The organism is Tardiphaga sp. 768_D3_N2_1, assembly GCF_052076105.1.
In the GTDB taxonomy this organism is placed as follows: domain Bacteria; phylum Pseudomonadota; class Alphaproteobacteria; order Rhizobiales; family Xanthobacteraceae; genus Tardiphaga.
In genome coordinates this window covers 5201439-5257538 of sequence record NZ_CP197245.1, presented here as the reverse complement: position 1 = coordinate 5257538, position 56100 = coordinate 5201439, and the positions used below count along the sequence as shown (strand labels likewise).

General features: G+C 61.4%; 55 protein-coding genes (2 of these 55 running past the window's edge). 20 read left to right on the top strand and 35 right to left on the bottom strand.

The features are described from left to right. A protein-coding gene (locus AB8A27_RS24675; RefSeq protein WP_441244165.1) for a tyrosine recombinase XerC crosses the window boundary here: on the top strand, nucleotides 1-290 show its final stretch. 709 nt of this gene lie to the left of the window's left edge; only the last 290 of its 999 coding nucleotides appear in the window; its start codon lies off the left edge, out of view; it ends in the stop codon at nucleotides 288-290. A 101-nt stretch (nucleotides 291-391) separates the two neighbouring features. After that, nucleotides 392-982 carry a DUF4337 domain-containing protein gene (locus tag AB8A27_RS24670; protein WP_092141092.1) on the top strand — a complete coding sequence of 197 codons (591 nt, stop codon included), beginning with the start codon at nucleotides 392-394 and terminating at the stop codon, nucleotides 980-982. Between the two features lie 4 nt (nucleotides 983-986). On the opposite strand, the gene AB8A27_RS24665 is transcribed toward AB8A27_RS24670, so the two are convergent. From AB8A27_RS24665 to AB8A27_RS24635, 7 genes are all read right to left on the bottom strand, one after another. Continuing rightward, nucleotides 987-1880, bottom strand: coding sequence for an alpha/beta fold hydrolase (locus AB8A27_RS24665; RefSeq protein ID WP_441245015.1), 894 nt, complete (start codon nucleotides 1878-1880; stop codon nucleotides 987-989). A gap of 27 nt (nucleotides 1881-1907) precedes the next feature. Further along, nucleotides 1908-2438 (bottom strand): hypothetical protein, encoded by a 531-nt coding sequence (locus AB8A27_RS24660; protein WP_441245014.1) that lies wholly within the window; start codon nucleotides 2436-2438, stop codon nucleotides 1908-1910. 38 nt (nucleotides 2439-2476) lie between these two features. Beyond that, on the bottom strand, nucleotides 2477-3880 hold the full coding sequence (gene lpdA, locus AB8A27_RS24655) for a dihydrolipoyl dehydrogenase (RefSeq protein WP_441245013.1): 1404 nt from the start codon (nucleotides 3878-3880) through the stop codon (nucleotides 2477-2479). A 43-nt stretch (nucleotides 3881-3923) separates the two neighbouring features. Further along, nucleotides 3924-4670, bottom strand: coding sequence for an SDR family oxidoreductase (locus AB8A27_RS24650; RefSeq protein ID WP_441244164.1), 747 nt, complete (start codon nucleotides 4668-4670; stop codon nucleotides 3924-3926). Between the two features lie 122 nt (nucleotides 4671-4792). Next, a complete protein-coding gene (gene odhB / locus AB8A27_RS24645; protein ID WP_441244163.1) occupies nucleotides 4793-6037 on the bottom strand; it encodes a 2-oxoglutarate dehydrogenase complex dihydrolipoyllysine-residue succinyltransferase in 1245 nt (414 codons plus the stop codon). 116 nt (nucleotides 6038-6153) lie between these two features. Next, on the bottom strand, nucleotides 6154-9111 hold the full coding sequence (locus tag AB8A27_RS24640) for a 2-oxoglutarate dehydrogenase E1 component (RefSeq protein ID WP_441244162.1): 2958 nt from the start codon (nucleotides 9109-9111) through the stop codon (nucleotides 6154-6156). 174 nt (nucleotides 9112-9285) lie between these two features. Beyond that, complete coding sequence (locus AB8A27_RS24635) at nucleotides 9286-9969, bottom strand: TetR/AcrR family transcriptional regulator (protein WP_441244161.1); 684 nt, start codon at nucleotides 9967-9969, stop codon at nucleotides 9286-9288. A 238-nt stretch (nucleotides 9970-10207) separates the two neighbouring features. Between AB8A27_RS24635 and AB8A27_RS24630 the strand changes: the two genes are divergently transcribed. From AB8A27_RS24630 to AB8A27_RS24620, 3 genes are all read left to right on the top strand, one after another. Then, nucleotides 10208-10750 (top strand): OsmC family protein, encoded by a 543-nt coding sequence (locus AB8A27_RS24630; protein WP_439095647.1) that lies wholly within the window; start codon nucleotides 10208-10210, stop codon nucleotides 10748-10750. A gap of 67 nt (nucleotides 10751-10817) precedes the next feature. Next, entirely contained in the window at nucleotides 10818-11957 is a 1140-nt protein-coding gene (locus tag AB8A27_RS24625) for an acyl-CoA dehydrogenase family protein (protein WP_441244160.1), read from the top strand. A 108-nt stretch (nucleotides 11958-12065) separates the two neighbouring features. Continuing rightward, entirely contained in the window at nucleotides 12066-12944 is an 879-nt protein-coding gene (locus AB8A27_RS24620) for a sulfurtransferase (RefSeq protein WP_441244159.1), read from the top strand. A gap of 207 nt (nucleotides 12945-13151) precedes the next feature. Here the strand turns inward: AB8A27_RS24620 and sucD are convergent, their stop codons facing one another. From sucD to AB8A27_RS24590, 6 genes are all read right to left on the bottom strand, one after another. After that, nucleotides 13152-14039: a succinate--CoA ligase subunit alpha gene (gene sucD / locus AB8A27_RS24615; RefSeq protein WP_441244158.1), complete on the bottom strand. Its 888-nt coding sequence runs from the start codon at nucleotides 14037-14039 to the stop codon at nucleotides 13152-13154. A gap of 4 nt (nucleotides 14040-14043) precedes the next feature. Further along, on the bottom strand, nucleotides 14044-15240 hold the full coding sequence (gene sucC, locus AB8A27_RS24610; RefSeq protein ID WP_441244157.1) for an ADP-forming succinate--CoA ligase subunit beta: 1197 nt from the start codon (nucleotides 15238-15240) through the stop codon (nucleotides 14044-14046). Between the two features lie 206 nt (nucleotides 15241-15446). Then, the gene (mdh, locus tag AB8A27_RS24605) at nucleotides 15447-16412 is read right to left on the bottom strand and encodes a malate dehydrogenase (RefSeq protein ID WP_441244156.1); all 966 of its coding nucleotides are present in this window, start codon (nucleotides 16410-16412) and stop codon (nucleotides 15447-15449) included. A 207-nt stretch (nucleotides 16413-16619) separates the two neighbouring features. Continuing rightward, nucleotides 16620-17804 (bottom strand): cell division protein ZapE, encoded by a 1185-nt coding sequence (gene zapE / locus AB8A27_RS24600; RefSeq protein ID WP_441244155.1) that lies wholly within the window; start codon nucleotides 17802-17804, stop codon nucleotides 16620-16622. A 65-nt stretch (nucleotides 17805-17869) separates the two neighbouring features. Beyond that, nucleotides 17870-18406: an RNA 2',3'-cyclic phosphodiesterase gene (thpR, locus tag AB8A27_RS24595; RefSeq protein ID WP_115032200.1), complete on the bottom strand. Its 537-nt coding sequence runs from the start codon at nucleotides 18404-18406 to the stop codon at nucleotides 17870-17872. A 216-nt stretch (nucleotides 18407-18622) separates the two neighbouring features. After that, on the bottom strand, nucleotides 18623-19267 hold the full coding sequence (locus AB8A27_RS24590) for an arylesterase (RefSeq protein ID WP_441245012.1): 645 nt from the start codon (nucleotides 19265-19267) through the stop codon (nucleotides 18623-18625). A 61-nt stretch (nucleotides 19268-19328) separates the two neighbouring features. Here AB8A27_RS24590 and AB8A27_RS24585 point away from each other — a divergent pair, with 61 nt between their 5' ends. From AB8A27_RS24585 to AB8A27_RS24570, 4 genes are all read left to right on the top strand, one after another. Next, entirely contained in the window at nucleotides 19329-20069 is a 741-nt protein-coding gene (locus tag AB8A27_RS24585; RefSeq protein WP_441244154.1) for an ABC transporter ATP-binding protein, read from the top strand. Nucleotides 20070-20073: 4 nt separating this feature from the next. Beyond that, a complete protein-coding gene (locus tag AB8A27_RS24580; RefSeq protein WP_441244153.1) occupies nucleotides 20074-22644 on the top strand; it encodes an ABC transporter permease in 2571 nt (856 codons plus the stop codon). Between the two features lie 312 nt (nucleotides 22645-22956). Then, nucleotides 22957-23745 (top strand): Bax inhibitor-1/YccA family protein, encoded by a 789-nt coding sequence (locus AB8A27_RS24575; RefSeq protein ID WP_441244152.1) that lies wholly within the window; start codon nucleotides 22957-22959, stop codon nucleotides 23743-23745. An 82-nt stretch (nucleotides 23746-23827) separates the two neighbouring features. After that, complete coding sequence (locus AB8A27_RS24570) at nucleotides 23828-24352, top strand: N-acetyltransferase family protein (RefSeq protein ID WP_441244151.1); 525 nt, start codon at nucleotides 23828-23830, stop codon at nucleotides 24350-24352. Between the two features lie 16 nt (nucleotides 24353-24368). On the opposite strand, the gene AB8A27_RS24565 is transcribed toward AB8A27_RS24570, so the two are convergent. The 3 genes from AB8A27_RS24565 to acnA form a co-directional block, all read right to left on the bottom strand. Continuing rightward, on the bottom strand, nucleotides 24369-24731 hold the full coding sequence (locus tag AB8A27_RS24565) for a DUF2794 domain-containing protein (protein ID WP_089263291.1): 363 nt from the start codon (nucleotides 24729-24731) through the stop codon (nucleotides 24369-24371). A 396-nt stretch (nucleotides 24732-25127) separates the two neighbouring features. Next, nucleotides 25128-25880 carry a DUF1223 domain-containing protein gene (locus AB8A27_RS24560; protein WP_441244150.1) on the bottom strand — a complete coding sequence of 251 codons (753 nt, stop codon included), beginning with the start codon at nucleotides 25878-25880 and terminating at the stop codon, nucleotides 25128-25130. A 168-nt stretch (nucleotides 25881-26048) separates the two neighbouring features. After that, entirely contained in the window at nucleotides 26049-28766 is a 2718-nt protein-coding gene (gene acnA / locus AB8A27_RS24555) for an aconitate hydratase AcnA (RefSeq protein ID WP_441244149.1), read from the bottom strand. A gap of 228 nt (nucleotides 28767-28994) precedes the next feature. Between acnA and ccmA the strand changes: the two genes are divergently transcribed. The 6 genes from ccmA to AB8A27_RS24525 all read left to right on the top strand — a co-directional run bounded on the left by ccmA (nucleotide 28995) and on the right by AB8A27_RS24525 (nucleotide 32760). Continuing rightward, on the top strand, nucleotides 28995-29597 hold the full coding sequence (gene ccmA, locus AB8A27_RS24550) for a heme ABC exporter ATP-binding protein CcmA (RefSeq protein ID WP_441245011.1): 603 nt from the start codon (nucleotides 28995-28997) through the stop codon (nucleotides 29595-29597). Between the two features lie 235 nt (nucleotides 29598-29832). After that, the gene (gene ccmB / locus AB8A27_RS24545; RefSeq protein WP_441244148.1) at nucleotides 29833-30507 is read left to right on the top strand and encodes a heme exporter protein CcmB; all 675 of its coding nucleotides are present in this window, start codon (nucleotides 29833-29835) and stop codon (nucleotides 30505-30507) included. A 137-nt stretch (nucleotides 30508-30644) separates the two neighbouring features. Then, a complete protein-coding gene (locus AB8A27_RS24540; RefSeq protein WP_441244147.1) occupies nucleotides 30645-31382 on the top strand; it encodes a heme ABC transporter permease in 738 nt (245 codons plus the stop codon). Next, a complete protein-coding gene (ccmD, locus tag AB8A27_RS24535; RefSeq protein ID WP_441244146.1) occupies nucleotides 31382-31561 on the top strand; it encodes a heme exporter protein CcmD in 180 nt (59 codons plus the stop codon). Before AB8A27_RS24540 ends, ccmD begins: the two co-directional genes overlap by 1 nt. Then, nucleotides 31558-32136 carry a DsbE family thiol:disulfide interchange protein gene (locus AB8A27_RS24530; protein WP_441244145.1) on the top strand — a complete coding sequence of 193 codons (579 nt, stop codon included), beginning with the start codon at nucleotides 31558-31560 and terminating at the stop codon, nucleotides 32134-32136. The genes ccmD and AB8A27_RS24530 overlap by 4 nt, the downstream gene beginning before the upstream one ends. 231 nt (nucleotides 32137-32367) lie before the next feature. After that, on the top strand, nucleotides 32368-32760 hold the full coding sequence (locus AB8A27_RS24525; RefSeq protein WP_441244144.1) for a ComEA family DNA-binding protein: 393 nt from the start codon (nucleotides 32368-32370) through the stop codon (nucleotides 32758-32760). 74 nt (nucleotides 32761-32834) lie between these two features. On the opposite strand, the gene AB8A27_RS24520 is transcribed toward AB8A27_RS24525, so the two are convergent. Beyond that, a complete protein-coding gene (locus AB8A27_RS24520) occupies nucleotides 32835-33740 on the bottom strand; it encodes a LysR substrate-binding domain-containing protein (protein WP_441244143.1) in 906 nt (301 codons plus the stop codon). Nucleotides 33741-33977: 237 nt separating this feature from the next. Between AB8A27_RS24520 and katG the strand changes: the two genes are divergently transcribed. Further along, a complete protein-coding gene (gene katG / locus AB8A27_RS24515) occupies nucleotides 33978-36182 on the top strand; it encodes a catalase/peroxidase HPI (RefSeq protein ID WP_441244142.1) in 2205 nt (734 codons plus the stop codon). Between the two features lie 233 nt (nucleotides 36183-36415). Continuing rightward, nucleotides 36416-37021: a glutathione S-transferase family protein gene (locus AB8A27_RS24510; RefSeq protein WP_441244141.1), complete on the top strand. Its 606-nt coding sequence runs from the start codon at nucleotides 36416-36418 to the stop codon at nucleotides 37019-37021. A 6-nt stretch (nucleotides 37022-37027) separates the two neighbouring features. Here AB8A27_RS24510 and fabI read toward each other — a convergent pair whose 3' ends face one another. The 3 genes from fabI to fabA form a co-directional block, all read right to left on the bottom strand. After that, on the bottom strand, nucleotides 37028-37834 hold the full coding sequence (gene fabI / locus AB8A27_RS24505) for an enoyl-ACP reductase FabI (RefSeq protein ID WP_441244140.1): 807 nt from the start codon (nucleotides 37832-37834) through the stop codon (nucleotides 37028-37030). A gap of 5 nt (nucleotides 37835-37839) precedes the next feature. Beyond that, complete coding sequence (gene fabB / locus AB8A27_RS24500) at nucleotides 37840-39066, bottom strand: beta-ketoacyl-ACP synthase I (RefSeq protein WP_115032220.1); 1227 nt, start codon at nucleotides 39064-39066, stop codon at nucleotides 37840-37842. Nucleotides 39067-39148: 82 nt separating this feature from the next. Continuing rightward, nucleotides 39149-39688: a 3-hydroxyacyl-[acyl-carrier-protein] dehydratase FabA gene (gene fabA, locus AB8A27_RS24495; protein ID WP_441244139.1), complete on the bottom strand. Its 540-nt coding sequence runs from the start codon at nucleotides 39686-39688 to the stop codon at nucleotides 39149-39151. A gap of 308 nt (nucleotides 39689-39996) precedes the next feature. Here fabA and irrA point away from each other — a divergent pair, with 308 nt between their 5' ends. After that, a complete protein-coding gene (gene irrA, locus AB8A27_RS24490; protein ID WP_089263317.1) occupies nucleotides 39997-40485 on the top strand; it encodes an iron response transcriptional regulator IrrA in 489 nt (162 codons plus the stop codon). Nucleotides 40486-40507: 22 nt separating this feature from the next. Here irrA and AB8A27_RS24485 read toward each other — a convergent pair whose 3' ends face one another. Both AB8A27_RS24485 and AB8A27_RS24480 read right to left on the bottom strand, forming a co-directional pair. Then, nucleotides 40508-41335 carry an SGNH/GDSL hydrolase family protein gene (locus AB8A27_RS24485; RefSeq protein WP_441244138.1) on the bottom strand — a complete coding sequence of 276 codons (828 nt, stop codon included), beginning with the start codon at nucleotides 41333-41335 and terminating at the stop codon, nucleotides 40508-40510. After that, complete coding sequence (locus AB8A27_RS24480; RefSeq protein ID WP_068730049.1) at nucleotides 41302-41829, bottom strand: SH3 domain-containing protein; 528 nt, start codon at nucleotides 41827-41829, stop codon at nucleotides 41302-41304. Before AB8A27_RS24480 ends, AB8A27_RS24485 begins: the two co-directional genes overlap by 34 nt. Before the next feature lie 223 nt (nucleotides 41830-42052). Between AB8A27_RS24480 and AB8A27_RS24475 the strand changes: the two genes are divergently transcribed. Next, nucleotides 42053-43054, top strand: coding sequence for a 2-hydroxyacid dehydrogenase (locus tag AB8A27_RS24475; protein ID WP_092141163.1), 1002 nt, complete (start codon nucleotides 42053-42055; stop codon nucleotides 43052-43054). 29 nt (nucleotides 43055-43083) lie between these two features. Here AB8A27_RS24475 and AB8A27_RS24470 read toward each other — a convergent pair whose 3' ends face one another. From AB8A27_RS24470 to tsaB, 11 genes are all read right to left on the bottom strand, one after another. Then, nucleotides 43084-43842 (bottom strand): tRNA (guanine(46)-N(7))-methyltransferase TrmB, encoded by a 759-nt coding sequence (locus AB8A27_RS24470; RefSeq protein WP_441245010.1) that lies wholly within the window; start codon nucleotides 43840-43842, stop codon nucleotides 43084-43086. Between the two features lie 78 nt (nucleotides 43843-43920). Then, nucleotides 43921-44337 (bottom strand): helix-turn-helix domain-containing protein, encoded by a 417-nt coding sequence (locus AB8A27_RS24465; protein WP_441244137.1) that lies wholly within the window; start codon nucleotides 44335-44337, stop codon nucleotides 43921-43923. Between the two features lie 273 nt (nucleotides 44338-44610). Further along, nucleotides 44611-46218: an apolipoprotein N-acyltransferase gene (lnt, locus tag AB8A27_RS24460; RefSeq protein WP_441244136.1), complete on the bottom strand. Its 1608-nt coding sequence runs from the start codon at nucleotides 46216-46218 to the stop codon at nucleotides 44611-44613. Continuing rightward, nucleotides 46215-47330: a hemolysin family protein gene (locus AB8A27_RS24455; RefSeq protein ID WP_441244135.1), complete on the bottom strand. Its 1116-nt coding sequence runs from the start codon at nucleotides 47328-47330 to the stop codon at nucleotides 46215-46217. The genes lnt and AB8A27_RS24455 overlap by 4 nt, the downstream gene beginning before the upstream one ends. A gap of 1 nt (nucleotide 47331) precedes the next feature. Beyond that, a complete protein-coding gene (ybeY, locus tag AB8A27_RS24450) occupies nucleotides 47332-47844 on the bottom strand; it encodes an rRNA maturation RNase YbeY (protein ID WP_092141171.1) in 513 nt (170 codons plus the stop codon). Between the two features lie 65 nt (nucleotides 47845-47909). Continuing rightward, nucleotides 47910-48965, bottom strand: coding sequence for a PhoH family protein (locus tag AB8A27_RS24445; RefSeq protein ID WP_441244134.1), 1056 nt, complete (start codon nucleotides 48963-48965; stop codon nucleotides 47910-47912). A 4-nt stretch (nucleotides 48966-48969) separates the two neighbouring features. Further along, nucleotides 48970-50388 (bottom strand): tRNA (N6-isopentenyl adenosine(37)-C2)-methylthiotransferase MiaB, encoded by a 1419-nt coding sequence (gene miaB, locus AB8A27_RS24440; protein ID WP_441244133.1) that lies wholly within the window; start codon nucleotides 50386-50388, stop codon nucleotides 48970-48972. 119 nt (nucleotides 50389-50507) lie between these two features. Next, complete coding sequence (locus AB8A27_RS24435) at nucleotides 50508-51212, bottom strand: HAD family hydrolase (protein WP_441244132.1); 705 nt, start codon at nucleotides 51210-51212, stop codon at nucleotides 50508-50510. Next, nucleotides 51209-51661, bottom strand: coding sequence for a Fur family transcriptional regulator (locus tag AB8A27_RS24430; protein WP_068730031.1), 453 nt, complete (start codon nucleotides 51659-51661; stop codon nucleotides 51209-51211). The genes AB8A27_RS24435 and AB8A27_RS24430 overlap by 4 nt, the downstream gene beginning before the upstream one ends. Nucleotides 51662-51703: 42 nt before the next feature. Next, nucleotides 51704-52189, bottom strand: a complete 486-nt coding sequence (gene rimI / locus AB8A27_RS24425) for a ribosomal protein S18-alanine N-acetyltransferase (RefSeq protein ID WP_441245009.1) — start codon at nucleotides 52187-52189, stop codon at nucleotides 51704-51706. Further along, complete coding sequence (gene tsaB, locus AB8A27_RS24420) at nucleotides 52189-52884, bottom strand: tRNA (adenosine(37)-N6)-threonylcarbamoyltransferase complex dimerization subunit type 1 TsaB (protein WP_441245008.1); 696 nt, start codon at nucleotides 52882-52884, stop codon at nucleotides 52189-52191. Before tsaB ends, rimI begins: the two co-directional genes overlap by 1 nt. A gap of 315 nt (nucleotides 52885-53199) precedes the next feature. Here tsaB and AB8A27_RS24415 point away from each other — a divergent pair, with 315 nt between their 5' ends. Beyond that, nucleotides 53200-54876, top strand: coding sequence for a methyl-accepting chemotaxis protein (locus tag AB8A27_RS24415; protein ID WP_441244131.1), 1677 nt, complete (start codon nucleotides 53200-53202; stop codon nucleotides 54874-54876). 74 nt (nucleotides 54877-54950) lie between these two features. On the opposite strand, the gene AB8A27_RS24410 is transcribed toward AB8A27_RS24415, so the two are convergent. Beyond that, a complete protein-coding gene (locus AB8A27_RS24410; protein ID WP_439095679.1) occupies nucleotides 54951-55520 on the bottom strand; it encodes a NifU family protein in 570 nt (189 codons plus the stop codon). A gap of 136 nt (nucleotides 55521-55656) precedes the next feature. Further along, nucleotides 55657-56100, bottom strand: the 3' portion of a protein-coding gene (locus tag AB8A27_RS24405) for a universal stress protein (RefSeq protein ID WP_092141183.1). It continues 51 nt past the right edge of the window; only the last 444 of its 495 coding nucleotides appear in the window; its start codon lies off the right edge, out of view; it ends in the stop codon at nucleotides 55657-55659.

Below are 56100 nucleotides of genomic sequence, written 5' to 3'. Positions count from 1 at the left end.
CACTGCCCGCTGAAGGACCGATGTTTGTCGGCGCGCGGGGCGGCCCGCTCAGTCCTCGGATCATCCAGTTGACCATGGAGCGGATGCGCGGCGCGCTAGGCCTGCCCGACAGCGCCACGCCGCACGCGCTGCGCCACTCCTTTGCCACCCATCTGCTGACGCGTGGTGGTGATCTCCGCGCGATCCAGGAATTGCTTGGCCACGCCTCACTGTCGACCACCCAGATCTATACCGGCATCGATACCGAGCGGTTGTTCGAGGTCTACAAGACTGCACACCCGCGCGCGTAGGCCAGGCAAGCCCAGCTGTAGTAGAAGTGTCATGAGCTGCCCCTTGCGAAGTCGCTGCGGTTCGGTCAAATCGACACATCGACCAACCGGAGGGGATTACGATGGGCGCGCACGAAAGTATGGAGCACGCGGAGCATGCCGAGCATGCCTCCGGCTCGAACAAGAATATTGCATTGCTGATTGCCGTGATCGCGCTGTTTCTGGCGTTCTCGGAAACCCTCGGCAAGGGTGCGCAAACCGAATCCATCAGCAAGAATGTCGAGGCGTCCAACCTCTGGGCGTTCTTCCAGGCCAAAAGTATCCGCCGCACCGTCGTTCAGGCGACGTCAGATCAAGCCCGGCTGAGCCTCGGCTTGATGGGTGACGATGCCGCCAAGGCCGCACTGTCCAAGCAGATCGACGATTGGAAGAAGACCGCGGATCGCTATCGCTCTGAGCCGGAAACCGGCGAAGGCTCCGAACAGCTCGCCGCCCGGGCCAAGGAAGCCGAACATGCGCGCGACCTCGCAATGGCGCGGTATCATCACTATGAAGTGGCCTCTGCCGCATTCCAGATCGGCATCGTTCTGGCATCGGCCACGATCATCACCGGCATGATCGCGCTGGCTTGGGTATCAGGTGCACTGGCGATTGCCGGCGTCGCCTTCACCGCGATTGGCCTGTTCGCGCCACATGCGGTGCATATTATGTAGCAACCTACGTCGAAGCGGTCCGGCAGAGCTGCAGGACCGCATCGGCAAACTCCCGCGGCGCTTCCTGCGGCACATTGTGGCCCACGCTCGGGATTACGCGGCGTTCATAGTGTGCCGTAAAATACTGGCCGTGATTCTCCGAACCTTTCACCGGCCCCACGCCGTCGTCGGCGCCGTGCAGCACAATGGTCGGAACATCGATCCTTGGCTGCGCTGCGAGTTGCGTTTCCAGGAAAGCATAATTCGGATCGCCGGCGACGCTGCCGGTACGGTGCATGTAGGAATGCACGACCACATCAACGAAGTCATCGTTGTCGAAGGCCGCCGCCGAGCGCTCGAATGTCGCGTCGTCGAACGACCAGCTGGGTGACCACATCTTCCAGAGCAGTTTGGCTAGTGTGTCGCGGTTCTGGATCAGGCCGTTGCGGCCGCGTTCAGTATGGAAATAATACTGATACCATTGCCGCGCTTCCTGCTCAGGCGCGAATGGCCGCGCCGCATTCGTCAGGTCCTGGATGTTGTAGCCGGTGCAACTGACGAGGCCGTGTACACGCTCCGGCCATAGCGCTGAGACAACACAGGCCGCGCGGCCGCCCCAGTCATAGCCGGCGACGACCGCCTTGCCGGTACGCAGCGCGTCCATCAGCTCCAGCAGATCCTGTCCAAGCGCGGCCTGTTGCCCCGAACGGATGGTCGCGCTGGAAAGAAACCGCGTTGGCCCATAGCCACGCAGATAGGGCACGATGGTGCGGAAGCCGGCTGCGTTGATGATGTCGACGGCGTCGTCATAGCCTCTGATGTCATAGGGAAACCCGTGCATCAGCAGGACGGGCAAGCCACCATCCGGTCCGCTATGTTCATAGGCAATATCGAGAAGGGGAGTTTGGATGCGTGCCAGCTCAGCCAAGTCGCTCTCCCGTTCGGTCTACCGCGCCGAATGCGCCCGATGACGCAGCCGTTGTACCAGCCGCATCCAACGCGATGATGAATTGGAGCGGAACATCGCCATCGTCGCCTTGATTCTTGCAGTCACAGGCGCGACCAATTCGCCGGCCCGGCGGCGGATGTCGAGAACGAATTCGTAGAGCTTCCGAAACCAGTTCATCTGCAACAGCTTCGGCCGTGTCACATCGAAGATGAACGCGGTGACGCCGACACCGAGAAACTTGCTGAACACGATGAGCGCGAAAGCGCTGATCCAATACTGATGCATGAGCAGCCAGGCGCCGGCCAGTTTCAACGGAAACAGCAGGATCGCCGGAACAACAAACACGACCAGCGTCAACATTGGCGACAGCCGCGCGATTCTCGCGGCCAGCCATTCCTTGAAAGCGCGCAGCGGTATTGCTGCAACGACGCGCGCAACGACCGGTTCGAGATGATCCCACAGCCACGCCTCGATCAGGAAGATCAAAGCGAGGAAGAACCATAGCGGTTGCAGCACGCGTCGTATCATCACGTTCGTCTCCCAGCCGGCGCCGCGCCGGCCGTGACTCACATATGGATAGCGCGCTTGGCCACCGCAAATGCCGCTTCCTTCACCGCCTCGGAGCGGGTCGGATGCGCATGGCATGTGCGGGCCAGATCTTCGGCGGAACCGCCGAATTCCATCAGCACGCAGGCCTCATGAATCATTTCACCGACTTCGCGGCCGATCATATGCACGCCGAGCACGCGATCGGTCTTCGCATCTGCGAGAATCTTCACGAAACCATCGGTGGTCTGGTTGACCTTGGAGCGGCCATTGGCCGTGAACGGGAACTTGCCGACATTGTAAGCGATACCGGCAGCCTTGAGTTCTTCCTCGGTCTTGCCGACGGCGGCGACTTCCGGCGTGGTGTAAACGACGCCCGGGATCACGTCATAGTTCACATGACCGGCCTGGCCTGCGAGAATCTCGGCGCAGGCAACACCTTCGTCTTCCGCCTTGTGCGCCAGCATCGGGCCGGCGACGACGTCGCCGATCGCGTAGATACCCTTCACATTGCTCGAGAAGTGATGATCGATCTTGACGCGGCCGCGCTCGTCGAGCTCGACGCCGGCTTCCTTGAGACCGAGCTTTTCGGTGTAAGCCACGCGGCCGATCGCGACGAGGATCACATCGGCTTCGAGCGATTCTGCCGCACCGCCTGCTGCCGGCTCGATCTGCGCCTTCAGCGTCTTGCCCGACGTATCCACGCCGGTGACCTTGGCGCCGAGCTTGAACGACATGCCCTGCTTCTCGAGCATGCGCTGGAACTGCTTGGCGACTTCGCCGTCCATGCCCGGCAGGATACGATCGAGGAATTCCACCACGGTGACTTCGGCGCCGAGGCGGCGCCACACCGAACCGAGTTCGAGCCCGATCACGCCGGCGCCGACCACGATCAGCTTGCCCGGGACCTTGTCGAGCGACAGCGCGCCGGTCGACGACACGATGCGCTTCTCGTCGATCTCGATGCCCTTCAGCTTGGCGACATCCGAACCGGTGGCGATGACGATGTTCTTGGTCTCCAGCGTCTGGGCTTTGCCGTCAGCGCCGGTGACCTCGACCTTGCCGGTGCCGAGCACACGGCCGGTGCCCATCACGACGTCGATCTTGTTCTTCTTCATCAGGAATTCGACGCCCTTGACGTTGCCGTCGATGCCCTGCTGCTTGAAGTTCATCAGCGCGGGAAGATCGAGCGCCGGGGCAGACACCTTGATGCCCATCTTGGCGAAGGAGTGGCCGGCTTCCTCAAAAAGCTCCGACGAATAGAGCAAAGCCTTCGAGGGCATGCAGCCAATGTTCAGGCAGGTGCCGCCAAGCGTGCTGTTCTTCTCAACGACGGCGACCTTCATGCCGAGCTGCGCCGCGCGGATCGCGCAGACATAGCCACCGGGGCCGGTGCCGATAACAACGAGGTCGTAAGCCATGATGTAGTCCTGTATTTTCTTCTGGATGTTATGGGGTGCCTGGGCCTTAGCGGCCACCGGACACGTCGAGAATGGTGGATGTGACGTAAGAGGCTTCGTCCGACAGCAGCCAGACGATGGCATTGGCGATTTCGTCCGCGGTGCCGACGCGCTTCATCGGGACGTGAACGCTGAGACGGTGTGCGCGATCGGGCTCACCGCCTGACGCGTGAATATCGGTATCGATCAAACCCGGCCGAATGCCGGCGACGCGAATGCCCTCGGCTGCGACTTCGTGTCCCAATCCGATGGTGAAGGAATCGATCGCGCCCTTCGAGGCGGCGTAATCGACATAAGTGTTGGGTGCGCCCAGCTTGGCAGCAACCGATGACAGGTTGACAATGACGCCGCCCTTGCCACCGTGCTTCGTCGACATCCGCTTCACGGCCTCGCGGGCGCAAAGAATGCTGCCGGTGACATTCACCGTCATCATGTTCGCGATGCGCTCGGCACTCATCTGATCGACGCGGATGGAGGGGCCGACGATGCCGGCATTATTGACCAGCGCACCGAGCGGCCCGAACGCGTCGGCCGCCTCGAACAGCGCGAGGATGTCCGCCTCGGAACCGACGTCGCATTTTACGGCGATGGCCTTGCCGTTGGTCGCTTCGATCTTCGCAACAACTTCATTCGCAGCGGCTTCGTTGCTGGCATAGCCGACCACGACCTTGAACCCGCGTGCCGCCGCCTTGAGCGCCGTTGCACGGCCGATACCCCGGCTACCACCAGTGATGATGACGACGCTGTCGGTCATGTCCTGCTCCAGCTTCGCTAAGGTGCCAAGACTTCAGGTATCGAGGCTTCGGATATCAAGGCTTCTTAGTCATCAACCGGCAGCGTCGCCGCTACCGGTTGATGATAGTGAATAAGGAGAGATCAGAGATCCAGAACGAGACGTGCCGGATCTTCCAGGCTTTCCTTGACGCGGACGAGGAAGGTCACGGCTTCCTTGCCGTCGATCACGCGGTGATCGTAGGACAAAGCCAGATACATCATCGGACGGATCTCGATCTTGCCGCCGACCACGATCGGACGTTCCTGGATCTTGTGCATGCCGAGGATGGCCGACTGCGGCGCGTTCAGGATCGGCGTCGACATCAGCGAACCGTAGATGCCGCCATTGGTGATGGTGAAGGTGCCACCCTGCATTTCGTCGATCTTGAGCTGACCGTCACGGGCACGCTTGCCGAAGTCCGCAATGGTCTTTTCGATGTCCGAGATCGACTTGGTATCGCAGTCGCGCACCACGGGAACGACGAGACCCTTGTCGGTACCGACGGCAACGCCGACGTGATAATAGTTCTTGTAGATCAGGTCGGAGCCGTCGATCTCGGCGTTGACGGCCGGGAGATCCTTCAGTGCCTGCACGCAGGCCTTGGTGAAGAAGCCCATGAAGCCGAGTTTGGTGCCGTGCTTCTTCTCGAACACGTCCTTGTACTGCGAGCGCAGCGTCATGACGTTGGTCATGTCGACCTCGTTGAAGGTCGTGAGCATCGCGGCGGTGTTCTGCACGTCCTTGAGGCGGCGCGCGATGGTCTGGCGCAGACGCGTCATCTTCACGCGCTCTTCGCGGGCGGCGTCGTCAGCCGGCGACGGCGCACGAACCTGCACGGCAGCGGCAGGCTGATTGACCGGGGTCGGTGCCGAAGCGGCCTTTTCGATCGCAGCGAGCATGTCGCCCTTGGTCACGCGGCCATCCTTGCCCGAACCGGGCACGGTGGCGGCATCGATGCCGCTCTCGGCCGAAATCTTGCGCACCGACGGCGCCAGCGGCGCATCGACAGGTGCTGACTTCTGAGCGGGAGCAGGCGCAGCCGCGGCGGGTGCAGCAGCTGGGGTCGGGGCTGCAGGCTTGGCAGGCGCAGCAGCCGGCTTGGCGCCACCGGCACCATCGGTGATCTGGCCGAGCAGGGCGCCGACAGCGACGGTCTCGCCATCCTTGGCAACGATTTCGCCGAGCACGCCAGCAGACGGTGCGGGCACTTCGATCGTGACCTTGTCGGTCTCGAGTTCAACCAACGGCTCGTCAACGGCGACGGCATCGCCAGCCTTCTTGAACCAGCGGCCGATGGTGGCTTCCGTCACGGATTCGCCGAGCGTGGGAACGCGAATTTCAGTCATTGTCTATTTCCTCTTGTGGCGTGGCGACCCGCTCGGTCATCCCTGCCTGAACTTGAAATCAATGCGGATATGCGAACGCCCCGCGGGTGCGGGGCATTCGCCAACAGGATGGAGGCTTAGCCGAGCGCTTCGTCGAGGAAGGCCTTGAGCTGGGCGAGATGCTTGGACATCAGGCCGGTAGCGGTCGCCGCAGATGCGGCGCGGCCGGCGTAACGCGGACGCTTGTGGGTGGCGTTGATCTGATTGAGCACCCATTCGAGATAGGGCTCGATGAAGTGCCAGCCGCCCATGTTGCGCGGCTCTTCCTGGCACCAGACGAATTCCGCACCCTTGAAGCGGGTCAGCTCCTGCACCAGCGTCTTGAGCGGCACCGGATAGAGCTGCTCGATACGCATCAGATAGATGTCGTCAACGCCACGCTTCTCACGCTCTTCGTAGAGATCGTAATAGACCTTGCCCGAGCACAGCACGACGCGGCGGATCTTGTTGTCGGGGGCGAGCTTGATCTTCTCGTCCGGCAACTTCTCAGCATCGTCAAACAGGACGCGATGGAAGCTGGTGTTCTCACCGAGTTCGCTCAGCTTCGATACTGCGCGCTTGTGGCGCAGCAGCGACTTCGGCGTCATGACGATCAGCGGCTTGCGGATCTCGCGCTTCAACTGACGACGCAACATGTGGAAGTAGTTGGCCGGAGTTGTCGGATAGACGACCTGCATGTTGTCTTCCGCGCACATCTGCAGGAAACGCTCAAGGCGTGCGGAGGAATGCTCCGGGCCCTGGCCTTCATAGCCATGCGGCAGCAGGCAGACGAGGCCCGACATACGGAGCCACTTGCGTTCACCCGACGAGATGAACTGGTCGAACAGCACCTGTGCGCCGTTGGCGAAGTCGCCGAACTGGGCTTCCCATAGCGCCAGAGCCTTCGGCTCGGCGAGCGAGTAGCCGTATTCGAAGCCGAGCACGGCTTCTTCCGACAGCAGCGAGTTGATAACCTCGTAGTGACCCTGGTCGGGCTTGAGGTGATTGAACGGCGTGTAGCGGCTTTCGTCTTCCTGATCGAACAGCACCGAGTGACGCTGCGAGAAGGTGCCGCGCTCCGAGTCCTGGCCGGACAGACGGACGCGATGACCTTCTTCCATCAGCGTACAGAATGCGAGTGCTTCGCCGGTCGCCCAGTCGATTCCTTCGCCTGATTCGATCGCCTTGGCGCGGGTGTCGAGGAAGCGCTGTACCGTGCGGTGAACCCGAAACCCATCGGGCACCTTGGTAATCTTGGCGCCAATAGCCTTCAGCGTATCGACGTCGACACCCGTCACGCCGCGGCGGGGATCTTCCTCCTGGTCGGCATATTTGAAGCCAGCCCATTTGCCGTCGAGCCAGTCGGCCTTGTTCGGCTTGTAGCCAGCGCCGGCTTCGAGCTCGGCATCGAGACGAGCGCGCCAATCGGCCTTCGCCTTGTCGATTTCGCCTTCGGTCATCACGCCATCGGCGATGATGCGCTTGGCATAGATATCCAGCGTCGACTGATGCGCGCCGATCTTCTTGTACATCACCGGCTGGGTGAACGCCGGCTCGTCGCCTTCGTTATGGCCGTGGCGGCGATAGCAGAACATGTCGATGACGACAGGCTTGTGGAACTTCTGTCGGAACTCGATCGCGATCTTGGCGGCGAACACAACCGCTTCCGGATCGTCGCCGTTCACATGGAAGATCGGAGCGTCGATCATCTTCGCGACATCGGACGGATAGGGCGACGAACGGGAGTAACGCGGATAGGTGGTGAAGCCGATCTGGTTGTTGACGATGAAGTGGATCGAACCGCCGGTGCGGTAACCCTTCAGGTCCGACAGCGCGAAGCATTCCGCGACCACACCCTGACCTGCGAAGGCCGCATCGCCATGCATCAGCAGCGGCAGCACGGAAATACGCTGGTCCGGCGGATCACCATTCTGGTCCTGCTTGGCGCGGACCTTTCCGAGCACCACGGGATCGACGATTTCAAGATGCGACGGATTCGCCGTCAGTGACAGATGGATATTGTTGTTGTCGAACTCGCGATCCGACGAGGCGCCGAGGTGGTACTTGACGTCACCCGAACCTTCGACCTCGTCCGGATTGGCCGAGCCGCCCTTGAATTCATGGAACAGCGCGCGGTGCGGCTTGCCCATCACCTGGGTCAACACATTGAGGCGACCGCGATGGGGCATGCCGACGACGATGTCACGCACACCCAGGCTGCCGCCGCGCTTGATGATCTGTTCCAGCGCCGGGATCAATGATTCGCCGCCGTCGAGGCCAAAACGCTTGGTACCGGTGAACTTGACGTCGCAGAACTTCTCGAAGCCGTCGGCTTCGATCAGCTTCTGGAGGATGGCGCGGCGACCTTCTGGCGTGAAGCTGATTTCCTTGTCCGGACCTTCGATACGTTCCTGAATCCACGCCTTCTGGGCGCGGTTCGAGATGTGCATGAATTCGACGCCGAGGGTCTGGCAATAGGTGCGTTGCAGAATCGCAACGATCTCGCGCAGCGTGCCGTATTCGAGGCCGATGACGTTATCGAGGAAAATCTTGCGGTCGTAATCGGCATCGGTGAAGCCGTAGGAGCGGGGATCGAGTTCCTCGTGATCCTTCTGGCCTTCAATCCCCAGCGGATCGAGATTGGCGTGGAAGTGGCCGCGCATGCGGAAAGCGCGGATCAACATCAGCGCGCGCACGGAGTCGCGGGTGGCTTGATTAATGTCACCCGTCGGCGCGGTCGCGCCGGGCTGTGCGGCCTTGGCGGCGAGCTTTGCGCCCATGACCTTCTCGACCTGGGCCCAGTTGCCATCCATGGCGGAGGTCAGGTCGTCCTTCGGTGTCAGCGGCCAGTTGGTCTTTTCCCAGGACGGACCTTCGGCGTTCTTTTGAACGTCGGCAGGCGAGTCCTTCAGGCTCTTGAAGAACTCCTGCCACTCGGCATCGACCGAGGAGGGGTCCTTTTCGTAACGGGCATAAAGTTCGTCGATATAAGTGGCGTTTGCGCCCTGCAGAAATGAGGAGAGTGCAAAGGCGGCGTTCGCGTCCTGGCGAGACATGATGGCGTCCTGATTTGGTATCGCGCGGAAATTTTGGCGAGGGCTGATCCGGTTGCCGGATCATCCTAAAGTCGAGCGAGCTTCTACCCTATTTAATCCGAATGTGCGCCCTGAAAAGCACGAAGAACTGAATATTTCGTCAATTCTTTGTGCGCGAGATTTTGCCCGCGCATTTCAGTCGACGACACTGAGGTCTTCCTTGGCCAAAGCGGCAGCGCCGCCTTGCAGTCCGGCGCGTCGGGTGCGGCGGATTTTGGGCGGTCCGCAGGCCTCGTCCAGCAGGGCATTGGCGGCCATGCCGGCGGCGTCTGCGACGGTCGGATCCCGGGTCACCATGGCGGCGACGATGGCGCCATCCATCAGCAAGCCGATTTGGTGGGCCAGAAAATCCGGCTTCTTTGCACCGGCGGCTTCGGCCAGTCCTGAGATGTGCTTGAGAATGAACGATTTGTGCCGGATCGTGATGTCGCGCAGCCGGGTTTCGTCCTTCGAGTGCTCACCCACTGCATTGATGAAAACGCAGCCGTAATAGGTGTCTTCGGCAAACCAGCTTTTCAGCGCGGGGAAGATCGAATCCAGCTTTTCACGCGGGGTTTTGGCGCGTTCCACGGCTGCAATGAACCAGCCGCGCCAGGTCTCGCTTTCCGCCTTGAGCACGGCGTCGACGAGATCGTCCTTCGATTTGAAGTTCTTGTAGAGCGTGGTTTTGGCCGTACCGGCCTCACTGACGATAGCGTCGATGCCGGTGGCATTGATGCCATTCTTGCAGAACAGCCTTGTTGCTGCGTCCATCAGCCGCTCCCGCGGCGTCACCTGCGGAACTTTGCTCTCGACAGCCTGCGGCATCGCATCGGTCATGCCCTGTCATATGTCATGGCGCGCGCGAGGCGCAAGCAATCATCGGTTCCTGACCAATATTCGAGCGGGTAAACGTCGATTTGGCGCGGTAAGTGGCAATTCCCCCTCTGCTCGATTCTACGGCATCTCGTCAACCATCTGAAATCGTGGCCGTTTCCGATCCAGCTGCTGCTGGCACACTTTCTGCAAAGATACAGAACGTTCTGTATCTATCCATCCGTTCCAAGGGAGAGAACCAATGACTGCTGTTGCCGCCAAAACCGCCCTGACCGGCTGCCTCGCGCCGATCGACAAAGGCGGGCTCGAACAGCTGATCGCCAACGGCAAAGCCAATCCCAACGTCATCAAGACGCTGAAGTGCAAGACGGTGGCCGAGGGCAAGTTCCGCCACGCCAACTACATCCGCAACCTGCCGCCCTACATCGTCGATGAGCCGCCAGCGCTGCTCGGCGACGACACGGCGCCGAATCCATCAGAGGCGTCCTTGGCGGCGCTCGGCTCCTGCATCGCGGTCGGTCTGCACGCGAACGCGGTGCATCGTGGTTGGACCGTCAACAAACTCGAACTGCAGCTCGAAGGCGACCTCAACATCACTGCTGTCTGGGGCACCGGCGACATCAGCGAGAAGCCGGTCGGTTTCACCGATGTGCGCATCAAGGTCGACATGGAATGCGAAGGCATTGCGCAGGCCGAGATCGACGCGCTGATCGATCACGTCAAGAAGTGGTCGCCCGTCGCCAACACCTTCACGCGTCCCGTCAATCTCGAAGTCTCTGCTTGAATGTGAGTTCGCGCAGCCGCAGCGATGCGGCCGCCCTCTCTTTTCCTTGCGCGTGACGGAGATCGACATGACCACGACGGCTGTGCTGCGGAAATCGGATGATGTTGATGCGGCGGGCGACACACCGTCGCTCGTTGAACGAATAGCCGCCGTCGCGCGCACCGATCTTTCACCGATCGCTTTGGAAATCGACGAAGGCACGATCTATCCGGATCGGGCGCTGCGTTATCTCGGCGATGTCGGTGCCTGGTCGGCTCACACCGATCTCGGGGAGACGATTGCGGGCATCTCGACCATCGGCGAAACCTGCGGCTCCACCGCCTTCATGGCGTGGTGTCAGAACACGCTGGTCTGGTACATCCTCAATTCCGATAACGCCGCGCTGAAGGCGAAGTATCTCAGCGATGCCGCGAGCGGCAAGCTGCTCGGCGGTACCGGCTTGTCGAATCCGATGAAGAGCTTCTTCGGCATCGAGAAGCTGAAGCTGAAAGGTCGACGCACCGAAGGCGGATATATCGTCCGCGGTGCGTTGCCATGGGTATCGAATCTCGGTCCCGACCACATGTTCGGCACGATCTTCGAACTCGATGACGGCTCCGGTGAAAAGGTGATGTTCCTCGCTGACTGCGCGGATGAAAACCTCGCATTGACGCCATGCAAGCCGTTTCTGGCGATGGATGGTACCGGCACTTACGCCGTGCAGTTCCGTGATGTCTTCATTCCCGACGATCAGGTGCTTGCTGCGCCGGCCATGCCGTTCGTGAAAAAAATTCGTGCTGGCTTCATTCTGATGCAGATGGGCATGGGCCTCGGGTTGGTGCGCGACTGCGTCGCGATCATGGACAGCGTCAAGCCGACGCTGGCCCACGTCAATTGCTTCCTGCCGCAGCAACCCGAGGATTTCGCCGGGCTTCTCGCAAAGATGGAAGCGGAGACGATGGTGCTTGCGGCGACGCCGTTTGACACCAGCAACGCTTATTGGCGCAGCGTCGTTGAATTGCGTCTGCGCGCCGGCGATGCAGCTGTCGCCGCAGCACATGCGGCGATGCTGCATTGTGGCGCACGTGGCTACCTCAAATCGCACCGCGCACAGCGCCGGCTGCGTGAAGCCTATTTTGTGGCGATCGTGACCCCCGCCACCAAGCAACTCAGAAAAATGCTCGCAGACAATGCGCGCGAAACTCAGGGAGACCAGGGAGGAGCGTGACTTCACCTTACGTGAACAGAAAGCGAATTGACTTAAGTCACGGCGAAACGACAGGCGATCCAGCTCAAACGGCTCAACAACGACGGTTCAACACAGTGGAGGCTTTCAATGGCTGAAGTTCTCATTTCCGCAGACGATCTCGTCACGTTCATGAAGTCAGAACCTTGCGTCGTCATCGACACGCGCAATCCCGATGCCTATGCGGCCGGGCATATCCCCGGCGCCGTCAATCTCCATGAGATCTTTACGTTCCTCGCCACCTCGACGCCCGAAGGCATGGACGAGCTGAAGAAGAAGTTCGCTGCGGCCTTCGGCGGTGCCGGTCTGTCCGGCAGCGAGACTGCGGTGATCTACGAACAGTCCATGAATTCGGGCTTTGGTCAGTCCTGCCGCGGCTACTTCCTGCTGGAATTCCTCGGCTATCCGAAGATCAAGGTCCTGCACGGTGGCTATGACGCCTGGACCATGAAAGGCCTGCCGACGACCACAGACGTCCCGACGCCGACAGCGGCTTCGTTCGCGATCAAGCCGGAGGCCGGCTCGATCCTGATCGATGCAGCGACCATGCAGGCCGCCCTCGGCAATCCATCGATTGCCATTCTCGACGTCCGCGATGTTGACGAATGGATCGGCGAGAGTTCATCGCCCTATGGCAAGGATTTCTGCCCGCGCATGGGCCGCATTCCCGGCGCTGTCTGGATCGAATGGTACCGCATGATGAAGCCGACATCGGAAGGCCCGCGCTTCAAATCGAAGAACGAGATCCTCGCTGAATGCGCCACCGTCGGCATCACGCCGGCGACCACGGTTTATCTCTACTGCTTCAAGGGCGCGCGGGCGTCGAACACGTTTCTCGCACTGAAGAACGCTGGCGTCGCTGATGTCAGAATGTACTTCGGATCCTGGAACGAATGGAGCCGCGATGTGAAATATCCGATCGAGGAAGGCTTGCCGCTGGTGGGCGAGAAGCAGGCCGTGGCGGCGTAAGACGTTTCACCGTCATTCCGGGGCGCGGCCGGCTTTTGCCGGACGCGAGCCCGGAATCCCGTGCGGTTCTATCACTGCGAGATTCCGGGCTCGGTCCCGCTGCTTGCGGCGCCAGTCCCGTCCCGGAATGACGAGTGTGTGGCGCGAAAACAAAAGGCCCGCTCTTTCGAGCGGGCCTTCGTCATTCTCAATCGTTATGCGCGGGGCTTACTTGCCCTTCAGCACATCCACCAGCGTGGTGCCGAGGCGCGCCGGCGACGGCGAGACGCGGATGCCTGCGGCTTCCATGGCTGCGATCTTCGACTGGGCGTCGCCCTTGCCGCCCGACACGATGGCGCCGGCATGGCCCATGCGACGGCCGGGAGGTGCGGTGACGCCGCCGATGAAGCCGACCATCGGCTTCTTGCGGCCGCGCTTGGCTTCGTCCTTGATGAACTGTGCCGCGTCTTCTTCCGCCGAACCACCGATTTCACCGATCATGATGATCGACTCGGTCTTGTCGTCGGCCAGGAACATCTCGAGCACGTCGATGAATTCGGTGCCCTTGACCGGATCGCCGCCGATGCCGACTGCAGAGGTCTGGCCCAGGCCGGCCTGGGTGGTCTGGAACACCGCTTCATAGGTCAGCGTGCCGGAACGCGACAGGATGCCGACCTTGCCGGGCTTGAAGATGTTGGCCGGCATGATGCCGATCTTCGATTCACCGGCGGTGACGACGCCCGGGCAGTTCGGCCCGATCAGGCGCGACTTCGATCCCGACAGCGAACGCTTCACACGCACCATGTCGAGCACCGGAATGCCCTCGGTGATGCAGACGATCAGCGGGATTTCCGCATCGATGGCTTCGCAGATCGCGTCTGCGGCACCCGGCGGCGGCACGTAGATCACCGACGCATCGGCGCCGGTCTTGTCGCGTGCTTCCGCCACGGTATCGAACACCGGCAGGCCGATATGGGTCGAGCCGCCCTTGCCCGGCGAGGTGCCGCCGACAACCTTGGTCCCGTAGGCGATCGCCTGTTCGGAATGGAAGGTGCCGTTCTTGCCGGTGAAGCCCTGGGTGATGACCTTGGTGTTCTTGTCGATCAAGACTGACATTGGCTTACTTTCCCTTCACCGCGTTGACGATCTTCTGCGCAGCATCGTCGAGGTCGTCGGCGGGCAGAACGTTGAGGCCGCTCTCGCGGATGATCTTCTTGCCTTCCTCGACATTGGTACCTTCGAGGCGGACAACCAGTGGCACCTTGAGGCCGACAGCCCTCACCGCGCCGACAACGCCGGCGGCGATGACGTCGCACTTCATGATGCCGCCGAAGATGTTGACGAGAATGCCTTTCACGTTCGGATCAGCCGTGATGATCTTGAACGCTGCAGTCACCTTCTCCTCGGAAGCGCCGCCACCGACGTCGAGGAAGTTGGCGGGGCTTTCGCCGTAGAGCTTGATGATGTCGAGCGTGGCCATTGCGAGGCCGGCGCCGTTGACCATGCAGCCGATCGTACCGTCGAGGGCGATGTAAGCGAGGTCATACTTCGACGCCTCGATTTCCTTCTCGTCCTCTTCCGTGGTGTCGCGCAGCGCAACGATTTCCGGGTGACGATACAGCGCGTTCGAGTCGAACGACATCTTGGCGTCGAGGCACTTCAGCTCGCCCTGCTTGGATACGATCAGCGGATTGATCTCCAGCATGTCCATGTCCTTGGCGATGAACGCCGTATAGAGCTGCGCGGTCAGCTTCTCAGCCTGCTTGGCGAGATCGCCCTTGAGGCCCAGCGCCTGCGCGACGGTGCGGCCGTGATGGCCCATCACGCCGGTGGCCGGATCGACCGAGAAGGTGATGATCTTCTCAGGGGTGTCGTGGGCGACGTCCTCGATGTTCATGCCACCTTCGGTCGAAACGACGAAAGCTACGCGCGAGGTTTCACGGTCGACGAGCAGCGAGAGGTAGAACTCCTTCTCGATGTCCGAACCGTCTTCCAGATACAGGCGGTTGACCTGCTTGCCGGCTTCGCCGGTCTGCACGGTCACGAGGGTCGCGCCGAGCATCTGCTTGGAGAATTCCTTGACCTCGTCGATCGACTTGGCGAGGCGGACGCCGCCCTTGTCGCCGGCCGATGCTTCCTTGAACTTGCCCTTGCCGCGGCCGCCGGCGTGGATCTGGCTCTTCACCACCCACAACGGACCGCCCAGCTGCTTGGCGGCAGCTTCAGCTTCTTCGGCCTTGAGGATTGGCACGCCCTTCGACACGGGCACGCCGAATTCCTTCAGCACGGCTTTCGCCTGATATTCATGGATATTCATAGGTTGCTCCCGAACCCCGGATGGTGAACTTGGAATTCACGTCGTCTTCTTTGAATTGGCATACTGTATACCAAGGATGCCGCAAGTCAAAGACGTCGGTAATTCCGTGTGACGGACGAATTGGCTGAGGGGTTCGTTGCAGTGTTTGCCAGCGTCGTCAAATGCAAAACCGGCACCCAGAGGGTGCCGGTGAAGTCCGCTTGATCTTAGCCGAGCAGGTCGGGCGCGATCTTCTTGCAGGCGTCCATCAAGCCCACCACTGAAGCGACCGACTTGTCGAAGCCTTCCTTGTCCTTGCCGACAAGTTCGATCTCGACGACGCGCTCGACGCCCTTGGCGCCGATCACGACGGGAACGCCGACATACATGTCCTTGACGCCGTACTCACCGTTGAGGTGCACGGCGCAGGGCAGAACGCGCTTCTTGTCCTTGAGGTAGCTCTCGGCCATTGCGATGGCTGAAGCTGCGGGAGCGTAGAAGGCCGAGCCGGTCTTGAGCAGGTTGACGATCTCGGCGCCGCCGTTGCGGGTGCGATCGACGATCTCGTCGATGCGGGCCTGCGAGGTCCAGCCCATCTTCACGAGGTCCGGCAGCGGGATGCCGGCAACGGTCGAATACTTGACCAGCGGAACCATGGTGTCGCCGTGGCCGCCGAGCACGAAGGCGGTGACGTCTTCGACCGAGACGTTGAATTCATCGGCCAGGAAGTAGCGGAAGCGCGCCGAGTCCAGCACGCCGGCCATGCCGACGACCTTGTTGGCGGGCAGGCCGCAGGCCTTCTGCAGCGCCCAGACCATCGCGTCGAGCGGGTTGGTGATGCAGATGACGAAGGCGTTCGGAGCGTATTTCTTGATGCCCGCGCCGACCTGCTCCATCACCTTGAGGTTGATCGAGAGCAAATCGTCGCGGCTCATGCCGGGCTTACGCGGCACGCCAGCGGTGACGATGATGACGTCCGAGCCTTCGATCGCTTCATAGGAGTTGGCGCCGGTCAGCTTGGCGTCGAAGCCGTCGACCGGCGAGGACTGCGCGAGATCAAGCGATTTGCCCTGCGGCACACCTTCCGCAATGTCGAACATCACGACGTCGCCGAGTTCTTTCAGGCCAACGAGGTGAGCGAGCGTTCCGCCGATCTGACCAGAACCAATCAATGCGATTTTGTTACGCGCCATGGGAAATCTATCCTTTAAGCCCGAAGGGGTGAGGAGGGAGCAGGAAATGCTGACAGGCTGGTTATCCCTTTCGCGGACAGCGTTCAAGTCGGGGTCTGCCCAATTGTCGAGCGCCGGCCTGCAATGCAAATTATTATGGGCGAACCGGAAATTGGAATCGCTCGCGAAAGTACCGATTCCGCTTTGATATCGATCCGATCGCGCGTGTCAGGTTTCGACCAGGCCGGTGGTGGCGCCTGATGCGGTGGAATCGCTGCGGCCATGGGGCAGGGCCAGATATGTTTCAGAGCCCATCTCGAACAGGCGCGAGGCCGTGCGCACGAATTCAAACTTTTCGACGCCCTCGGTCGCCGAATAGAGGTCCGGCGGTTCAGCTGCAGCGGTCGCCATTAGTTTCACTGCATTGTCATACATCGTATCGATCAGTGAAATGAAACGCTTGGCCGCGTTACGATTGGCATAGTCCATCATCGGCACGTGCTCGATGAACAGCGTGTGATACTCGTGCGCGAGCTTGAGATAATCTGACGCGCCGAGTGGCTTCTCGCACAGATCGTTGAAGGTGAAGCGCGCGACGCCCTGTGCTTCCAGTGACACATGCAGCTTACGTCCCTTCACCGCAAGATCGCGTGATCTGCCAGGCGCACCGCCGGTGAGCTTCGCCCAAGCCGCATCGAGCGCAGCTTTGGATGCGTCGTCGTCCGGCACCAACCAGCTCTTCACACCGACCAGCTTTTCCATACGGAAATCGGTGCGCGAATCCAGCTTGCGCACGTCCATGTGGTCTTCGATCTGCTTGATGAAGGGCAGGAACAATGCGCGGTTGAGGCCGCCTTTGTAGAGATTGACGGGTTCGACATTGGATGTGGCGAAGACGACGGTGCCGAGTTCGAACAGTCGCGCGAACAGGCGGCCGAGGATCATCGCGTCGGCGATGTCGGTAACGTGAAATTCGTCGAAGCAAAGGAGCCAGGCTTCGTCGAAGATCGAATTCGCCGTCAGCGCGATGACGTCGCCCTCGGGAATCTCGCCGCTCGCGATTTTCTGGCGAAAATTATAAATGCGCTCATGGGTGTCAGCCATGAACTCATGGAAATGAGCGCGACGCTTATGCGCGACCGCGCTGGCTTCGAAGAACAGGTCCATCAGCATGGTCTTGCCGCGACCAACCTCGCCATGGACGTAAAGACCGCGCGGCGGTTGCATATCCTTGTCGCCGAACAGGCGTCCGAAGAAGCCCTGCTTGCGCGGTGGCTTATAGGTGGACAGCGCAGCATCGAGCGCTGCGATGGCCTCGACGGCGCCGGCCTGCGCCGGGTCAGCCTCGATGGCGCCGGAGGCAACGAGGGCTTGATATTGTTCGCGGAAGGATTTCGGAGGGCTGGACGACATGGGGCCCTAACGGCCCCATGTGCCCGGAAAATGCAAGGTGCGAATTGGTCGAAGGGGATATGCGCTCATGCACAGAGTGCGTAGGAATCCTCGACCAGATAAGGGCCTCCGCCCGTGGACGCCCGCGACGAGAACAGCACGAAGCGCGAGGCGGTGAAGATCTTCGTCGGGAAGTAGCCGCGCACCGACAGATAGTCTGCGACGTCGCGGTCGCAGGAATCGCGTAACCGGGCCAGTGTGACATGCGGTGTGAATTTGCGGCCTTCCGGCTCGAGTCCGCAGCGGCGCACCAGGCGTTCCAGTTCGGACTGCAGTTCAAGCAGTGGGCGGCTCGGATCAACCGAGGCGACGACAGCGCGGGGTTTCTTGCCGCCGAAGCTCGACAGGCCGCGCACGGCGACCTCGAAGGGTCTGCGCTCCACACGCGACATCAGATAGGCGATCTCGTTGGCGGAAACGCCATCGATGTCGCCGATGAAGCGCAACGTGACATGATAATTTTCGGGATCGATCCAGCGTGCGCCTGGCAGGCCGCCACGCAAATTGGCCAATGTCTGGCCGATCTCGGCTGGTATCTCCAGTCCGGCGAACAAACGCGGCATAGTCAGCTCCTCTTTGCCGGGGCGCGATTTTCGCCGAAAGGTGTGGCACCACGTGCTTGCACCTCTCGGCGAAAATCATGCCCGAACAAACGAGCCGGTGACGAATCACCGATGTCTTTTTTGTACCCGATCTATGTGACTCTGCGAAGCAGATGCCGCGGTCGGTGCATGAAGGTTCCGTGAAAAACCGTCATTAAGGTTGAGACTGCCTGTTTCTCAACTGCGTTGCCCAGCGATCGCGCCGACAAATGCCTCGACGCTGGGCAGGATATTTTTCACGACGATGTCGACGCCGTCGGCAGTCGGATGCATCGCGTCGGCCTGGTTGAGTTTGCTGTCCCCGGCGACGCCTTCGAGGAAGAACGGGTAGAGCGGTACGCCGAACTGCCTGGCCAGATCCGGATAGATCGAATTGAACTTTTCCGCATAATCGGCACCGTAGTTCGGCGGTGCTACCATGCCGCAGAGAAGTACAGATATGTTGCGCGCTTTCAGTCGGGTCAGAATCTCGGTCAGTGCCGCGCGCGGGACTTTCGGATCGGTGCCGCGCAGCGCATCGTTGGCGCCGAGTTCGACGATCACGCCATGCGTTCCCTCCGGGATCGACCAGTCAAGCCGACCGAGCCCGCCGGAGGTGGTATCTCCGGATACACCAGCATTGATCATCTCGACCTCTATCCCCTTGTCCTTCAGGGCCTTTTGCAGCCGGACCGGAAATGCGGCCGCGGCCGGCAGCCCGTAGCCGGCGCTCAGGGAATCGCCGAGCACGACCAGCTTGATCGGCTTGCCCGCGCTGGTACTGGCTGCCTGTGCCGTGGCGGAGCGGATCGGAAGTGCGACCATCAGCCCAGCAACGACCAGCCACATAAACATGCGCAGCAGCCCCTCGACCGCCGCAAACGAAGTGCCATATGAAGCTCGCATGGATACTTTCATTGAAGCCTCATCATTGGCCGGCGTTTCGCCGGACACCATTTCAATCTCGAACATCAACCTCTCGCTCGGCGCCGGTGCCGCACGCGTGCATATCCTCAAGGATATCAGCCTGCGCGTCGGATCGGGTGAAGCGATCGGGCTGATCGGCCCGTCGGGCTCCGGCAAGTCCACGCTGCTGATGGTGATGGCGGGGCTGGAACGTCCTGACTCAGGTCAGGTGGTGGTCAACGGCACCTCTTTCAATGATCTCGATGAGGACGGATTGGCGCGGTTTCGTGGCCGTCATGTCGGTATCGTCTTCCAGTCCTTTCACCTGATCCCGACCATGACGGCGCTGGAGAACGTCGCGGTGCCGCTGGAATTGGCCGGTCATCCAGATCCGGCCGGCCGTGCGGCGCGCGAGCTGGAAGCGGTCGGTCTCGGTGCCCGTCTGCATCACTATCCAACCCAGCTTTCTGGTGGCGAACAGCAGCGTGTTGCGCTGGCGCGCGCATTGGCGCCGGATCCCGCGATCCTCGTCGCCGACGAGCCGACCGGAAATCTCGACGAATCCACCGGTGGTCAGATCGTCGATCTGCTGTTCGCGCAGCACGCCCAGCGCGGCATGACGCTGGTGCTGGTTACCCACGACAACACGCTGGCGCATCGCTGCGACCGCGTGGTGCGATTGCGTTCAGGCCGGATCGATGGTCCCGCTACCGAGCGTAACTGGGTCGAGACGGCCTGATCCGATGGCCACCATCACCGATACCGTCCCCAATAGCCGCGGCCCGTCGCTGGCGCTGCGCTATGCTTTCCGTGAAATGCGCAGCGGCCTGCGAGGTTTCTACGTTTTCATCGCCTGTATCGCGCTGGGAGTCATGGCCATCGCCGGCGTTGGCTCAGTTGCGGCCAGTCTCGGAGAGGGCGTGGCGCGCGAAGGCCGCACGTTGCTCGGCGGTGACGTCGCATTCTCGCTGATGCAGCGCGAGGCCAAACCGGAAGAGCTCGCCTTTCTGCGCTCACGCGGCGCGGTGTCGGTTGCCGCAACGCTGCGCGGCATGGCGCGCGCGCCGGATGGCAATCTTGCGCTGGTCGAGATCAAGGCGGTCGATGGCAGTTATCCCTTGCTTGGCAAGGCGACCCTGGCGCCAGACATGCCGATGAGTGATCTGCTCGCCGAACGCGACGGCGCGTTTGGGGCTGCGACAGATGCGACCCTGATGGCGCGGCTTAGCCTCAAGGTCGGTGACCGCCTCACGGTCGGCAATGCCACGTTCCAGATTCGCAGCGAGATCTCAGCCGAGCCGGACAAGCTCGCGGGCGGCGTCGGTTTCGCGCCGCGCTTCCTCGCCAGCGAGGATGCCCTGCGAGCCACCCAGCTTCTGCAGCCAGGCAGCCTGGTGCGCTGGATTTACCGTGTTCGCCTGCCGGACGAGGTCTCTGGCGACCGTGCAGCCAAGGCGCTGGCCGACGATGCGCGGGCCCAACTGCCGCAGGCAGGCTGGGAAATCCGTTCGCGGGATAATGCGTCGCCGCAACTCGAGCGCACCATTACGCGCTTCACCCAATTTCTCACTCTGGTCGGCCTCGCATCACTGCTGGTTGGCGGCGTCGGTGTCGCCAATGCCGTGAAAAGCCATATCGATCGTCGCCGCGACGTCATCGCAGCGCTGAAAGCACTTGGGGCCACCGGCCGCGACGTGTTCGCGATCTATCTCACCCAGGTGCTGGTGCTGGCGGTGATCGGTTCGCTGATCGGCCTGGTGGTTGGCGCGTCCCTGCCGTTCGTCATCGTCGGCCTGTTCGGCAAGCTGCTGCCGCTGCCGGTGGTGCCGGCGCTTCATCTTGGCGAGTTGGCCTTGTCGCTGTTGTACGGGCTGCTGACCGCGCTAGCCTTCGGCCTGTGGCCCTTGGCACGTGTGCATGACGTGCCGGTTGCGGCGCTGTTTCGTGACGCGGCGCTGACGGAATCGCACCGGCCGAAGCTCCGCTACATGCTCTGGATGGCACTCGTGGTCGGCGTGCTGATCGCGGTCGTGGTCGGGCTTGCCTACGACAAGCGCGTCGCCTCCGTATTCGTGGTGTCGTCGATGGTCGTGTTCGCCTTGCTGCGCGGTATCGCCGGCGCATTGATGGCTTTTACGCGCAAATTGCCGCGTCCGAGTATGACCATGCTGCGGCTCGCCATCGCAAATATCCACCGGCCGGGCGCGCTGACACCATCCGTGGTGATGTCGCTCGGGCTGGGTTTGACAGTGCTGGTGACCGTCACCCAGATCGACGGCAATCTGCGCCGGCAGTTCATGGCGGCACTGCCTGAGAAAGCTCCGTCGTTCTATTTCATCGATATTCCCTCCACCGATGCCGACCGCTTCAGCGCGTTTCTCAAGGAGAAGCAGCCGCAATCGACGGTCGAGGATGTGCCGATGTTGCGCGGCCGGATCGTCGCCGCGCGCGGCGTCAAGGCAGAAGACCTCAAGCCGTCATCCGATGCCGAATGGGTGCTGCAGAGCGACCGCGGCCTCAGTTACACCAACGAGGTTCCGCGCGGCTCCAAGCTGGTCGAGGGCGAATGGTGGGCGCCCGACTATAGCGGTCCGCCGCTGGTCTCGTTCGAGAAGAAGCTAGCCGACGGGCTCGGGCTCAAGCTCGGCGACGAGGTCACCGTCAACGTGCTCGGCCGCGACATCACCGCCAGGATCGGTAACATGCGGTCCGTCGACTGGCAGAGCCTCGGCATCAATTTCGTGCTGGTTTTCTCGCCCAATACTTTCCGTGGTGCACCGCATACTCATATCGCCACGCTGACCGAACCGAAGTCTGATCCGTCCCAGGATGCCAGTCTGGTCAAGGCGGTGGCCGACGCATTCCCGATGATCACCACCGTCCGGGTGCGGGAAGCGCTCGACACCGTCGGGAGTGTGGTCACCAACCTCGTCCTTGCGATCCGTGGCACCAGCGCGGTCACGCTGCTCTCGGCTATCCTGGTGCTCGGCGGCGCGCTGGCCGCCGGTCACCGGCATCGCGTCTATGACGCCGTGATCCTCAAGACCCTCGGCGCCACGCGCGCGGGGCTGCTCGGTGCCTATGCGCTCGAATATCTGATGATCGGCCTGGCCACGGCTGTCTTCGGTGTCATCGCTGGCTCGGTGGCGGCCTGGCTGATCATCACGCGTCTGATGTCGCTCAGCTTCGTCTGGCAGGCGGGCAGCGCCGCTGGCGTGGTACTGGCGGCGCTTATTGTCACAGTGGGGCTCGGTCTGGCGGGTACGTTGGTAGCCTTGAACCAGAAGCCCGCCACCGTGTTACGGAATTTGTGACCTGTTTTGACACGAAGCGGCCTTTGCGCAGGCTGATTCGTGCAAAATGGCTGAGAAATCGCCAAGCTTGCGCCAGGCTGAAAGTTTACCAGGTTGCCTGAATGTAAATCGGAGCGACATTCCGCCACGCGTGGAAGCTTGCAGCGAATGTGTTAGTTTACCACATACCCTATGGGTCAGATACCGAGCGCAGATGACATCGATTTTTTATGAAATCGAATTAAGTGTCAGGAAGTGCAGATATCTGGGATACAATTCGAACCGGCGACGCGAACCCTTTGCGATCAGCCGGACAACATCGAGGTTTCGACCATGTCGGATCTAGACCGTAACTATGCTTCCCCCTTCGGCCGGGCCGGCGCGCGCGATGCCGCTGCCGTGGATGCCGGACTGCGCTCGTATATGCTGCGCATCTACAACTACATGACGATCGGTCTGGCCATCACCGGCCTGGCTGCTCTCGGCGTGTACATGGCGGCTGTCACCACCGATCCGTCGGGCGCCGCTGCCCGGATCGGCAGCTCCTACCTGACACCGTTCGGCTACGCGATGTTCGTGAGCCCGCTGAAGTGGGTGTTCATCCTGGCGCCGCTGGTCATGGTGTTCGCCATCTCGTTCGGCATCAACCGGCTGAAGCCGGCCACCGCGCAGATGCTGTTCTGGGCGTTCTCGGCTCTGATGGGCATCTCGCTGTCGTCGATCTTCCTCGTGTACACGCACACGTCGATCGTGCGGGTGTTCTTCATCACCGCGGCCTCGTTCGGTGCGCTGAGCCTCTATGGTTACACCACCAAGCGTGACATGACCGGTATGGGCTCGTTCCTGCTGATGGGCCTGTTCGGCATCATCATCGCGAGCGTCGTGAACATCTTCGTCGCTTCGTCGATGCTGCAGTTCATCGTGTCGGTCGTTGGCGTGCTGATCTTCGCGGGTCTCACCGCTTACGACACCCAGCGCCTGAAGAACGACTACATCTACGGTTACGCCTCGCAGGGCGGAGACATTGCCGAGCGCGCGGCAATCACCGGTGCCCTGTCGCTCTACTTGAACTTCATCAACCTGTTCACGCTGCTGCTGCAGCTGCTCGGACAGCGCGAATAAGTTTCAGGACATCAGGAAGATCTTAGCCCCGGCCAAAAGCCGGGGCTTTTCTTTTGGGTCGGGCAAAAATAGTCTCTATCCTATGTCCGATATTGAAATCAGGCCCGCAGTCGCGGCGGATCTGCCCGCGATCACCGCGATCTATGACGAGGCGGTGCAGTTCGGCACGGCCACGTTCGAACTGGTCTCGCCAGATTTGGCCGAGATGACGCGGCGTTTCGAGGCGCTGATGAGCGGAGGCTATCCGTATCTCGTGGCTGTGTTGGAAGGCCGGGTTGTCGGCTATGCCTATGCCAGCGCACATCGCCCGCGACCGGCCTATCGCTTTACCGTCGAGAATTCGATTTATCTCGATCCCAAAGCCCAGCGGCGGGGCGTTGGTGGCAAACTTCTGGCGCGGCTGATCGCCGAATGCGAGAGCCGCGGCTACCGCCAGATGGTTGCCGTGATCGGTGACAGCGCCAATGCCGGCTCCATCGCAGTTCATCGCAATGCCGGCTTTCAGATGGTCGGGGTACATCCCGATGTCGGTTTCAAGTTCGGTCGCTGGCTTGATACCGTCTCGATGCAGCTCGCACTTGGCGAGGGCGCCCGCACGCTGCCCTGACGCTCTGCGAATCGATTTACACCACCGCCAGCTTGCGATCGATCACCAGGAGCACGCGGTCGAGTTCCTGGCCGCGGCGCAGGATCATGCCACTCGCTGAAATGACGCTATACATGCCCTGCTTGCGCGCCAGTCGCGGATCTTTCTCGATGCGATAGAGCGGCACTTCCGACGAGCGGCGGAACACCGAGAACACCGCGCGGTCGCGCAAAAAGTCGATGGCGTAATCGCGCCACTCGCCGTCGGAGACCATACGGCCGTACAGGTTGAGGATGCGGCTGAGTTCAAGGCGATTGAAGCTGACGACGGGCGCGGCGGCGGCAGAGCCCGTCGCCGCGCGATTCTCGGTGGGCTCAGTATCTCCCGGAATCACATTCATGCGGCGCCTCCTGTCATATCCCCGACATGATCGCGCCGACTGAGGCCCTCTGCAAGGGCCGATCCGCGGGCCCAGCGGTAGAAATTTCCCGTCACGGGAACGTCAGGTGAATCTTATTGCCGCCAAATTTTGGCCCATCGGGCGCCCTTCTGGATTGCGACAAGAAGATACTGCGTCGGGTCCGGTTCTTCCGGTCTCGGATTCCTCAGCCCCCAGCCCCCCGCGGTCGTTGGGATCGGACCCTGCGCAGGAAGTTAATCCCCACTGGGCCAACGCAAGTTGGTCCTTTTCTTTTTGGTGGGTGCTTCGGCAATAGCCGGTCAGCGGCGACGATCTCTCAAAACGGCGTAGCTCTGCCTGTGAAAACAGAGCAACGATTCCAGAGTTTTGAAAAACCTACTGCAGCGACGTATACGCCGCGCCGCGCATCGCGCCGGGCTTGTCACGCGTGCCATCCTGGACATAGACGACAGCGGCATCGACGCCATCTCTGGAAATGTTCTCCAGCGGCAGCGTCCAGTTAGCGGCGTTGCCGGTCCAGTCACCGACCTTCAGCCAGTTCCGGACGACATTGTAATAGGTCAGTTGCTTGCCGCGATTCTCGCCGCGACCGACTGTAATCGGCACAGCCTTCGACACCGAGCAGATCCAGACTTCGCCATGCGCTGTATCGGGCGCATTGCTCGATGCGGCAACGGAAACGTTGACGTGTTTGCCGGAAACCGACATCGACACCGGCACCGTCATCACGGCGCCTTTCTTGGTTTCGCTGATAGCGCCCTGGATACGATCGGCATCGCTGCCGATCACCTGAGTGGCGCCGTTAACGACGACTTGCGGCGTGTAGACGTCGCGATCGCCGCGCATCTGCGAATAGGCTTTCTGCCGCGCGCTGAAACGCGAGTCCGCCAGCGTATCCTTCCAGCCGAGATAGTCCCAGTAGTCAATCGGCATGCTCAATGCGATCACGGACGGGTCTTTGGCGAGGTCGCCGATAATTTTGTCGGCAGGCGGGCAGGACGAGCAACCCTGTGAGGTGAAGAGCTCCACCACCGCCCGGGGCTGGGCCAGCGCGCTACCGCTCGCTGCAATGGCGGCGCACACGCTGAGCGCGCCAGTCCACTGCGATATGCCGCCAAAGGATTTCATGAGGTTTTGCTACGCTCGAGGTGGGACACATAACAGACGGTGTCGCACATTGGTGTCGCTAACACGTTCAAGCCCCCAAACGCCAGAAGGCGACCTTTTCATAGGCCGCCTTCTGTTCACTAGCCACTCACTTCGCGGTGAGGCACTACGTCACACCCCGCACGGGCGTCAGGCTGCGAGCTGACGCAGCACGTAATGCAGGATGCCGCCGTTGCGGTAATATTCGAGCTCGTCCAGCGTATCGATGCGGCAGAGCAGCGTCTCCTTGTGGAGTGAGCCATCGGCCGACACGATTTCCGCCACCATCTGCTGGCGCGGCTTGATCTCGCCGGTGAGGCCGCGAATCGTGACCTTCTCGTCGCCTTTGAGGCCAAGCTTCTTCCACGACGAACCATTCTCGAAGGTCAGCGGCAGGATGCCCATGCCAACCAGATTGGATCGGTGAATACGCTCGAAGCTCTCGGTGATGACGGCGCGAACGCCGAGCAGGCGTGTACCCTTGGCCGCCCAGTCGCGCGACGAACCGTTGCCGTATTCGGCACCGCCGAACACGACCAGCGGCACCTGCTCGGCCTGATACTTCATCGCGGCGTCGTAGATCGACATCGTCTCGCCGTCCGGCCAATGCTTGGTGTTGCCACCTTCAGGCACGTTGCCGTCGGCGCCCTGCAGCATGAAGTTCTTGATGCGGATATTGGCGAAGGTGCCGCGCATCATCACTTCGTGATTGCCGCGGCGCGTGCCGTACTGGTTGAAATCGGCGGGGCGCACCTGGTGCTCCGACAGATATTTGCCCGCGGGGGAAGTGAGCTTGATCGAACCGGCCGGCGAGATGTGGTCGGTGGTGATCTTGTCGCCGAACAGGGCCAGGATGCGTGCATCGATGATGTCGGTGGTCGGTTCCGGCTCCTTCTTCATGCCTTCGAAGTAGGGCGGGTTCTGCACGTAAGTGGAGCTCATGTTCCACTTGTAGGTCTCGCTCTCGACCGTCTTGATCTTGCGCCAGTTGGCGTCACCCTTGAACACGTCAGCATACTTCTTCTTGAAGATCGTCGAGGTGACGTACTTCTTGATGATCGCGTTCACTTCTTTCGAGGTCGGCCAGATGTCCTTCAGATAGACCGGCTTGCCGTCCTTGCCTTCTCCGATCGGCTCGACCGCGAGATTCTTGGTCACAGTGCCGGCGAGCGCATGGGCAACGACCAGCGGCGGCGAGGCGAGATAGTTCGCCTGCACGTCCGGCGAGACGCGGCCTTCGAAGTTGCGGTTGCCCGAGAGCACGGCGGCGCCGACGATGCCGTTATCGTTGATGGTCTTCGAGATCTCTTCCGGCAGCGGGCCCGAATTGCCGATGCAAGTGGTGCAGCCGAAGCCGACCAGATTGAAGCCGACTTTGTCGAGGTCGAGTTGCAGGCCCGAATCGGCCAGATATCCGGCAACGACCTGCGAGCCCGGCGCCAGCGAGGTCTTCACCCACGGCTTTGCTTTCAGGCCTTTGGCAACGGCGTTACGTGCGAGCAGGCCGGCAGCCACCAGCACGCTCGGATTCGACGTGTTGGTGCAGGAGGTGATGGCGGCGATGACGACGTCGCCATGGCCGAGATCGAAATTCTTGCCTTCAACCGGAAAGCGTTCGTCGGCATTGGGCTTCTTGTATTCTGCGGCGAGCGCCGTGGCGAAACCCTCTGCGATCGCTGGCAGTGCGACGCGGCCTTCCGGGCGCTTCGGGCCTGCCATCGACGGCACGACGTCACCAAGGTCCAGCTTCAGCGTTTCGGTGAAGACCGGATCGGGCGACTTGGCGGTGCGGTACAGGCCCTGCGCCTTGGCATAAGCAGTCACCAGTGCGACACGCGCGGTCTTGCGGCCCGACGTTTTCAGATAATCGATAGTGGCGGCATCGACCGGGAAGAAGCCGCAGGTCGCGCCATATTCCGGCGCCATATTGCCGATCGTCGCCTTGTCGGCGACCGACATGGCGTCGAGGCCGGGACCATAGAATTCCACGAACTTACCGACGACGCCCTGCTTGCGCAGCATTTGGGTGACGGTGAGCACGAGGTCGGTGGCGGTGACGCCTTCCTTGAGCGCGCCCGACAGCTTGAAGCCGACCACGTCAGGCAGCAGCATCGACTGCGGTTGGCCAAGCATCGCGGCTTCCGCCTCGATGCCGCCGACGCCCCAGCCGAGCACGGCGAGGCCGTTGACCATGGTCGTGTGCGAGTCGGTACCAACCAGCGTGTCGGGATAGGCGACCTCGAAGGTCGCGGTCTTCTTGCCGACAGTCATCTTCTGCTTCTTCGTCCAGACGGTCTGGGCGAGATATTCGAGATTGACCTGGTGGCAGATGCCTGTGCCGGGCGGCACCACGGAGAAGTTCGAGAAGGCGCTCTGGCCCCACTTCAGGAACTCGTAGCGTTCCTTGTTCTGCTTGTACTCTTCGGCGACGTTCTTGCCGAATGCCTTGTTGTCACCGAAGAAGTTGACGATCACCGAATGGTCGATGACCAGATCGACGGGGACCAGTGGGTTGATCTTCTTCGGGTCGCCCTTCAGTGCCTGCATCGCATTACGCATCGCCGCGAGGTCGACCACGGCCGGGACCCCTGTGAAGTCCTGCATCAGCACGCGGGCGGGACGGAACGCGATTTCATGCTCGAGCTTGCGCTTCTTCACCCATTTCGAGAACGCGACGATGTCGTCTTTCTTGACGGTGCGGCCGTCCTCGTTGCGCAGCAGGTTTTCGAGCAGCACCTTCATCGAGTAAGGCAGTTTCGAAATGCCCGTCAGACCGTTTTTCTCAGCGAGCGGCAGGCTGTAGTAAACATAAGTCTTGGCGCCAACCTTGAGCGTCTTCCGGCATTTGAAGCTGTCGAGCGATGTCATGTGAGGGGATCCCAATTCAGTTGACTGATACCCGGCATGAGGTATCAAGGCACCGTCTGCGGAGAGAGCCAGTTTGCTTGCAGGCGCCGATTGTGTGCTGCATCAAGTTCCGGCTTATAGAATCTTTCTAGAGATGCTGCCATATCGACAATCGTTTGCAGCCTTGCGAAATGATGCAACAACGCCGCGCGACTTCTGATCCAATTGGAAGGCCATGGAAGGATTATGATGCGGCTCTCGGGGCGCAATTTGCGATGCGTGCGAGGCGGCCGTGAAGTTTTTGCCGGACTCGATTTCAATGCCCTGGCAGGCGAGGCGGTGGCTGTTGTCGGGCCTAACGGGGCGGGCAAAACCTCGCTCTTGCGTCTGATCGCCGGCCTTCTGGTGCCGGCCGAGGGCGCCATCACCCTCGAGGGTAGTGACGGCGAGATGACGGTTGCCGAACAGGCGCATTACCTGGGCCACCGCGATGCCATGAAGCCGGCTTTGACGGTGACGGAGAACCTGACCTTCTGGGCGGAATTTCTCGGCGGCACGCTGGTCGATCCAACCGCGTGTATTGCAGCGGTGGGCCTCTCTCATGCTGCAGCGTTGCCCGCGGGCTTTCTCTCGGCCGGTCAACGCCGGCGGTTGTCGATTGCGCGATTGCTGGCCGTCCGCCGGCCGATCTGGCTGCTTGACGAGCCCACCGCGGCGCTTGATCTGGCCAGCCAGCGGGTGTTTGCGGGGCTGATGACTGATCATCTCGCATCGGGCGGCCTGGTTATCGCCGCGACCCATGGTCCGCTTGGGATCGATGCACGCGAATTGCGGATCGGGGGCGAGGCGTGAGGGGAGCAATCTTGCAACTGGAGCCACGCTCCGCGCGATGTACTCCCTCCCCCCCTGCGGGGGAGAGCCGGGGAGGGGGGTGGCAGCGGGCGACCGCCCCTCGATTATTTTCCGGCGTGGCAACAGCAATTATTTGCGGTCACGAGCGATTGCGTGTGGGGCTACCCCCCTCCCTAACCCTCCCCCGCAAGGGGGGAGGGGACGTGCAGCGCTCGTGGCTTCGGATTCGTCCCTCATGACCGCCCTGTCCTCCCTCATCCGGCGCGACATCCGCATTGCCGTCCGGGTTGGCGGCGGCGCGCTGATCGGCGTGCTGTTCTTCCTTACCGTCGTTGTGTTGATGCCCTTCGCGCTGGGGCCGGATCTCGCACTGCTGGCACGGCTGGGGCCGGCGATCCTGTGGCTCGGGGCGCTGCTTGCGAGCTTGCTGACGCTGGACAGACTGTTTACCGCCGATCACGACGATGGCTCGCTGGATCTCATTCTGATGAGTCGGACGCCACTGGAACTCGCCTGCGCCGCCAAGGCTCTCGCACATTGGCTGGCCGCAGGCGTGCCGCTGATCGTCGCGACGCCAGTGCTGGGGCTGCTGCTCAATCTGGACGGTCGGGCGACGTTGGCGGTGGCGCTGACGCTGCTGGCGGGTACACCAGCGCTGACCTTCACCGGCATGATCGGCGCCGCCCTGGCGGTGACGCTGCAGCGTGGAGGGCTCTTGCTGGCGGTGCTGGCGTTGCCGTTGTCGATCCCGGTGCTGATTTTCGGCGTCGCGGCGTCGAATGCCGCCATCCTCGAGCAGGGAACGCTGACTTTTTCGACACCGTTCTCCATTCTCTGCGCGCTATCGCTGGCGAGCCTCGTGATCGGGCCTTTTGCGGCGGCGGCGAGCCTGCGGCATGGACTGGATTAAGGCGGTTGGAACAATCACGACGGGCTGAGACACTGGATTGACTTCGCTCGATTGACTTGGGTCAACTCGTCGCGAGCGGTATTGAACGAGAATAAGTTGCATTGATCGCGGACGGAGCCGCGACTATTGGAAGTGCCATGACGCTGACCGAACTCGCCAATCCGACCCGGTTTCTGTCGCTCGCCACACGCATCCTGCCGTGGTTCGCGATCGCGACGGCCGTTCTGCTCGCAATCGGCCTGTATCAGTCGGCCATGGCCCCGGATGACTATCAGCAGGGCGCCACCGTCAAGATCATGTTCATCCATGTGCCGAATGCCTGGCTATCGATGTTCGTCTGGGGCGTCATGAGCGTGGCATCGCTGGGCACGCTGGTGTGGCGGCATCCCCTCGCCGATGTTGCAGCCAAGGCGGCGGCGCCGATCGGCGCGGCCTTCACCTTTCTCGCATTGGTCACGGGTTCGCTGTGGGGCCGGCCGATGTGGGGCACCTATTGGGAGTGGGACGCACGGCTCACCTCGGTGCTCATTCTGTTTCTGATGTATCTCGGCCTGATCGCGCTGTGGCGTGCCGTCGAAGACCCATCGCGGGCGGCGCGCGCCGCTGCGGTGCTGACGCTGGTCGGCGCGATCAATATCCCGATCATCAAGTTCTCGGTTGATTGGTGGAATACGCTGCATCAGCCGGCTTCGGTGATGAAGATGGGCGGCTCGTCGCTCGACAAATCGTTTCTAATTCCCCTGCTGGTAATGGCGGTGGCGTTCTCGTTGCTGTTCATCACGTTGCATCTCGCTGCCATGCGTAACGAGATCCTGCGGCGTCGTTTGCGCGCGCTGCAGATGTTGCAGGCGTCAAAGCCGGTGGCACTCCCGTGATGGCGCTCGGTCCCTACGCATCCTTCATCGTCACGTCCTATGCACTGGTCGCAGCGGTGGTGCTGATCCTCATCGTGTGGATCGCCATCGATCACCGTCGCGTTAGAGCACGGTTGCACGAGATGGAGTCTTCTGGCGTGGCACGGCGCTCGGGTCGTGGTGCGACGGACCTCACATGACCACACAAGCCACTCCGAAGCGCCGCTGGGTGCTAGCGCTGCCTCTGCTGGTCTTCGCCGCGCTGGCGGCGCTGTTCTGGTTTCGGCTCGGGGCCGACCCTGCGAAACTTCCCTCTGCATTGATTGGCCGCGCCGCGCCGCAGACGGCGTTGCCCGCGCTGGAAGGGCTCACCGATAGCGGCGCACCGGTCCCGGGGCTTGATCCCGCAGCGTTCAAGGGCAAGGTCAGTCTCGTCAATGTCTGGGCGTCGTGGTGCGTGCCGTGTCACGAGGAGGCGCCGCTGCTGACGGAGCTCGGCAAGGACAAACGGCTGCAACTGGTCGGCATCAACTACAAGGACGCGCCGGACAACGCGCGCCGCTTTCTTGGCCGTTACGGCAATCCGTTCGGCATCGTCGGCGTCGACGGCAATGGTCGCGCCGCGATCGAATGGGGCGTCTATGGCGTGCCCGAAACCTTCATCGTCGGTCGCGACGGCCGCATTGCCTACAAGATGGTCGGTGGCATCACGCAGGAGAATTATGAGCGTGTGTTGAAGGTCGAGATCGACAAGGCGCTGCAGGCGGGAAGTTAAAATACCGGCCTCATCGGGGAGCGCCTTGCGTGTCTCCAGGGATGGGGCGACATCATATGACTTGAGACGGCGTCAGTGCGTCTCTTCGGCGTCAGGTCTCCGCCGACTACCAGTTAACTACCAAAATAAATTTCAGCTTTTATCTGCGGTTCATTTTCGCGCCACGGCACCGCCATGAATCCGCAGCTAGCTTGATCGTGTTACTTAAACCGTCCTTGGAGGGACAAACCGATGCGTCATTTCAAGCTTGCTACATTGACCGCTGCCGCTCTTACCCTCGGTCTGCTCGCATCCGCGCCGTCGATGGCGCAGGCACCGCAGACAGCTCCCGCGCCTGCCAGCAAGATGGCTCCCGCGGATTCCAAGATGGCACCGTCCGCCACCAAGACGTCGCCTGCCGCGGGTACCACGGGAGCCGCGTCAGCCAAGGTCGAGCTGCTCGATCTCAACTCCGCCAGCGTCGAAGCGCTCGAGGCGTTGCCGGGTATCGGCAAGGCCTATTCGGCGGCGATCGTCAAAGGCCGTCCGTATAAGGGTAAGGACGAACTCGTGCAGAAGAAGATCGTGCCCGAGAAGACCTATGATGGCATCAAGGACAAGGTGATCGCCAAGCAGAAGAGCTGAGCGCGGTTGCTTTACCGATCTGGAAACGCATCGGCGCGACCGCGCCGGTGCGTTTTTCATTGCGGGCGATCGTATCAGCCGATCACGCTGTCCTTCACCACATCGCCCAGCGCGGCGAAATCCGCCTTGCGCGGTGATGTCTTGCGGAAGGCGAGGCCGATGGTCCGCCCGGGCTGCGGATTCTCCAGCCGCAGGAATTTGACACGCTGGTCGCGTTGTTCGACATCGGCGGCGATCTGCGGGATCAACGTCACGCCATAGCCGCTGGCGACCATTTGCATCACCGTCGAGAGGCTGGACGCAGCGAAGGCCATTCCGTTGCCGCCGGACTGGCGGCCACGCGCCGCGGTGGCGCAGAAGGCCAGCGCCTGATCGCGCAGGCAGTGACCGTCTTCCAGCAGGATCAGCCGGCTCTGGTCGATCTCCATCGCCTTGACGCGTTTGTCGGCGGGGCGTGGATCATCCGCCGGCACCGCGAGCAGAAACAGGTCGTCGAACAGCTTGGCGGTGTCGATTTCCGGCTCGCCGAGCGGCAGCGCCAGCATCGCGGCATCAAGCGCACCCGATTTGATGTCGTCGACGAGTTGCCTGGTTTGGGTTTCGCGCAGTTCCAGCCGCAATTCCGGAAACTGCTTTTGCAGCGCCGGCAGGATCCGGGGCAGCAGATACGGCGCCAGCGACGGGATCACGCCGAGCGTCAGTCGCCCCGTGAGAAGCCCGCCGCGGTGGCGCGCAAAGTCTACCAAGTCGCGCGACGCAGCCAATACATCCTCCCCCCGCCGCGCGACCTCACGCCCGACATCGGTCAGCATCACTTCGCCGGGTCGGCGCTCCACCACCTGGACGCCCAGTGTCCGTTCGAGATCGCGTATCTGCATCGACAATGCAGGCTGAGTGACGTTGCAGGCCTCGGCCGCGCGGCCGAAATGGCCGTGCTTGGCGAGGGCGGCGAGATAGCGGAGCTGACGGAGCGTAATCATGGTCCATCAGTTAAACTGATCGCGGGGCGAAGACAATTCGACTGGACCTGATCTAAGAATTCTTCCAATCTCCCGTCACGAAATCCGATTAGGGTGAGCGCCAGGCTCGTCGAGGAATTCGGCAGATAGTTGAAATTAGACAGCTTTTGGAAAATCTGAGCGGGTTTTTGGTGGCGATCCGGCGTGTCGGTGTTGCCTGGGACGGCTCTTATTCCAAACAGCCAGAAGGAGAGACTGATGGACACGACGAATGAGAACGGCGCTGGCAAGTGCCCCGTTGCGCATGCCCCCGCTGCCCGGGCCAATCGTGACTGGTGGCCGAACAAGCTGGACCTGTCGATTCTCCACCAGCACTCGTCGCTGTCCGATCCGATGGGCGCTGCGTTCAACTACGCCGAGGAATTCAAGAAGCTCGATTACGAGGCGTTGAAAAACGACCTGCGCAAGCTGATGACCGATTCGCAGGATTGGTGGCCGGCTGATTTCGGACATTACGGTCCGCAGTTCATCCGCATGTCGTGGCACGCTGCCGGCACCTACCGGCTAAGCGATGGCCGCGGTGGCGGCGGTCGCGGTCAGCAGCGTTTCGCTCCGCTGAATTCCTGGCCCGACAACGTTAACATCGACAAGTCACGCCGCCTCCTGTGGCCGATCAAGCAGAAGTACGGCAACAAGATCTCGTGGGCCGACCTGCTGATCCTGACCGGCAACGTGGCGCTGGAGACCATGGGTTTTCGTACCTTCGGTTTCGCAGGCGGTCGTGCCGACGTCTGGGAGCCTGATCAGGACGTGAACTGGGGCTCCGAGACATCGTGGCTGTCCCACCGCACGCTGGACAAGTTCGAAGCTCCGCTGAGCGCCACCGAGATGGGCCTCATCTACGTCAATCCGGAAGGCCCGGGCGCCAACGGCGATCCGGTGTCCGCCGCCGCCTTCATCCGCGAGACCTTCAAGCGCATGGCGATGAACGACGAGGAAACCGTCGCGCTGATCGCCGGCGGTCACACCTTCGGCAAGACCCATGGCGCTGCACCCGAGTCTCACAAGGGTCCGGAGCCGGAAGCGGCCGGCCTCGAAGCGCAGGGCCTCGGCTGGGCCAGCAATTACGGCACCGGCTCCGGTGCAGACGCCATCGGCAGCGGTATCGAAGTCACCTGGACGCAGACGCCGGCGCAGTGGAGCAACTTCTTCTTCGAGAACCTGTTCAAGTATGAATGGGTGCAGACCCGTAGCCCCGGCGGCGCCATCCAGTGGGAAGCCAAGGATGCAGAGGCCGTCATCCCTGACGCGCACGATTCATCGAAGAAGCACAAGCCGACCATGCTGACGACGGATCTGTCGCTCCGTATGGATCCGGCCTATGAGAAAATTTCGCGCCGCTTCCTGCAGAATCCGCAGGCTTTCGCCGAGGCTTTCGCCCGCGCCTGGTTCAAGCTGACCCATCGCGATATGGGACCGCGCGTCCGTTATCTCGGTCCGGAAGTGCCCAAGGAAGAGTTGATCTGGCAGGACCCAATCCCCGCTGTCGACTATCCGTTGATTGATGACGCTGACGTCGCTGCGCTCAAAGCCAAGCTGCTGGCATCGGGTCTGACCGTGTCCGAATTGGTAAGCACGGCCTGGGCGTCGGCCTCCACCTTCCGTGGCGGCGACAAGCGTGGCGGTGCCAACGGCGCGCGCATCCGTCTGGCTCCCCAGAAGGACTGGGAGGTCAACCAGCCGGCTCAGCTGGCGAAAGTATTGCAGGCGCTCGATAAGATCCGGAAGGAGTTCAACGCGGCGCAATCCGGTGACAAGCAGGTTTCGCTTGCCGACCTGATCGTCCTCGGCGGCAGCGCGGCGGTCGAGAAAGCCGCGAAGGATGCTGGTCTTGATGTGACCGTTCCGTTCTCTCCGGGACGCGGCGACGCCTCGCAGGCGCAAACCGATGTGGAATCCTTCGAGGTCATGGAACCGGTGGCGGATGGTTTCCGTAACTACCTCAAGGGCACGTCTGCTGTGCCGGCCGAAGTATCCCTGGTGGATCGCGCGCAGTTGCTGACGCTGACCGCTCCGGAAATGACGGCTCTCGTCGGCGGCTTGCGCGTGCTCGGTGCGAATTCCGGGCAGTCCGTGCGTGGTGTCTTCACCAAGGCGCCAGAGACGCTCACCAACGACTTCTTCGTCAACCTGCTCGATATGAGCACGGAGTGGAAGGCAGTCGATGGCTCGAACAACGTGTATGAGGGGCGTGATCGCAAGAGCGGCGAAGTCAAGTGGACGGGCACACGCGCCGATCTCGTCTTCGGCTCGCACTCGCAACTGCGTGCCTTCGCGGAAGTCTATGCAAGCGCCGACGCCAAGCAGAAGTTCGCGAAGGATTTCGTCAGGGCGTGGGTGAAGGTGATGAACGCGGATCGCTTCGATCTCGTCCAGAAGCCGCTGCAGCAGGCGGCCGAGTAATCTCGGCCTGCCATCGTGAATGTGAAAGCCCTCGCGACCATGTCGCGGGGGCTTTTTCTTGTCGCGCCGCATCGCGCTCAACTGTCATCGTCCGGCCTGGCACGCAATTGCGTGGTTGGAACAGGCTGTCCAGTAAACGCCGCAGTTCGTGCTTCATCACGCGTGGCGGTCACCTTGCACGATCCTCCGAATCCTCGCACAAATAGTAAAACATTCTGCCGGAGGACATTGCGATGATGAAACTCTACTGGTCGCCGCGCTCGCGCTCGTTCACCGCGCTTTGGCTGATGGAGGAAACCGGCGTTGCCTATGAGCGCGTGCTGATCGATATCACCACCGGTGCGCAGAGGTCGCTGGAATTCCTCACGGTTAATCCGATGGGCAAGGTTCCCGCTCTGCAGGACGGCGACGCGACCATGGCCGAGGCCGCGGCGATCTGTGCTTATGTGGCCGAGCGCTATCCCGAAGCGAAGCTGGCACCTCCACTCGGCGACTCGCATCGCGCGAAATATCTCTACTGGCTGTTCTTTGCGCCGGGCTGTATCGAACCGGCGATCGCACAAATCGCGACCAAGATGGAGCTGAATCCGGTGGCCGCGGGTTGGGGCGATGCGCAGCGCGTGTTCGATGTGCTCGAAGCCGCGCTTGATGAAGGTCCATGGATTCTCGGCGCACAATTCTCTGCGGCCGATGTCGCCATCGGTTCAGGACTGAACTTTGCCGTGCGCAATTTCAAGATGGTGCCGTCGCGCCCGGCGTTCGAGCGTTATCTCGATCGTTGTAGCGCCCGTCCGGCCTTCCAGCGCGCGATGGAATTTGCATCAGGGGAGAAGACGTAAGGCGAACTACTCGCCTGCGTCCGCCTTCAGCGCATCCGGATGCGGCATAGAGATGATGTTGTAGCCGGAGTCGACGAAATGCGTTTCGCCGGTCACGCCGCCGGACAGGTCCGACAGCAGATACAGCGCGGTGCCGCCGAGCTCTTCCAGCGTCACGCCACGGCCGAGCGGCGAATGTTTCTGCTGGAATGCGAACATCGCGCGGGAATCGCCGATGCCCGAGCCGGCCAGTGTGCGCACAGGCCCGGCAGACACCGAATTGACGCGAATGCCCTGACGGCCGAAGTCCGATGCGAGATAGCGTACCGAAGCTTCGAGCGCAGCCTTGGCGACGCCCATCACATTGTAGTTCGGCATCACGCGGGTTGATCCGCCGAAAGTCAGCGTGATCATGGCGCTGCCGGGCTTCATGATCTCCGACGCGCGCTTGGCGACTTCGGTGAAGGAGAAGCAGGAGATCACCATGGTGCGCGAGAAATTGGCGCGCGTGGTGTCCGCGTAGCGACCCTTGAGTTCGTTCTTGTCGGAGAAGCCGATGGCGTGGACCAGGAAATCCAGGCCACCCCATTTCTCCTTGATCGCAGCAAAGGTCGCGTCGACGCTGGCGATGTCCTCGACGTCGCAGGGCAGTATCAAATCCGCATTGAGAGATTCTGCGAGCGGTTTGACGCGCTTGCCGAGCGCATCGCCCTGATAGGTGAAAGCCAGTTCGGCGCCCTGCGCATGCAGTGCTTTGGCGATCCCCCATGCAATTGAATGATCATTGGCGACGCCCATGATCAGTCCGCGCTTGCCCTGCATCAATCCTGACATTGGGCTTACGCATCCATCCGCTTGAACACCAACGTGGCGTTGGTGCCGCCGAAGCCGAAGGAGTTCGACAGCACGGTGCCGACCTTCACATTGTCGATGCGCTTGCGCACTATCGGCATGTCCGCAAATACTGGGTCGAGTTCGGTGATGTTGGCGCTCTCGCAGATGAAGCCGTTATTCATCATCAGGAGCGAATAGATAGCTTCCTGTACGCCGGTAGCGCCGAGCGAATGGCCGGTGAGGGCCTTGGTCGCCGAGATCGGCGGGCATTTCTCGCCGGTACCGAACACGTTGCGGATCGCCTGCATTTCCGGCGGATCGCCAGCAGGCGTCGACGTCGCGTGCGGGTTGATGTAGTCGATCTTGATGCCGCCGGTGGTGGCCAGTGCCATCTTCATGCAGCGTTCTGCGCCTTCGCCCGACGGCGCGACCATATCGTAACCGTCCGAAGTGGCACCGTAACCGATGATCTCGCCGTAGATCTTGGCGCCGCGTGCTTTTGCGTGCTCGAGTTCTTCGACAACGACGACGCCGGCGCCGCCGGCGATGACAAAGCCGTCGCGGCTCACGTCATAGGGACGTGAAGCGGTGGAGGGCGTATCGTTATACTTCGATGACATCGCACCCATGGCGTCGAACAACACCGAGAGTGACCAGTCGAGTTCCTCGCAGCCGCCAGCAAACACGACGTCCTGCTTGCCCCACTGGATCATCTCATAGGCATTGCCGATGCAGTGGTTCGAGGTCGCGCAGGCGGATGAGATCGAATAGTTCACGCCCTTGATCTTGAACCAGGTGGCGAGCGTCGCAGAAGCGGTCGAGGACATGGCCTTCGGCACAGCGAACGGGCCGACGCGCTTCGGACCCTTTGTGCGCGTAGTGTCAGCGGCTTCGACTATGGTGCGTGCGGAAGGTCCACCCGAGCCCATGATGATGCCAGTGCGCTCGTTGGAAATATCGGACTCTTCGAGGCCGGAGTCCTGGATCGCCTGTTCCATGGCGATATGATTCCATGCGGCGCCTTCGCCGAGGAACCGCATGGCGCGGCGGTCGATCACATCGGCCGGATTGATGGTCGGTGCGCCTTGCACCTGCGAACGGAAACCGAGCTCTGCATATTTGTCGGCGCGCGTGATGCCCGACTTTGCCTCATGGAGGCTCGCAAGCACTTCCTGAGTGTTGTTTCCGATAGATGAGACAATGCCCATCCCCGTGACGACAACCCGCCTCATGATCGCCTCGCCCTTTGAACTACGTTGTTGTGGAACTGGCGGTCGCCCCCTCGGAGACCGCCGTTGAATGGCACCCGGTAAATTACGTTCCCGGCTGCAATGCGGCAGGTGCATCCTGCTTGAACAGGCCGACCTTCAGGTCCTTGGCGCGATAGATAATCTCGCCATCGGCCGAAAGCGAGCCGTCGGCAATCCCCAACCACAATTTTGAACGCATCACCCGTTTGATGTCGATGGTGTACACGACCTTCTTGATATTCGGGAGAACCTGACCGGAAAACTTCAGCTCGCTCAGTCCGAGCGCACGTCCGGGACCGATGCCGCCCGACCAGCCCAGAAAGAACCCGACCATCTGCCACATGGCGTCCAGGCCGAGGCAGCCCGGCATGACCGGATCGCCCTTGAAGTGGCAGGCAAAGAACCAGAGGTCCGAATTGACGTCGAGTTCAGCGCGCACGAAGCCCTTGCCGAATTCGCCGCCATCAGCCGTGATCTCGGTGATGCGGTCGAACATCAGCATTGGCGGCAGCGGTAATTGCGCGTTGCCGGGTCCGAACAGCTCGCCGCGGCCGCAGGCCAGCAGGTCTTCATATGCGTAGCTGTTGCGTTGTTCCTGGATCATGCCGGCTTTCTGGGTCCATCAATGGTGGTGGCTACCCCGGGTCGAGTCGCCACATATAGAATTGTTCCAAATGACACGGGAACTTGCCCCGGTTGGGCGCTCTCTATCATAGGCTTATGGGGCGGCAAAGCGCCGGATCGCCTGCTTTTGGCGGTCTATTGACCATGTTGCGATGCACTGGGGAAGCATCCCTTCTGATGCATGGCTCCTAGTTGCGAAAACCTTGCATCTGAGGCCCCGTCTTTCTATAATAGAATGCTAATTCAGTGTTCTTTTTGAGTATGAACGGCAGGATTACTGACGTGGATATGAGCGACAGCGTTTCAGTTCTGGATGACGCAGCTGCAGTTGCGGAAATCAATCATGGCCGCCAGCCGGCTTTGACTGGTTGCCCGTGGCATGACGTCAACGAGATGCTGCAGTCGGTCGGCCTGCGTCCCACCCGTCAGCGCATGGCGCTGGGTTGGCTGCTGTTCGGCAAGGGCGCCCGCCATCTCACAGCGGAAATGCTCTACGAGGAAGCGACCCTCGCCAAGGTGCCGGTGTCGCTCGCAACCGTCTACAATACGCTCAATCAGCTTACGGATTCCGGTCTGCTCCGCCAGGTCAGCGTCGATGGTACGAAGACCTATTTCGATACCAACGTGACCTCGCATCACCACTACTATCTCGAGAACAATCACGAGCTGGTCGATATTCCGGACCAGAACCTCGTGCTGACCAAGATGCCGGAAGTCCCCGAAGGCTTCGAAATCAGCCGCATCGATATGGTCGTCCGTCTGCGCAAGAAGCGCTAACGGTTCTATCCAAATTCTGACGTTATTTGCGCCGCCGAACCGTTTTCGGCGGCGTTTCCATGTTGGTTTGCGCGACTGTCACAATTGCGCGCGCCAGTGCACGACCTATGCATTCGTAGCCGGCTGCGGAATTGTGTAGTCCGTCCCAAGCCGTCAGCGCTCCCATGGAGAGCCCTGCGTCCACCGCACGGCGCATCAGCTCGAAGCGCGAAAACAGCGGCACGCGTTCCTGCCGGGCGGCCTCAGCTATGCTCGCCTGCATCTTGGAATATTGCGATGCGAGAATGACCGGCGCGTATTGCTGATCCATCAGGATCACGTCGGCCCCGTCAGCCTTCAGCAGGCGAATGCCCTCGACGATTCGGCCGGTCAGGCTGTCCGCGCTTTGCAGCCAGGTCACATCATTGGTGCCGATCTGCCAGATCACCAGATCCGGGCGATGCATCAGCACATCGCGATCGACGCGCGCGATATTGCCCGGGATCGTATCGGCATTGCGCCCGCTATTGACGACCTCCAGCCGCAAATCCGGCCTCAGACGTCGCAGCTCGCTCTCCAGCATGCCGGGATAGGTTTTGGCGGGGTCGGACTGCCACAAGCCGAGCGTTGAGGACGAGCCCATGGCGACGATCTTGAGCGGCCCATTGGCTTTGAGCGCCGCCGTAGTGCGCGGAAGGGTCGCATCCGCCGATAGCCGCTGGTCGACAGCCAGACAGGTCTCAGTGGCGGATTGCGCACGAGCCGGGCTAGACCATGACAGCGCTGCAGCACCGATCAGCGCGCCGGCGCAAGCCAGGCTCCTGATGCGGGATGGGCTCAGTTCACCTTCTCGTCGGCGTAAACGCCCCATAGCCGCTGCTGTTCGATCCAGCCGTCAAAACCGTTGCCGATAACCCGGCACCAGCCATTGTTACAGCGCTTCACCTGCGCCACGACACCCGCCTGTAACCGCGCTGCGACGGCGCTGGTTGCATCCGGATTGTCATAGATCGAGGCGAGCTCGTCCTTCGATTTCATGGTCACGACCGCGGTGCGGCGGCCGGAGAGTAGCGAGTGATAGACCCAACCCTCGGCGCCCTCGGAATCGCGGACGCGGCGCCAGTTCTCGTATTCGGCGGTGATCTCGACCGGCAGGCCGGAGCGGGTATAGACCCAGGCGACATCATTGTCCTTGGTGGGGCCGGCGCGGACATTGACGTGATCCGACTTGAGGCTGACATAGCGCGGCACCGGCAGGCCGCTGGCGCCCAGCGGCGTATCCTTGGCAGCGAGAGCCGGATCGATTGCTGCCGCGATCAGAGTACCCATCGCCAACATCGCACACGCAAATCGCCGGAACGCCATCAACCCCACCTCAACCCAATCCCAAGAACGCAAGTGTCGCCGCGCCGCACGCGCCCGTTGGGTTCTTGTTTTGGCTCGGTCTTCTGCTAGAGAGGACCGAAGGCCAAGGCACCAAAAGGGTGTCGGGGAACCCGAGGAAACGGTGAATTCGCGGCTGCGGCAGTTTCGAACAACCGGGTTAATGCGGACTGAACGGATTAGCCAAAGCGCGAGTGAGCAGGACATGTCGGTCAAGAAAAAGCCTCTCGTCGTCGTCACGCGCAAGCTGCCGGACTCGATCGAGACCCGCATGCGCGAACTGTTCGATGCGCACATCAATCTCGACGACACGCCTCTGACGCCCGAGCAACTCGCTGAAGTGACCCGCACCGCCGATGTGCTGGTGCCGACTGTCACCGACGAAATCACCAAGGAGCTGCTCGAACATCCTGACTGCAAGCTCAAGCTGATCGCCAATTTCGGCAACGGCGTCGACAATATCGACGTCACCGCCGCCCATGCCCGCGGCATCACTGTCACCAACACGCCGAAGGTGCTCACCGAGGACACCGCCGACATGACCATGTCGATGATCCTCGCAGTGCCGCGCCGGCTGATCGAGGGTGCCTCGATCCTGACCGAGGGCAAGGACTGGCAAGGTTGGTCGCCAACCTGGATGCTGGGCAAGCGGCTCGGCGGCAAGCGGCTCGGCATCATCGGCATGGGCCGCATCGGTCAGGCCGTGGCGCGCCGCGCCCGCGCCTTCGGGCTACAGATCCACTATCACAATCGCAAACCCGTCGCGCCGAAGATTGCCGAAGAACTCGGCGCGACCTATTGGGACTCGCTCGACCAGATGCTGGCGCGCATGGACATCATCTCGGTGAACTGTCCGCACACGCCGGCGACGTTCCACCTGTTGTCAGCACGTCGTCTCAAGCTGATCCGTAAGGACGCCTATATCGTCAATACCGCGCGGGGCGAGGTGATCGACGAAGAGACGATGATCAAGCTGATCGAGTCGGGCGACATCGCCGGCGCCGCGCTCGACGTGTTCGAGCATGAGCCCGCGGTGAGTCCGAAACTGGTGCGTCTCGCGCGCGCCGGCAAGGTCGTGTTGTTGCCGCATATGGGCTCGGCGACGATCGAAGGCCGTGTCGAGATGGGTGAGAAAGTCATCATCAACATCCGAGCCTTCCTCGACAATCACAAGCCGCCGGATCGTGTACTGCCGAACATGCTGTAAAGCGCAGCCTTAGGCACGTTGCGCTTGATTTAGGAGATCAGCTTGAAGATGAGATAGGCCGCTATGCGGCCCTCACGCGTGGCTTTGCGGCCGTAGCGCGTCATGGTGTAGTTCGGCCATGGCAGACGCCAGTCATCGGCGCGCTCCGCGGTCCAGATAAAATCCGGCGATCGCGACACATGCCAGAGTGTCCACGCGACGTAATCCGGAATGTCATGGACGAAACGAAATTCGCCTGACGGCTTCAGCACGCGCGCCATCGCAGCCAGTGTTGCGTCCTGCACGAAGCGGCGCTTCCAGTGACGCTTCTTTGGCCATGGATCCGGATGGATCAGGTCGATGCGTGACAGCGATTGCGCCGGTGCCCATGTGAGAAGTTCGGCGGCGTCGCCAGCGACGAGGCGGATATTGCCGATGTTCTGCGCTTCGATCTGCGTCAGAATCTTCGCCATGCCGTTGACATAGGGCTCGCAGCCGATGAAGCCGATATGTGGATGCGCCAGCGCTTCCGCGACGAGATGCTCGCCGCCGCCGAAGCCGATCTCCAGACGGACGGTCTCTACGTCTGTACCGAACAGCGTGCGAATATCGTCAGGCGCGGGATGTGCGATGTCGACGGTGAGTGCGGGCAACAGCGTCGCCATCAGGTCGGCCTGATGATCGCGCAGCTTGTGGCCCTTGCGGCGCCCGAAGAACGAGCCGGTATAATAGCCGCTCTCGGCATGCGGGGACGCACCCGCGTCAGCGGGGCGGTCGTGATCGTTATGGTCGGAATCGGCTGTGGTCATCGCGCGCGAGTGATACAGCCGAAACGCCATCGGCGCCATCAGGCGCGATGACGTTTTTTCCGTTGAAATACCGTGATTCTAGCGATGATCCGGGGCTTCGCGGGAAGCGATCTGCTCGACCAGGTCGACGATGCTGCGGCGGAGCTTGGCATCGGTGATGCGCGTGAATGCGCGGGTCAGAGCGAGGCCTTCGGATGTGGCGAGGAAGTCCGAGACATATGCAGGCGACGAAGCTTCGGCGAAGCCTTCGCCATTCTGGATCGCGCCGGGGCCACCTTCGAACAGGAACGATACCGGGACCTGCAGGATTTCCGAAATTTGCTGCAGCCGGCTGGCGCCGACGCGGTTGGTGCCCTTCTCGTATTTCTGAACTTGTTGAAACGTCAGCCCGAGCGCTTCGCCCAGTTTTTCCTGACTCATGCCGAGCATAATGCGCCGCATGCGCACACGGCTGCCGACATATTTGTCAACAGGATTGGGCGCTTTCGTCGACATCTCAATTACTCCTGGATCACATCAAGGGAGACGGATCATGTGTGACAATCCGTCATTAGGTCGGCTTCGGTTGTAACCAAAGGTATCCTAGTGGATTATAACAACCGCGCAAATTTTCCTAAGCGGAAAATTTAAGCCACTGCACCTTTATTTCTCAATAGGTGAGAAATAAAGCTAACAAAGCTAGCTTAAAAAGCAATCACATCGGGAGGATTGTTCGGTAGACGGCGAAAAGCTGGCTCGCAAACTATATGAAATGCTTCAAGTATCAAGCTAGTGGCGTGCCGGCGCACGCCGCCGAACAGCGAAAATGATCGCGAGTGCGACGAACATCGCGGCAGGAATATCGCCGATTTTCGAGTAGACCGTCGGCGATATGGCCGCCGGCAATCCCGAATCCAGCACGCCTTCGACACCGAGATCGAGCCGCGCGATCACGCGGCCGACAGGGTCGACCACGACGGAAATGCCGGTGTTCGCAGCGCGAACCAGCGGCAGGCCCTCCTCGATGGCGCGGACGCGGCTTTGCTGCAGGTGCTGATAGGGGCCGGTAGAAATGCCGAACCAGCCATCGTTGGTGAGATTGACGATCCAGCCCGGCCGATCGTTCCGCGTGGTGATATCGTCCGGGAAAACCGCCTCGTAGCAGATCAGCGGCAGCATGCGCGGCGCGCCGGGAATTTCCATAGGCTTTCGACGCGTGCCTGGAATGAAGCCGCCATGGACTTTGGTCAGTTGCTGGAAGCCGATCTTCTCCATGAAGCTCTGGAACGGCAGATATTCGCCGAACGGCACCAGATGAAGTTTGTCGTAGGTCGACAGGATGCTGCCGTCGTGATCGATCACATAGATCGAATTATAGGCCTGCGTGATGCGCGCGCCGAGCGGCGCATCCGGCGGGCGCACCGCGCCGGTGACCAGCACAGTGCCCTTCGGCAGCAGATTGGCGATCTGCGCCATCGCATCGGGTTCGCGCGACAGGAAGAACGGGAATGCGGATTCCGGCCAGATCAGAATGTTGGCTGCGCCAACGCCTGAGTTCTGCGGACCGGTCGCGCGGTCCGACAGGACAAGATATCTGCTCATGACATCCGCCTTGGCGGAGTAGTTGAAGCGCGTGTCCTGCGACAGATTCGGCTGCATGATGCGCAGCTTCACATTGGCAACCAGCTGCGTCGGTGTGCGCGATAGCCGGGCCATGCCATAGGCGCCCATCACGACGAGCAGCACCAGAGCAAGCGCCGGTGCCAGCCATGGCCGTTGTGCGCGCGAGCGGCCGTCGATCAGCACCGCCGGCGATGCAAAGATCGCGACGGCGACAAATGTCAGTCCCCACAGGCCGACCAGCGATGCGCTCTGCGCCAGCGCGAGCGGTTCGGTGAGAGCGTAGCCGAAGGCATTCCAGGGAAAGCCCGTCAATACATGACCGCGCAGCCATTCGCCGATCGTCAGGCTCGCGGCGAGCGCGAAGATCCGCGCGACATCCTTGGTCCAGAGCAGACGTGCCAGCCCGAAACCGATCGCCGTGAACAGCGCGAGATAGGCGGGCAGGCCGCAGATTGCAGCCGGCAACAGCCATGCGAAGGTCTGCGCGTCGACGAGGAAAGCGTAGCCGATCCAGTACAGACCCGGCACGAAATAGCCGAAGCCGAACCACCAGCCGGCCATGGCGGCAGCGGGAATGCCGCGCATCTTGCCGGCGGCAGCGCCATCGATCAGCCAGACGACGACCGGGAAGGTGACGAACAGCACTGGCCAGGCGTTGAACGGCGCCATAGCCAGCGACGACGCCGCGCCCGCCAGCAAGGCGATGCCTGCGCGTTTCCAACCCCAAGCGAGAATGATGCTGAGTGCGACAGAGCGCAGGCTACGTGATGTCAAGGTGTACCCGCGCTGTCGCCAGACGGTGGCGTATTCAGATTGTCGTTGGTCGGTGCCGCGCCGGTGTCCGGCGGTGCATCGCGGCGGCGCGGTTCGCGGGTGCGCGGCGCGGGCCGCTCCTTGCGGGGGCCGACGCGTAGTCGCTTGACGCGGCGTGGGTCGGCATCCAGCACTTCGATCTCGAAATTACCAGGGCCGGAAATCACCTCGCCACGCACGGGCAACCGGCCGACATGGGTGACAAGATAACCGCCGAGCGTTTCGACTTCCTCGCCGTCTTCGCCGGTCTCGAATTCTTCGCCGATCATGGCGCGCACGTCATCGAGGCTGGCGCGTGCATCGGCGATGAAGCTGTCGCCCTGCCTGACAATGGATGGTGGCTCGTCGCTGTCGTGCTCGTCGTCGATTTCGCCGACGATCTGCTCGACGATATCCTCGATGGAGACGAGGCCGTCGGTGCCGCCATATTCGTCGACAACGAGCGCGAGATGGATACGTGCTGCCTGCATCTGTGCGAGTAGATCGATGGCACGCATCGATGGCGGCACGTAGAGCAGCTTGCGAATGATGCCGGTCTCGACAACGGTCTGTGCCAGATCGACCGAACGCAGGTCGAGGCCCGCGGGAAACACTTTCTTCTTCTTGGCCGTCGATGGCACGACGTTGCGCGCCTTCACGGTCATGTAAGCCAGCAGGTCGCGGATATGGACGATACCGACAGGATCGTCGAGGGTTTCGTTGAATACGACGAGGCGCGAATGCGCCGCGCTCTCGAACAGGCCCATTAGTTCGCCGAGCGAGATGTCCTGCTTCACCGCAACGATATCGGCGCGATGTATCATGACATCGGCGATACGGCGCTCGTTGAGGCCGAGAATGTTGCGCAGCATCGTGCGCTCGATGGTGGAGAAACCGGTCTCGTCCGGCGCGGAAGCGTCGAGCACGACTTGCAGGTCGGCACGCACCGAGCCCGGCTTCCAGCCGAACAGCGAGCGGATCGCGCGGGTCAGCCAGGTTTCTGACGTCGGGCGCATGACCTCGCCGTCGTGAACCACCGCAGGCAGATTGCTCGAGGTCTTCGAATGATCGTTTCTAGTGTCGCCGTCCGGCATCTCAGGTCACCCGATCCTGATCTGCATAGGGGTCTGGGATTCCAAGGGTCGCCAGGATCTCGCGCTCCAGCGCTTCCATCTCTTCTGCTTCATCGTCCTTCTCATGATCGTAACCGACCAGATGAAGGAAGCCGTGGATCGCGAGATGGCTGAGATGGTTGGCGAAGGTTTTCTCTTCCTCGTCGGCCTCGCGGCGCGTGGTCTCGTAAGCGATCGCGATGTCGCCGAGCATGCGCGGCATATCGTCAGGCTCGTCCGCGCCTTCGGGCGGCTGTAGCGCCGGGAATGACAGGACATTGGTCGGTTTATCAATGCCGCGCCAGTTCTGGTTCAGGGTACGGATGCCGGCGTCGTCGGTGAGCATGATGGCGAGTTCGGCGTCGGCCGTATCGGTATCGACCATGGCGGCGGCCGCTTCGATGGCGCGGTGGATCACGGCGTCGGCATCGGCCTCGGCAGACCAGCAGTCGGCGACAATGAGAACCTCTGTCGCGGGGGATGAATAGGTCGGCATCAGTATCGAACTTCTTTCGCGAACGGACCCGATTCCGGGTCCGCCGTCAGCGTATGAGTGTGTCATCAGGTCTTGGCAGTGGCCGCCTTCTGCGGCGTTCCTTCGTAAGCGGCGACGATGCGGGCCACGAGTTCATGGCGGATCACGTCTTCGCCGGTGAATTTCACCTGCGAGATGCCCTGCACGCCGTCGAGCAGACGCGCGGCTTCGGCGAGACCCGAGGTCTGGCCGTTGGGCAGGTCGACCTGAGAGGGGTCGCCAGTGATGATCATGCGGCTGTTCTCGCCAAGACGCGTCAGAAACATCTTCATCTGCATCGAGGTGGTGTTCTGCGCTTCGTCGAGGATGATCGCCGCATTGGTCAGGGTGCGGCCGCGCATGAACGCGAGCGGCGCGATTTCGATTTCGCCGGTCTGCAACGCGCGCTCCACGATGCGCCCGTCCATCAGGTCATACAGTGCGTCGTAAATGGGCCGCAGATAGGGATCGACCTTCTCGCGCATGTCGCCGGGAAGGAAGCCCAGGCGTTCGCCGGCTTCCACCGCGGGACGCGACAGGATGATGCGGTCGACTTCTTTGCGCTCGAACAACATTGCCGCCTGTGCGACCGCGAGCCAGGTCTTGCCGGTACCGGCGGGGCCGATGCCGAACACCAGTTCGTTGCTTTTCAGCGCGCGAATATAGGCGTCCTGCGTCGCAGTGCGGGCGCGCACCGGGCGCTTGCGCAGATTGATGGTCTCGAAATTCGAGGCGGCATTTTTTGATCCCTTGGGATCGAACGGAAACAGCGTGCCTTGCGCCAGTGTTGCGCGGATCGTGCCTTCGACATCGCCGGGAGCAAGGTCATGGCCCTGCACCGCCTGCGCATACAGCGTTTCGAGTACGCGCCGGGCCGAGTCGCAGGCGTCGCGGGTGCCGGTGATCGTGATGTGATTGCCGCGGGAGTCGACGACGACATTCAGCCGGCGTTCGATGATCGCGAGATTCTGACCATAAGGCCCGACCAGCGAAGAGGCCGCCCGGTTGTCATCAAAGTCGATGACGACCTGCGTCTCAGCCTGCGGTGGAGTATCGAGTTTACGAACAGCGAGCGTAGACGAATCCGATGCGCTTTTGGCCAAGAATTCAGGCTCCCGTAACGGTGTGAGAACGGACTGGCTGCAACACTGGTGGAACTGGTGAACTAGCAACTGGAGGTGATGTGAGGCTGCCGAGCAGGCTGTAGCGCTCGAGGCTTTCAATGGTGACCGGAAGCACCTGGCCGATGATGTCGTCGGAGGCCATCACATGGGCCGGCTGCAGGTAAGCGGTGCGTCCGACGATCTGGCCGGGATTGCGGGCCTTGCGTTCGAACAGCACATCCACAGTGCGTCCAATCGTGGCCGCGTTAAAGGCCGATTGCTGGCTGTCGATCAGTTTCTGAAGCCGCACCAATCGCTCGTCCATGTCAGCCTGTGACACCGTCTCCTGCAAATCCGCGGCCGGCGTTCCCGGACGCGGCGAATACTTGAACGAATAAGCGCCAGCGTATCCGATTTGTGTGACGAGCGCGAGCGTGGCCGCAAAATCTTCCTCGGTCTCGCCGGGGAAGCCCACGATAAAATCAGAAGTAAAAGCAATATCTTGCCGCGCGTCGCGAAAACGATCGATGACACGGCGATAATCTTCCGCTGTATGTTTCCGGTTCATGGCCGCCAGAATGCGGTCCGAACCCGACTGCACGGGCAGATGCACGAAGGGCATCAGCTCCGGCAAATCGCGATGCGCCGCGATCAGCGTGTCCTCGACATCGCGGGGGTGGCTGGTGGAATAGCGCAGCCGGGCGATGCCGGGAATCTCGGCGAGGCGATAGAGCAGCGTGCCCAGCGCCCACGGGCGGCCGTCGGGTCCATCGCCGTGATAGCCGTTGACGTTCTGGCCGATCAGGGTGATTTCGCGCACGCCATTGTCGGCCAGCCGCTCTACGTCGTCGATGATCTTCGCCACGGGGCGCGAGACTTCGGAGCCGCGGGTATAGGGCACCACACAGAAGGTGCAGAACTTGTCGCAGCCTTCCTGCACGGTGACGAAAGAGGAAATGCCACGCGCGCGAATCGCTGCGGGCTTCGGCGGCGGCAGGAAGCCAAATTTGTCCTCGATGGGAAATTCGGTGTCCAGCGCGCGGCCGCCGGCTTTCGCCTGTTTCAGCAGCGCCGGCAGGTTGTGATAGCTCTGCGGCCCGACCACGACATCGACCACAGGCGCGCGGCGGATGATCTCGTTGCCCTCGGCTTGCGCGACGCAGCCGGCGACAACGACGTTCATCTTGCGTCCGGCCTGCGCGGCTTCCGCCTTGGCGACGCGCAGCTTGCCGAGTTCCGAATAGACTTTCTCGGAAGCCTTCTCGCGGATGTGGCAAGTGTTGAGGATCACCAGATCCGCGTCGTCGGCATTGGCCGTCTCGACGAAGCCTTCCGGCGCCAGCGTGTCCACCATGCGCTGGGCATCGTAGACGTTCATCTGGCAGCCGTAGGATTTGATATGCAGCTTACGCGGCGCGGTCATGGAACCTGCAAGGTTTGGAACCTGAATGGGCTGGAAATGCGCTTGCTGCGCAGCGCTCAATTATAGGCTAACGCCCGGAAAATCCAGCATTTCTACAAAATATAAGGTGGTCCAAGGGGTTAGGAGAGCCCGGCAGGTTCGCTAGCCAGTGCGCCCCTGGCCACAAGACCCGGAAGCTGCCGCATGTCGTCGAAAACGAGATGGGCGCCGGCGGCCGTCAGGGCTGCCGCTGTGGCCGGGCCGCAGTGGCCGCCGCCATGATAGCCAAACACGGTCATCCCTGCGGCTACGCCCGCTGTAACGCCGGGAATGCTGTCCTCGATCACCACGCAGCGCCCGGGTGCGGCATTCATCTGGGCCGCGGCAAACAGGAACAGATCGGGCTGCGGCTTGCCGCGTTCGACCTGCAGGGCGGAAAACAGATGCGGATCGAAACGGTCGAGCAGTCCGGTCGTGGTGAGGCTGCTGCGAATCCGTGTCGGCGTGCCGGAGGAGGCCACGCAGACCGGCTGCGACAGGATTGCGAGCGTCTCGGCGATATGCGGGATCGGCTGCAACTTCGCGCCGAACACCTCGTCGATCGTGGCGCGCAGCGTCGCCGTGTAGTCGTCGGGCAGCACGCGGCCAAGCTCGCTTTCGACTTCGAGGCGTGCCTCGCGCGCGGAACGGCCGAGGAAGCGCTCATGCACCTGAGCAGCCGATATTGGATAGCCGTACTGTGTCAGAACATCCGCATGGACGACACAAGCGAGGGCCTCACTGTCGACGAGCACGCCGTCACAATCGAAGATGACGAGATCGAAGCGCGACGAAATTGAACTCACTTGGTGGTTTTGTCCTCATCGAGCGGTACGCAGTACAGCTCCAGCCGGTGATCAACCAGCTTGTAACCGAGCTTCGCGGCGACTTCAGCCTGCAATTTCTCGATCTCTTCAGATGTGAATTCGATGACGGTCCCGTCGCGCAAGTTGATCAGATGATCGTGATGGCTGTCACGCATCGTCTCGTAACGCGCGCGGCCTTCGCGAAAATCGTGACGCTCGATGATGCCGGCGTCCTCGAACAGCTTTACCGTGCGATACACCGTCGAGATCGAGATCTTGTCATCCACCGCAACGCAGCGGCGATACAGTTCCTCGACATCGGGATGATCGTCGGCTTCCGCCAGAACGCGCGCAATCACGCGTCGCTGTTCCGTCATGCGCATGCCGGTCGCGGCGCAGCGCGCCTCGATACCAGCAGATTTCATCGCAGATGATTTCAGTGCAGTCATGATCCGGATCCCATCGTGGCTTCTTTTGCCACTCCGCAGGCGTCAGGACAAGTCGCGCCGCATCACCAGCGCATTCAATTCCGCTCCATCCGCTTCCTTGTAGTAGCGTTCGCGGCGTCCCGCGACTGCGAAGCCGGTTCGATCATAAAGCCGCCGCGCCGGTTGATTGTTTTCCTCTACTTCGAGAAACACCGTGCGGACGCCGCGACCGGCCAGATGACCGAGATGGGTGAGGAACAGGTCGCGCGACAGGCCGCGGCCGCGATAACCGGGCGACACCGCAACGGAGAGAATCTCGGCTTCATCGGCGGCGATTCGTGAGACGGCAAAGCCGATGAGGCGGCCGCGCAGTTTGAGCCGATGCACGAGGGTGTTTTGTTCGCGCAGCATCTGTTCGAACTCCCCGGCACCCCAGCCGCGATGGAAGGAGGCCGCATGCAACTGCGCGAGCTGTCGCGCGTCGCGCAATGTGGCGGGCTCGACCACGGCATTGCCGTGGCCAAACAGGCGTAGCCACCAGTCCGGCATCATGATGCGGCTTGTGCGGCCTGCTGCATCAGGCTGCTTTGCGGCTTGGCATCGGGTGCGCGGAGATAATACGGGCGCGGCAGCGCGGTTTCCGGATTCACCGCGGCGCCGAGCCATGCCACCCATGAGATTTCGGGTGCAGGTTGCATATCGACGCGCAGCGGCGCCGGTGCATCGGACGGCCAGCGCGCGGCAACGATCTCTGCGGCATTGCCGACCAGATGCGGCGCGCCGAACTGTGCGGCTTCGATGGCCTCGTCGATGGGAACGACCCCGGGTCGCACCAGTGAGGTACCGTTACCGCTGACGACCTGGAAATAGACATGGTCATGCCGGGCATCGATGGCGGCGATGACAGGCGCATCCATATTCTCGCTGACCACAGGTGCCGCATAGGCCGTCAGTGTGGTGATGCCGACCACGGGCTTGCTGGCCGCGAGGCCGATGCCGCGTGCTGCCGACAGGCCAACGCGCAGTCCGGTGAAGCTGCCCGGTCCAGTGGTGACGGCGATGCGGTCGAGGTCCGCGAAGGCAATGCCGGAATCCGCCATGACACGCCCGAGCAATGGCATCAGCGCTTCGGCATGACCGCGCTTCATGAGTATGGACTCATGCGCAATGAGCTTGCTGGTACGGGTATCGAGGATGCCTGCGGCACAGGCGTCGAGGGCAGTATCGATGGCAAGGATCAACATAATCCAGACGTTATCATGGCTTGCAGGAATTTGCGTATGCCACTCGCAAAATATTCGGGTGCAGGCAAATGGGGCGATGATTCGGTGTCCTTCTGAAAGGGAGGACGGAATGACTTTGCGTGCATCGGCACTAACTTTAGAGCAAAGATATTTGGCGGTCGCGTTACGTTTCAATTTAACTAATTGTTTGGGGATCGATGAGAAAAAAATACCAGCCAGAGCGGGACGAGAGGCAGACGCAAGCGCCTTCATTTGAGTCGTCCGGCCAGCCAGCAAATTTTTTTCAAAGACCATCTCATTCAAAAAGGCAGTCCAATGTTGCAGTGGTTGAGCACTCAGGCGGCACGTGATGCAATTGCCCTGGCCAGGGCAATCGACAAATCGCAGGCGATGATCGAATTCAAGAAGGACGGCACCATCATCGGCGCGAATCAGAATTTTCTCGATGCGCTCGGTTACACACCTGAAGAGATCATCGGCAAAAATCACAGTATGTTCGTGACGCCGGAGGTACGAGACAGTGCGGACTACCGCGCTTTCTGGGCCAGGCTCAATCGCGGCGAATATCAATCCGGCGAATTCAAGCGACTGGGCAAGGGCAAGGAAGTCTGGATCCAGGGCTCCTACAATCCCATCCTCGACAAGGATGGAAAGGCGTTCAAAATCGTCAAATTCGCGATGGATACCACGGCGATGAAAGTACGCAGCATCGACGATGCAGGCAAGATCGCGGCAATCGGTCGGTCCCAGGCGTTGATCGAATTCGATCTCGATGGCACGATCGTCACGGCCAACGACCTGTTCCTCAATGTGCTGGGTTACACCTTGCCGGAAATCCAGGGCAAGCATCACAGTATGTTTGTTGAGCCTTCGATGCGTGACAGTGCGGCCTATCGCGAATTCTGGGCGAGCCTCAACCGCGGCGAATATCAGGCAGCCGAATACAAGCGCATTGGCAAGGGTGGCAGGGAAGTCTGGATTCTCGCAACCTACAATCCGATCTTTGACGATGCCGGCAAGCCTATCAAGGTCGTGAAATTCGCCACCGACGTCACCGAGCAGAAGCTGAAGGCTGCGAATTTTTCGGGTCAGATCGAGGCCATCGGAAAATCGCAGGCGGTGATTGAATTCAATATGGACGGCACTGTCCTGAATGCGAATGAGAACTTCCTTGCCGTGCTCGGCTATGCGTTGCCCGAGATTCAGGGCAAACATCACAGCATGTTCGTTGCGCCCGGCGAGCGTGACGGTGCGGAATACCGCGAATTCTGGGCGTCGTTGCGCCGTGGCGATTACCAGGCCGCCGAATACAAGCGCGTCGGCAAGGGCGGCAAGGAAGTCTGGATTCAGGCTTCCTACAATCCGATCTTCGATCTCAACGGCAAGCCCTACAAGGTCGTGAAATACGCCACCGATACCACGGCGCAGGTAGTCGCGCGCATGAAGAGCGAGCGGGTTCGTTCGATGATGGAGTCGGTCGCTGCCGGCGCTGAGGAACTGAACGCCTCGGTTCGCGAGATTTCCGAGGCGATGATGAAGTCGAGGGACACGGCGATGTCCGCGGTGGGCAAGGTCGAGCATGCCGACGAGCAGGCGCGGCGTCTGAACACAGCGGCGCAGGCCATGAGCGGTATCGTTGAGCTGATTGGCAACATTACTGGACAGATCAATCTGCTGGCGCTTAACGCGACGATCGAATCCGCCCGGGCGGGTGAAGCCGGACGCGGCTTCGCCGTGGTGGCCTCCGAGGTGAAGAATCTTGCCAATCAGGCGAAGCAGGCGACTGACAAGATTGCTAGCGAAATCGGCAGTCTGAACGGGATTTCCGGCGATGTGGTCGACGCGCTGAACGCGATCAAGCAGGAAATCCAGAATGTCAGCGAATATGTGACTGCAACAGCGGCTGCGGTTGAGGAGCAGAGCACGGTGACGAATGAGATGTCGTCGAGCATGCAGCGGGCGGCCGAGGAAGCTGCGAGCATCGGGCGTTAAACGAAGGCAGGTTCCAGAAACGAAAATGCCCGGGATTGTCCCGGGCATTTTTATGTATGGCGGAGCGACCGAAATTACATCGGGCGGACTTCGATCACATCCGGCACGAAGTGCTTCAGCAGGTTCTGGATGCCGTGCTGCAGGGTTGCCGTTGATGACGGGCAGCCGGCGCATGAGCCCTTCATGTTCAGATAGACGATACCGTCCTTGAAGCCGCGGAAAGTGATGTCGCCGCCATCATTGGCAACGGCTGGGCGCACGCGGGTCTCGATCAGGTCCTTGATCGTATCGACCGTCTCGGCATCGGCCTCGTTGAAGAACTCGGCTTCGTCGTCGGAGATCACGTCGCCGCTCACGCTGCCGTCGGCCATCAGCGGCGCGCCGGACATGTAATGCTCCATGATGGCGCCGAGGATTGCCGGCTTGAGGTGCTGCCAGTCGCTGTCGTCCTTGGTCACGGTGACGAAATCGGAGCCGTAGAACACGCTGGTGACGCCCTTCACGGCGAACAGCTTTTCGGCCAGCGGCGAACGCGTGGCGGCTTCCGCGGAGGTAAATTCCATGGTGCCGCTGTCGAGCACGTCGCGGCCGGGAATGAACTTCAGCGTGGCGGGATTGGGGGTAGCTTCGGTCTGGATGAACATCGGTCTCTCCTGCGTCGCCGGTTCAAGGCCGGCGCGTGAGTATCTCCTAGCAGATGGCGACGAAAAACGCACGATCAAGGCGCGAAATCGCCGAATTCGGCCTATTTTGCAGTCCCTTAGCCGTCTGAAAGGGCGGCTACGACAGCGCGTCGATGTCGAGGTCGCTCAGGGCGCCTGACACGATGACGACCGGTACCGGAAACGAGCCGACCAGCTTGGCCATCATGGTGACGATCGGGCCGGGGCCTTCCGCGCCAGCCGATGCGGCCAGCACCAGCATGGAAATGTCGACGTCCTTGTCGATCACGTCGAGGATCTGCTCGGTCGGATCGCCCTCGCGGATCACGCGTTCGGGTGTGATGGCCGCGATGCCATTGGCGCGGCCCGAGGCGCGGTCCAGCGCGGCATTGGCGCCCTCTTCCGCTTCGGCGCGCATGATGTCGGCGACACCCAGCCATTGCTGGTTGCGATCTTCGGTCTCGATGATGCGTAGCATCACCACGCCACCGCCGACGCGGATGGCCCAGCGGCTGGCATAATACACCGCGCGGTCCCATTCCTCGCTGTCATCGACGACCAC

Bases quoted from the DNA above. Each gene is read 5' to 3' on its own strand.
- AB8A27_RS24670 (WP_092141092.1), top strand. From the start codon at position 392: ATGGGCGCGCACGAAAGTATGGAGCACGCGGAGCATGCCGAGCATGCC.
- AB8A27_RS24660 (WP_441245014.1), bottom strand. From the start codon at position 2,438: ATGATACGACGCGTGCTGCAACCGCTATGGTTCTTCCTCGCTTTGATC.
- AB8A27_RS24650 (WP_441244164.1), bottom strand. From the start codon at position 4,670: ATGACCGACAGCGTCGTCATCATCACTGGTGGTAGCCGGGGTATCGGC.
- odhB (WP_441244163.1), bottom strand. From the start codon at position 6,037: ATGACTGAAATTCGCGTTCCCACGCTCGGCGAATCCGTGACGGAAGCC.
- AB8A27_RS24640 (WP_441244162.1), bottom strand. From the start codon at position 9,111: ATGTCTCGCCAGGACGCGAACGCCGCCTTTGCACTCTCCTCATTTCTG.
- AB8A27_RS24635 (WP_441244161.1), bottom strand. From the start codon at position 9,969: ATGACCGATGCGATGCCGCAGGCTGTCGAGAGCAAAGTTCCGCAGGTG.
- AB8A27_RS24630 (WP_439095647.1), top strand. From the start codon at position 10,208: ATGACTGCTGTTGCCGCCAAAACCGCCCTGACCGGCTGCCTCGCGCCG.
- AB8A27_RS24625 (WP_441244160.1), top strand. From the start codon at position 10,818: ATGACCACGACGGCTGTGCTGCGGAAATCGGATGATGTTGATGCGGCG.
- AB8A27_RS24620 (WP_441244159.1), top strand. From the start codon at position 12,066: ATGGCTGAAGTTCTCATTTCCGCAGACGATCTCGTCACGTTCATGAAG.
- sucD (WP_441244158.1), bottom strand. From the start codon at position 14,039: ATGTCAGTCTTGATCGACAAGAACACCAAGGTCATCACCCAGGGCTTC.
- sucC (WP_441244157.1), bottom strand. From the start codon at position 15,240: ATGAATATCCATGAATATCAGGCGAAAGCCGTGCTGAAGGAATTCGGC.
- mdh (WP_441244156.1), bottom strand. From the start codon at position 16,412: ATGGCGCGTAACAAAATCGCATTGATTGGTTCTGGTCAGATCGGCGGA.
- zapE (WP_441244155.1), bottom strand. From the start codon at position 17,804: ATGTCGTCCAGCCCTCCGAAATCCTTCCGCGAACAATATCAAGCCCTC.
- thpR (WP_115032200.1), bottom strand. From the start codon at position 18,406: ATGCCGCGTTTGTTCGCCGGACTGGAGATACCAGCCGAGATCGGCCAG.
- AB8A27_RS24585 (WP_441244154.1), top strand. From the start codon at position 19,329: ATGGATACTTTCATTGAAGCCTCATCATTGGCCGGCGTTTCGCCGGAC.
- AB8A27_RS24580 (WP_441244153.1), top strand. From the start codon at position 20,074: ATGGCCACCATCACCGATACCGTCCCCAATAGCCGCGGCCCGTCGCTG.
- AB8A27_RS24575 (WP_441244152.1), top strand. From the start codon at position 22,957: ATGTCGGATCTAGACCGTAACTATGCTTCCCCCTTCGGCCGGGCCGGC.
- AB8A27_RS24570 (WP_441244151.1), top strand. From the start codon at position 23,828: ATGTCCGATATTGAAATCAGGCCCGCAGTCGCGGCGGATCTGCCCGCG.
- AB8A27_RS24565 (WP_089263291.1), bottom strand. From the start codon at position 24,731: ATGAATGTGATTCCGGGAGATACTGAGCCCACCGAGAATCGCGCGGCG.
- AB8A27_RS24560 (WP_441244150.1), bottom strand. From the start codon at position 25,880: ATGAAATCCTTTGGCGGCATATCGCAGTGGACTGGCGCGCTCAGCGTG.
- acnA (WP_441244149.1), bottom strand. From the start codon at position 28,766: ATGACATCGCTCGACAGCTTCAAATGCCGGAAGACGCTCAAGGTTGGC.
- ccmA (WP_441245011.1), top strand. From the start codon at position 28,995: ATGCGGCTCTCGGGGCGCAATTTGCGATGCGTGCGAGGCGGCCGTGAA.
- ccmB (WP_441244148.1), top strand. From the start codon at position 29,833: ATGACCGCCCTGTCCTCCCTCATCCGGCGCGACATCCGCATTGCCGTC.
- AB8A27_RS24540 (WP_441244147.1), top strand. From the start codon at position 30,645: ATGACGCTGACCGAACTCGCCAATCCGACCCGGTTTCTGTCGCTCGCC.
- ccmD (WP_441244146.1), top strand. From the start codon at position 31,382: ATGGCGCTCGGTCCCTACGCATCCTTCATCGTCACGTCCTATGCACTG.
- AB8A27_RS24530 (WP_441244145.1), top strand. From the start codon at position 31,558: ATGACCACACAAGCCACTCCGAAGCGCCGCTGGGTGCTAGCGCTGCCT.
- AB8A27_RS24525 (WP_441244144.1), top strand. From the start codon at position 32,368: ATGCGTCATTTCAAGCTTGCTACATTGACCGCTGCCGCTCTTACCCTC.
- AB8A27_RS24520 (WP_441244143.1), bottom strand. From the start codon at position 33,740: ATGATTACGCTCCGTCAGCTCCGCTATCTCGCCGCCCTCGCCAAGCAC.
- katG (WP_441244142.1), top strand. From the start codon at position 33,978: ATGGACACGACGAATGAGAACGGCGCTGGCAAGTGCCCCGTTGCGCAT.
- AB8A27_RS24510 (WP_441244141.1), top strand. From the start codon at position 36,416: ATGATGAAACTCTACTGGTCGCCGCGCTCGCGCTCGTTCACCGCGCTT.
- fabI (WP_441244140.1), bottom strand. From the start codon at position 37,834: ATGTCAGGATTGATGCAGGGCAAGCGCGGACTGATCATGGGCGTCGCC.
- fabB (WP_115032220.1), bottom strand. From the start codon at position 39,066: ATGAGGCGGGTTGTCGTCACGGGGATGGGCATTGTCTCATCTATCGGA.
- fabA (WP_441244139.1), bottom strand. From the start codon at position 39,688: ATGATCCAGGAACAACGCAACAGCTACGCATATGAAGACCTGCTGGCC.
- irrA (WP_089263317.1), top strand. From the start codon at position 39,997: ATGAGCGACAGCGTTTCAGTTCTGGATGACGCAGCTGCAGTTGCGGAA.
- AB8A27_RS24485 (WP_441244138.1), bottom strand. From the start codon at position 41,335: ATGGGGCGTTTACGCCGACGAGAAGGTGAACTGAGCCCATCCCGCATC.
- AB8A27_RS24480 (WP_068730049.1), bottom strand. From the start codon at position 41,829: ATGGCGTTCCGGCGATTTGCGTGTGCGATGTTGGCGATGGGTACTCTG.
- AB8A27_RS24475 (WP_092141163.1), top strand. From the start codon at position 42,053: ATGTCGGTCAAGAAAAAGCCTCTCGTCGTCGTCACGCGCAAGCTGCCG.
- AB8A27_RS24470 (WP_441245010.1), bottom strand. From the start codon at position 43,842: ATGACCACAGCCGATTCCGACCATAACGATCACGACCGCCCCGCTGAC.
- AB8A27_RS24465 (WP_441244137.1), bottom strand. From the start codon at position 44,337: ATGTCGACGAAAGCGCCCAATCCTGTTGACAAATATGTCGGCAGCCGT.
- AB8A27_RS24455 (WP_441244135.1), bottom strand. From the start codon at position 47,330: ATGCCGGACGGCGACACTAGAAACGATCATTCGAAGACCTCGAGCAAT.
- ybeY (WP_092141171.1), bottom strand. From the start codon at position 47,844: ATGCCGACCTATTCATCCCCCGCGACAGAGGTTCTCATTGTCGCCGAC.
- miaB (WP_441244133.1), bottom strand. From the start codon at position 50,388: ATGACCGCGCCGCGTAAGCTGCATATCAAATCCTACGGCTGCCAGATG.
- AB8A27_RS24430 (WP_068730031.1), bottom strand. From the start codon at position 51,661: ATGACTGCACTGAAATCATCTGCGATGAAATCTGCTGGTATCGAGGCG.
- rimI (WP_441245009.1), bottom strand. From the start codon at position 52,189: ATGCCGGACTGGTGGCTACGCCTGTTTGGCCACGGCAATGCCGTGGTC.
- tsaB (WP_441245008.1), bottom strand. From the start codon at position 52,884: ATGTTGATCCTTGCCATCGATACTGCCCTCGACGCCTGTGCCGCAGGC.
- AB8A27_RS24415 (WP_441244131.1), top strand. From the start codon at position 53,200: ATGTTGCAGTGGTTGAGCACTCAGGCGGCACGTGATGCAATTGCCCTG.
- AB8A27_RS24410 (WP_439095679.1), bottom strand. From the start codon at position 55,520: ATGTTCATCCAGACCGAAGCTACCCCCAATCCCGCCACGCTGAAGTTC.